At 70.0% G+C, this 57,413-nt stretch carries 49 protein-coding genes and 1 pseudogene (2 of these 50 only partly in view); 20 read left to right on the plus strand and 30 right to left on the minus strand.

The genetic code is table 11. The annotated features are described in order from the left end of the window. The 5 genes from OG381_RS43620 to OG381_RS43640 all read left to right on the plus strand — a co-directional run. Positions 1-67, plus strand: the 3' end of a protein-coding gene (locus OG381_RS43620) for a glycoside hydrolase family 13 protein (RefSeq protein ID WP_327721529.1). The gene continues 1,580 nt to the left of window position 1, outside the view; the window shows 67 of its 1,647 coding nt (coding positions 1,581-1,647); its start codon lies beyond the left edge, outside the window; its stop codon occupies positions 65-67. A gap of 52 nt (positions 68-119) precedes the next feature. Continuing rightward, a complete protein-coding gene (locus OG381_RS43625) occupies positions 120-1,448 on the plus strand; it encodes an ABC transporter substrate-binding protein (protein ID WP_327721530.1) in 1,329 nt (442 codons plus the stop codon). A gap of 5 nt (positions 1,449-1,453) precedes the next feature. After that, entirely contained in the window at positions 1,454-2,812 is a 1,359-nt protein-coding gene (locus OG381_RS43630; protein WP_327721531.1) for an ABC transporter permease, read from the plus strand. Continuing rightward, positions 2,809-3,654, plus strand: coding sequence for a carbohydrate ABC transporter permease (locus OG381_RS43635; protein WP_327721532.1), 846 nt, complete (start codon positions 2,809-2,811; stop codon positions 3,652-3,654). The genes OG381_RS43630 and OG381_RS43635 overlap by 4 nt, the downstream gene beginning before the upstream one ends. 63 nt (positions 3,655-3,717) lie before the next feature. Next, entirely contained in the window at positions 3,718-4,626 is a 909-nt protein-coding gene (locus OG381_RS43640; RefSeq protein WP_327721533.1) for a hypothetical protein, read from the plus strand. On the opposite strand, the gene OG381_RS43645 is transcribed toward OG381_RS43640, so the two are convergent. Further along, positions 4,601-5,269 carry a PepSY domain-containing protein gene (locus OG381_RS43645; protein ID WP_327721534.1) on the minus strand — a complete coding sequence of 223 codons (669 nt, stop codon included), beginning with the start codon at positions 5,267-5,269 and terminating at the stop codon, positions 4,601-4,603. The genes OG381_RS43640 and OG381_RS43645 overlap by 26 nt on opposite strands. A 171-nt stretch (positions 5,270-5,440) precedes the next feature. Here OG381_RS43645 and OG381_RS43650 point away from each other — a divergent pair, with 171 nt between their 5' ends. From OG381_RS43650 to OG381_RS43660, 3 genes are all read left to right on the plus strand, one after another. Beyond that, on the plus strand, positions 5,441-6,109 hold the full coding sequence (locus tag OG381_RS43650; RefSeq protein ID WP_327721535.1) for a response regulator transcription factor: 669 nt from the start codon (positions 5,441-5,443) through the stop codon (positions 6,107-6,109). Beyond that, positions 6,106-7,539 carry a sensor histidine kinase gene (locus tag OG381_RS43655; RefSeq protein ID WP_327721536.1) on the plus strand — a complete coding sequence of 478 codons (1,434 nt, stop codon included), beginning with the start codon at positions 6,106-6,108 and terminating at the stop codon, positions 7,537-7,539. Before OG381_RS43650 ends, OG381_RS43655 begins: the two co-directional genes overlap by 4 nt. 156 nt (positions 7,540-7,695) lie before the next feature. Then, on the plus strand, positions 7,696-10,545 hold the full coding sequence (locus OG381_RS43660) for an ATP-binding protein (protein WP_327721537.1): 2,850 nt from the start codon (positions 7,696-7,698) through the stop codon (positions 10,543-10,545). A gap of 20 nt (positions 10,546-10,565) precedes the next feature. On the opposite strand, the gene OG381_RS43665 is transcribed toward OG381_RS43660, so the two are convergent. After that, positions 10,566-11,246, minus strand: a complete 681-nt coding sequence (locus OG381_RS43665) for a hypothetical protein (protein WP_327721538.1) — start codon at positions 11,244-11,246, stop codon at positions 10,566-10,568. A 177-nt stretch (positions 11,247-11,423) separates the two neighbouring features. Beyond that, the gene (locus OG381_RS43670) at positions 11,424-12,350 is read right to left on the minus strand and encodes a DUF1353 domain-containing protein (RefSeq protein WP_327721539.1); all 927 of its coding nucleotides are present in this window, start codon (positions 12,348-12,350) and stop codon (positions 11,424-11,426) included. A gap of 195 nt (positions 12,351-12,545) precedes the next feature. On the opposite strand from OG381_RS43670, the gene OG381_RS43675 reads away from it, so the two are divergent. Both OG381_RS43675 and OG381_RS43680 read left to right on the plus strand, forming a co-directional pair. Next, entirely contained in the window at positions 12,546-13,094 is a 549-nt protein-coding gene (locus OG381_RS43675; RefSeq protein WP_327721540.1) for a YciI family protein, read from the plus strand. A gap of 121 nt (positions 13,095-13,215) precedes the next feature. Next, on the plus strand, positions 13,216-14,397 hold the full coding sequence (locus OG381_RS43680; protein WP_327721541.1) for an MFS transporter: 1,182 nt from the start codon (positions 13,216-13,218) through the stop codon (positions 14,395-14,397). Between the two features lie 78 nt (positions 14,398-14,475). Here OG381_RS43680 and OG381_RS43685 read toward each other — a convergent pair whose 3' ends face one another. The 4 genes from OG381_RS43685 to OG381_RS43700 all read right to left on the minus strand — a co-directional run bounded on the left by OG381_RS43685 (position 14,476) and on the right by OG381_RS43700 (position 20,267). Continuing rightward, entirely contained in the window at positions 14,476-14,646 is a 171-nt protein-coding gene (locus OG381_RS43685) for a hydrophobic protein (protein ID WP_307022079.1), read from the minus strand. Positions 14,647-15,001: 355 nt separating this feature from the next. Continuing rightward, entirely contained in the window at positions 15,002-16,627 is a 1,626-nt protein-coding gene (locus OG381_RS43690; protein ID WP_327721542.1) for a TlrC/CarA/OleB/SrmB family ABC-F type ribosomal protection protein, read from the minus strand. Positions 16,628-16,976: 349 nt separating this feature from the next. After that, positions 16,977-18,872, minus strand: coding sequence for an SMI1/KNR4 family protein (locus OG381_RS43695; protein WP_327721543.1), 1,896 nt, complete (start codon positions 18,870-18,872; stop codon positions 16,977-16,979). 63 nt (positions 18,873-18,935) lie between these two features. Further along, positions 18,936-20,267: a hypothetical protein gene (locus tag OG381_RS43700; RefSeq protein WP_327721544.1), complete on the minus strand. Its 1,332-nt coding sequence runs from the start codon at positions 20,265-20,267 to the stop codon at positions 18,936-18,938. 114 nt (positions 20,268-20,381) lie between these two features. Here OG381_RS43700 and OG381_RS43705 point away from each other — a divergent pair, with 114 nt between their 5' ends. Beyond that, positions 20,382-21,644, plus strand: a complete 1,263-nt coding sequence (locus OG381_RS43705; protein ID WP_327721545.1) for a molybdopterin-dependent oxidoreductase — start codon at positions 20,382-20,384, stop codon at positions 21,642-21,644. A 316-nt stretch (positions 21,645-21,960) separates the two neighbouring features. Here OG381_RS43705 and OG381_RS43710 read toward each other — a convergent pair whose 3' ends face one another. The 3 genes from OG381_RS43710 to OG381_RS43720 are packed head-to-tail and all read right to left on the minus strand — an operon-like array spanning position 21,961 to position 24,058. Further along, positions 21,961-22,716 (minus strand): class I SAM-dependent methyltransferase, encoded by a 756-nt coding sequence (locus OG381_RS43710; protein ID WP_327721546.1) that lies wholly within the window; start codon positions 22,714-22,716, stop codon positions 21,961-21,963. Beyond that, entirely contained in the window at positions 22,713-23,381 is a 669-nt protein-coding gene (locus OG381_RS43715; protein ID WP_327721547.1) for a TIGR04282 family arsenosugar biosynthesis glycosyltransferase, read from the minus strand. Before OG381_RS43715 ends, OG381_RS43710 begins: the two co-directional genes overlap by 4 nt. Next, positions 23,378-24,058: a glycosyltransferase family 2 protein gene (locus OG381_RS43720; RefSeq protein WP_327721548.1), complete on the minus strand. Its 681-nt coding sequence runs from the start codon at positions 24,056-24,058 to the stop codon at positions 23,378-23,380. The genes OG381_RS43715 and OG381_RS43720 overlap by 4 nt, the downstream gene beginning before the upstream one ends. A 123-nt stretch (positions 24,059-24,181) precedes the next feature. Here OG381_RS43720 and OG381_RS43725 point away from each other — a divergent pair, with 123 nt between their 5' ends. Both OG381_RS43725 and OG381_RS43730 read left to right on the plus strand, forming a co-directional pair. Then, entirely contained in the window at positions 24,182-24,931 is a 750-nt protein-coding gene (locus tag OG381_RS43725; RefSeq protein ID WP_327721549.1) for a response regulator transcription factor, read from the plus strand. Then, positions 24,928-26,040, plus strand: coding sequence for a sensor histidine kinase (locus OG381_RS43730; protein WP_327721550.1), 1,113 nt, complete (start codon positions 24,928-24,930; stop codon positions 26,038-26,040). Before OG381_RS43725 ends, OG381_RS43730 begins: the two co-directional genes overlap by 4 nt. A gap of 35 nt (positions 26,041-26,075) precedes the next feature. On the opposite strand, the gene OG381_RS43735 is transcribed toward OG381_RS43730, so the two are convergent. From OG381_RS43735 to OG381_RS43765, 7 genes are all read right to left on the minus strand, one after another. Further along, entirely contained in the window at positions 26,076-27,077 is a 1,002-nt protein-coding gene (locus tag OG381_RS43735) for an NAD-dependent epimerase/dehydratase family protein (RefSeq protein WP_327721551.1), read from the minus strand. A gap of 81 nt (positions 27,078-27,158) precedes the next feature. Beyond that, positions 27,159-29,351: a xanthine dehydrogenase family protein molybdopterin-binding subunit gene (locus OG381_RS43740; protein WP_327721552.1), complete on the minus strand. Its 2,193-nt coding sequence runs from the start codon at positions 29,349-29,351 to the stop codon at positions 27,159-27,161. Further along, positions 29,348-30,331, minus strand: coding sequence for an FAD binding domain-containing protein (locus OG381_RS43745; protein ID WP_327721553.1), 984 nt, complete (start codon positions 30,329-30,331; stop codon positions 29,348-29,350). The genes OG381_RS43740 and OG381_RS43745 overlap by 4 nt, the downstream gene beginning before the upstream one ends. Positions 30,332-30,343: 12 nt before the next feature. Further along, complete coding sequence (locus tag OG381_RS43750) at positions 30,344-30,982, minus strand: (2Fe-2S)-binding protein (RefSeq protein WP_327721554.1); 639 nt, start codon at positions 30,980-30,982, stop codon at positions 30,344-30,346. Positions 30,983-31,215: 233 nt separating this feature from the next. Beyond that, the gene (locus tag OG381_RS43755; protein WP_327721555.1) at positions 31,216-32,097 is read right to left on the minus strand and encodes a helix-turn-helix domain-containing protein; all 882 of its coding nucleotides are present in this window, start codon (positions 32,095-32,097) and stop codon (positions 31,216-31,218) included. Positions 32,098-32,192: 95 nt separating this feature from the next. Then, positions 32,193-32,603 carry a (4Fe-4S)-binding protein gene (locus OG381_RS43760; RefSeq protein WP_327721556.1) on the minus strand — a complete coding sequence of 137 codons (411 nt, stop codon included), beginning with the start codon at positions 32,601-32,603 and terminating at the stop codon, positions 32,193-32,195. Positions 32,604-32,614: 11 nt separating this feature from the next. After that, the gene (locus OG381_RS43765; RefSeq protein WP_327721557.1) at positions 32,615-32,923 is read right to left on the minus strand and encodes a GNAT family N-acetyltransferase; all 309 of its coding nucleotides are present in this window, start codon (positions 32,921-32,923) and stop codon (positions 32,615-32,617) included. A gap of 148 nt (positions 32,924-33,071) precedes the next feature. On the opposite strand from OG381_RS43765, the gene OG381_RS43770 reads away from it, so the two are divergent. After that, positions 33,072-33,539: a MarR family winged helix-turn-helix transcriptional regulator gene (locus OG381_RS43770; RefSeq protein ID WP_327721558.1), complete on the plus strand. Its 468-nt coding sequence runs from the start codon at positions 33,072-33,074 to the stop codon at positions 33,537-33,539. A 320-nt stretch (positions 33,540-33,859) separates the two neighbouring features. Here the strand turns inward: OG381_RS43770 and OG381_RS43775 are convergent, their stop codons facing one another. After that, positions 33,860-34,354, minus strand: coding sequence for a carboxymuconolactone decarboxylase family protein (locus OG381_RS43775; RefSeq protein WP_327721559.1), 495 nt, complete (start codon positions 34,352-34,354; stop codon positions 33,860-33,862). A gap of 198 nt (positions 34,355-34,552) precedes the next feature. Here OG381_RS43775 and OG381_RS43780 point away from each other — a divergent pair, with 198 nt between their 5' ends. Further along, positions 34,553-36,916, plus strand: coding sequence for an alpha-L-fucosidase (locus OG381_RS43780; RefSeq protein WP_327721560.1), 2,364 nt, complete (start codon positions 34,553-34,555; stop codon positions 36,914-36,916). Positions 36,917-37,218: 302 nt separating this feature from the next. Next, complete coding sequence (locus tag OG381_RS43785; RefSeq protein WP_327721561.1) at positions 37,219-38,538, plus strand: replication-associated recombination protein A; 1,320 nt, start codon at positions 37,219-37,221, stop codon at positions 38,536-38,538. A 47-nt stretch (positions 38,539-38,585) separates the two neighbouring features. Here OG381_RS43785 and OG381_RS43790 read toward each other — a convergent pair whose 3' ends face one another. Further along, positions 38,586-38,957 (minus strand): DoxX family protein, encoded by a 372-nt coding sequence (locus OG381_RS43790; RefSeq protein WP_327721562.1) that lies wholly within the window; start codon positions 38,955-38,957, stop codon positions 38,586-38,588. A 236-nt stretch (positions 38,958-39,193) separates the two neighbouring features. On the opposite strand from OG381_RS43790, the gene OG381_RS43795 reads away from it, so the two are divergent. Together OG381_RS43795 and OG381_RS43800 are read left to right on the plus strand one after the other, a co-directional pair. Further along, complete coding sequence (locus tag OG381_RS43795) at positions 39,194-40,303, plus strand: LLM class flavin-dependent oxidoreductase (protein ID WP_327721563.1); 1,110 nt, start codon at positions 39,194-39,196, stop codon at positions 40,301-40,303. After that, the gene (locus OG381_RS43800; RefSeq protein WP_443062067.1) at positions 40,303-40,743 is read left to right on the plus strand and encodes a tetratricopeptide repeat protein; all 441 of its coding nucleotides are present in this window, start codon (positions 40,303-40,305) and stop codon (positions 40,741-40,743) included. Before OG381_RS43795 ends, OG381_RS43800 begins: the two co-directional genes overlap by 1 nt. Before the next feature lie 85 nt (positions 40,744-40,828). On the opposite strand, the gene OG381_RS43805 is transcribed toward OG381_RS43800, so the two are convergent. After that, complete coding sequence (locus OG381_RS43805; RefSeq protein WP_327721565.1) at positions 40,829-42,016, minus strand: right-handed parallel beta-helix repeat-containing protein; 1,188 nt, start codon at positions 42,014-42,016, stop codon at positions 40,829-40,831. 465 nt (positions 42,017-42,481) lie between these two features. Here OG381_RS43805 and OG381_RS43810 point away from each other — a divergent pair. Continuing rightward, positions 42,482-43,582, plus strand: a pseudogene (locus OG381_RS43810) (pectate lyase family protein); the annotation flags it as partial. 132 nt (positions 43,583-43,714) lie between these two features. Here OG381_RS43810 and OG381_RS43815 read toward each other — a convergent pair. The 9 genes from OG381_RS43815 to OG381_RS43855 all read right to left on the minus strand — a co-directional run bounded on the left by OG381_RS43815 (position 43,715) and on the right by OG381_RS43855 (position 54,532). Continuing rightward, complete coding sequence (locus tag OG381_RS43815; protein ID WP_327721566.1) at positions 43,715-44,530, minus strand: SAM-dependent methyltransferase; 816 nt, start codon at positions 44,528-44,530, stop codon at positions 43,715-43,717. Positions 44,531-44,634: 104 nt separating this feature from the next. Continuing rightward, positions 44,635-46,317: a phosphorylase family protein gene (locus tag OG381_RS43820; protein ID WP_327721567.1), complete on the minus strand. Its 1,683-nt coding sequence runs from the start codon at positions 46,315-46,317 to the stop codon at positions 44,635-44,637. Between the two features lie 24 nt (positions 46,318-46,341). After that, positions 46,342-47,031, minus strand: a complete 690-nt coding sequence (locus OG381_RS43825; RefSeq protein WP_327721568.1) for an NPCBM/NEW2 domain-containing protein — start codon at positions 47,029-47,031, stop codon at positions 46,342-46,344. Between the two features lie 300 nt (positions 47,032-47,331). Beyond that, positions 47,332-48,717: a HupE/UreJ family protein gene (locus OG381_RS43830; RefSeq protein WP_327721569.1), complete on the minus strand. Its 1,386-nt coding sequence runs from the start codon at positions 48,715-48,717 to the stop codon at positions 47,332-47,334. Then, positions 48,714-49,907, minus strand: a complete 1,194-nt coding sequence (locus tag OG381_RS43835; RefSeq protein WP_327721570.1) for a DUF3500 domain-containing protein — start codon at positions 49,905-49,907, stop codon at positions 48,714-48,716. The genes OG381_RS43830 and OG381_RS43835 overlap by 4 nt, the downstream gene beginning before the upstream one ends. 295 nt (positions 49,908-50,202) lie before the next feature. Further along, on the minus strand, positions 50,203-51,045 hold the full coding sequence (locus tag OG381_RS43840; protein WP_307022028.1) for a carbohydrate ABC transporter permease: 843 nt from the start codon (positions 51,043-51,045) through the stop codon (positions 50,203-50,205). Between the two features lie 5 nt (positions 51,046-51,050). Continuing rightward, positions 51,051-52,043 (minus strand): carbohydrate ABC transporter permease, encoded by a 993-nt coding sequence (locus tag OG381_RS43845; protein ID WP_327721571.1) that lies wholly within the window; start codon positions 52,041-52,043, stop codon positions 51,051-51,053. Between the two features lie 28 nt (positions 52,044-52,071). Beyond that, positions 52,072-53,415: an ABC transporter substrate-binding protein gene (locus tag OG381_RS43850; RefSeq protein WP_327721572.1), complete on the minus strand. Its 1,344-nt coding sequence runs from the start codon at positions 53,413-53,415 to the stop codon at positions 52,072-52,074. Between the two features lie 97 nt (positions 53,416-53,512). After that, complete coding sequence (locus OG381_RS43855) at positions 53,513-54,532, minus strand: LacI family DNA-binding transcriptional regulator (protein WP_327721573.1); 1,020 nt, start codon at positions 54,530-54,532, stop codon at positions 53,513-53,515. A 180-nt stretch (positions 54,533-54,712) separates the two neighbouring features. Between OG381_RS43855 and OG381_RS43860 the strand changes: the two genes are divergently transcribed. After that, entirely contained in the window at positions 54,713-56,062 is a 1,350-nt protein-coding gene (locus tag OG381_RS43860) for a mucin-1 (protein ID WP_327721574.1), read from the plus strand. Between the two features lie 96 nt (positions 56,063-56,158). Here the strand turns inward: OG381_RS43860 and OG381_RS43865 are convergent, their stop codons facing one another. Next, on the minus strand, positions 56,159-57,413 hold the 3' portion of the coding sequence (locus OG381_RS43865; protein ID WP_327721575.1) for an RICIN domain-containing protein. The gene runs 761 nt beyond the window's last position; 1,255 of the gene's 2,016 nt are visible here — the last part of the coding sequence; its start codon lies off the right edge, out of view — the gene reads right to left on this strand; it ends in the stop codon at positions 56,159-56,161.

A 57,413-nucleotide genomic window follows, 5' to 3' on the forward strand; every position in this document is an offset into this window, starting at 1 on the left:
CTGCCCGGCCGGGGTGCTCCCCGGTTCCACGGCCGCCTGGTGGATCGGCGACGACACCGATTCCTGAACCCCACACCTCCCCACCCCGGAAATCACCTTCCCCGAAAGGGACATCAACGATGATGCGACGACGTACCGCCCTGCTCACCGGCTGCACCGCACTCGTCCTGGCGCTCGGCTCGACCGCCTGCGGTGGCGGCGGCCCCGTCTCCGCAGGCGGCGGCGACCAGGCGTTCAGCGGCCAGACGGTCTCCGTGGCCGGCGTCTGGTCCGGCAGCGAACAGAAGAACTTCCAGAAGGTGCTGGACGCCTTCACCGAGAAGACCGGCGCCAAGACCCAGTTCGTCTCCACCGGCGACAACGTCTCCAACGTCGTCGGCAGCAAGATCGAGGGCGGCAACGCCCCCGACGTGGTGATGGTCCCGCAGGTCGGCGTGCTCCAGCAGTTCGCCCGGAAGGGCTGGCTCAAGCCGCTGTCCCCGGCCACCCGCAAGTCCGTCGACGCCAACTACGCGAACGTGTGGAAGAACTACGGCAGCGTCGACGGCACCCTCTACGGCCTGTACTTCAAGGCCGCCCACAAGTCGACCGTCTGGTACAGCCCCGACGCCCTCGACCAGGCCGGCGTCCAGCCGCCGAAGACATACGACGCGATGCTGAAGGCCGGGCGGACCGTCTCCGACTCGGGCCTCGCCGCCTTCTCCGTCGCGGGCCAGGACGGCTGGACGCTCACCGACTGGTTCGAGAACGTCTACCTCTCCCAGGCCGGACCCGACAAGTACGACGCCCTCGCGGCGCACCGGCTGAAGTGGACCGACCAGAGCGTCGTCGACGCGCTCACCACACTCGGCAAGCTCTTCAAGGACAAGCAGCTCCTGGCGGGCGGACAGCAGGGCGCCCTCAACACCGACTTCCCGGGCTCCGTCGAGAAGGTCTTCGGACCCGAACCCGACGCCGGCATGGTCTACGAGGGCGACTTCGTCGCCGGTGTCGCCAAGGACCAGTTCGGCCGGAAGATCGGCGAGGACGCCGACTTCTTCCCGTTCCCGCCCGTCGGCGCCGGCGAGGCACCCGTGGTCAGCGGCGGCGACGCGGCCGTCGTCCTCAAGGACGGCAAGAACACCAAGGCCGGCATGGCCCTCCTGGAGTACCTGGCGAGTCCCGAGGCAGCCGCCGTGTGGGCGAAGACGGGCGGCTTCCTCTCCCCGAACAAGGGGCTCGACCTCGCCTCCTACGGCGACGACGTCACCCGTACCACCGCCAAGTCCCTCATAGCCGCCGGGGATTCGGTCCGCTTCGACATGTCCGACCAGGCACCGGCCGCGTTCGGCGGGACCAAGGGCGCGGGCGAGTGGAAGATCCTCCAGGACTTCCTGCGCGACCCGTCCGACCCCAAGAAGACCGCGGCACAGCTGGAGACCGCCGCGGCCAAGGCCTACAAGGACTGATCGCGATGACCGCCACGCTCACGAAGGCGGTCGGTCCCCCCGCCGCCGGAACCGTCGCCCACAAGCGGCGCGCCCGGCGGCGGGGGCGGACCATCGCCCTCCTCTTCGTCCTCCCCGCGCTGCTCCTGCTCGGCGCCCTCGTCCTCTACCCCGTGCTGTTCACCGTCGGCCGCAGCTTCTTCGACGCCTCCGGGACCAGCTTCGTGGGCGGTGACAACTACACCGAGATGTTCCGCGACCCGGCCACCCTCACAGCACTCCGCAACACGATCATCTGGGTCGTCGTGGCCCCCGCCCTGCTGACGGGCCTGGGACTGATCCTCGCCGTACTCGTGGAGAAGGTCCGCTGGGCCACCGCGTTCAAACTGCTGCTGTTCATGCCCATGGCCGTCTCCTTCCTGGCGGCCGGCATCATCTTCCGCCTGGCCTACGACGAGGACCCGGACAAGGGCGTCCTGAACGCGGCGGTGGTCGGCATCCACGACGCCTTCCAGGGCACCTCCTCCTACCCGACCGCCCGCGCCCGCGACGGGCAGGGCCTGACCCAGGGCACCGACGGCTCCTACCGCACGAGCAGCAGCGTCTCACCGGGCGACACGCTCTCTCTCGGCCTGGTCGGCGTGGCACCCAAGGAACTGCCCCAGGAAGCGCGGCCCGCCCAGGAGGCCGCCGCCCGCCAAGCGGGCGCGGACGAACTGCGCGGCGTCGTCTATCTCGACTTCACGCGCGGCGGGGGAGGCAAGCAGGGGGTGGTCGACGCCCGGGAGAGCGGACTGCCGCAGATGCGGGTCGAGGCGGTGCGCGACGGGAAGACGATCGCGAGCACGACCACCGCCGCCGACGGCTCCTTCCGCTTCACCGGCCTGGACGCGGGCTCGTACACCGTCACGCTCCCCAGCTCCAACTTCGCCCCGCCCTACGAAGGCATCTCCTGGCTCGGCCCGGCACTCGTCACCCCGGCGATCATCGGCGCCTACCTGTGGATCTGGACCGGCTTCGCGATGGTCCTCATCGGCGCCGGCCTCTCGACGCTGCCCCGGGACGCGCTGGAGGCGGCCCGGATGGACGGCGCCAACGAGTGGCAGATCTTCCGGCGGATCACCGTGCCCCTGCTCGCGCCCGTGCTCACCGTGGTCTTCGTGACCCTCGTCATCAACGTGATGAAGGTGTTCGACCTCGTCTACATCATCGCGCCAGGACCCGTACAGGAGGACGCCACCGTGCTGGCCACCCAGATGTGGCTCGTGTCCTTCGGCGGCGGCAACGACCAGGGGCTCGGCAGTGCCCTCGGGGTCCTGCTCCTGCTCCTGGTGATCCCCGCCATGGTCTTCAACGTCCGCCGCTTCCGAGGGAGTCAGCGATGAACCTCAGTGCGCTTCGGCGCGGGTTCGCCAACAGCGCGGTCCAGGCCGTCCTCGTGGTCGTCGGACTGATCTGGCTCACCCCGCTCGCGGGACTGCTCCTGTCGTCCCTGCGGTCCACGCAGGACACGGCCAAAGGCGGCTGGTGGACGACGTTCGCCAGCCCGGGGCAGCTGTCCTTCGACAACTACGCGGCGCTGCTGGAGAACTCCGGGATCACGCGGGCGTTCTGGAACACCGTGCTGATCTCGGTGCCGACGACGGTGCTCGTCGTGGTGATCGCCGCGCTCGCCGGATACGCCTTCGCGTGGCTGGACTTCCCCGGCCGCGACGCGCTCTTCCTGCTCGTCGTCGCCCTGCTGGTGGTGCCGGTGCAGATCGGCCTGCTGCCCGTGGCCAAACTCTTCGGCCAGCTGGGGCTGTTCGGCACCATCCCCGGCGTCGTCCTCTTCCACGTCTCCTACGGCCTGCCCTTCGCGATCTTCCTGCTGCGGAACTACTTCGCCGAGATACCGCGGGAGATGCTGGAGGCCGCCCGCATGGACGGAGGCAGCGAGTGGCGCATCTTCATCCGGCTCGTCCTGCCGGTGGGGCGCCCCGCCCTCGCGAGCCTCGCCATCTTCCAGTTCCTGTGGGTGTGGAACGACATGCTGGTGGCGCTCCTCTTCGCGGACAGCTCGGCGCAGCCGCTGACCGTGGAACTCCAGTCGCAGATACGGCAGTTCGGCAGCAACATCGACGTCCTGGCGCCCGGCGCCTTCCTGTCCCTGATCGTGCCGGTGGTCGTGTTCTTCGCCTTCCAACGGCACTTCGTCCAGGGGGTGATGGCCGGGTCCGTGAAGTAGTGGGCCAGTCGGCCGCACACCGCGAAGCGTGATCGTCAGGTGGGCGATCCGGCGGCTCTGCGTATGGGCGTGCTCTGGTTCGTCCTCGGGGCCGCGGGCGCCTTCGTGCTCGCTCTGCCGGTCGCCCTGTGGTTCGACGCGCTGCGCGCGATCTCCCTCAACGCGCCGTCGGGCACCCACGTCTCCGGTGTCTCGGTCCCGCTCGCCGTCGTCGGGGTGGTCGCGGGGATGCTCCTGGTGGGCCTGGGACTTCCGGTGGGCGCCCACCATCTCGACGGCTACCGGGCCGCACAGGGCGGCGGCGGATGGGCACTGGCGACCGGCGTCGCCGTCTTCACCCTGGGCGTCGCCGTCGCGTCGCGCGGCTGGGTGGCGGCGGACCGCGTCGGCTGGGTGGTGACGGACTACGAGCCGCCGGAGCCGTGGGGCTGGGGGCAGTGGATCCTCTACTACGCCGACCTCTGGCTGCCCGGCCTCCTGGTCATGCTCTCGATGCTGCTGGTGTGGTCGGCCGTCCGCGCCCAGCGCCGCAGTACCGCGAGCGCCGCCACCCGGGACCGGCTGCTGACCGAAGGGCTGCGGAAAGCGAGCTGCGCATCCACCACTCCAGCGACGACTCCGGCGGGCGGCGCGTCGCGGGGCCACCGCCACGGTCACCTACGTCGACGCCGCCGGCACGCGCCGCTGGGTCACGCGCAAGTACAGCGACGCGTCCGTGCTCGTCCAGGGTGGCGCGGTGCGGGTCCTCCACAACCCTGCCCGCCCGGACGACGACGACTCGGTCTTCGTGAGCTTCCTGCGGGAACCGGCCGCCCTCGACTGGGTCTGATGTCGCCCGCCTCACCCGGGAGTTGGGCCGTCGGCACCCCCACCCCCGTGCCGCCCGCTCACCCGCTCAACGGTATTCATGTGGCTCACAGGCGTAGGCCGGCAATGGTGTGCGCGGTCAGTCGTTCGAGCGGTCGGCGGTGACCTTGCCGGAGTCGGGGTTGACGCGCCATTCGCTGCCGGTGCCGTCGGGGGCGGTGGTGTCGGCGTCCCAGGCGGGCTCCCTGCTCTCCTCGTCCAGGTCGACGGAGGTCACCGTGCCCTTGGCGGCGGCGGCCTCGGCGGCCTCCGCGGCGCTGACGGAGGTGCCCTTCAGGGCGGCACGGATCCGCGCGGTCTCGGCGGCGTCGTCACCGTCCTCGTCCTTCTCGGTGTGCGAGCCGAGGACCTTGCCGTCGGCCGGGGCCACCTGGACGCTGTGCCAGGTACCGCCGCCGGCCAGCACATCGACCTCCCACACATGGGCCGTGCCCTCGTCGTCCAGGTCGGCCGAGACCGCCGTACCGCTCGTGTGCCGCAGCGCCGCCCTGATCGCGTCCGCGGCCGTGATCTGTCCGGCCTTCGCCGCGGCGGAGTTCTCGGCCTTGTCCTCGGCCGACCCGTCCGTGGGGCGGGCGGACGGGTCCGCGTCCTGGGCGGTGCCATCGGTGTCGTCGGCGTCGTTCGTCACCGCCACGGTCTTCTTCGCCGGCCCTTCGTCGTCGCCCGAGACCGCGAGGGCGGCCGCGGTACCGCCGCCGACCAGAGCGACGGCCGCGGCGGCGGCGATGACGGTGTTGCGCTTCATGGGTTCCTCCAGGATGCGAACGGCTGCAACGAATGACAGAGGTCTTTGTCGATCGCGGTCGGTTTGTCCGCCTCGTCCGCTGTCGACGGGACCCAATCTGGCCGACCGACACTGAAGCGGAGCTGAAGCCCCCTGAAGGCCGCTTCAGGTTCGGTTTGCCAAGCTGAGCGCATGCGTCTGTTGATCGTGGAAGATGAGAAGCGGCTCGCGCTGTCGCTGGCCAAGGGTCTGACGGCCGAGGGGTATGCCGTGGACGTCGTCCACGACGGGGCCGAGGGCCTGCACCGGGCGAGCGAGGGCGCCTACGACCTGGTGATCCTCGACATCATGCTGCCCGGCATGAACGGCTACCGGGTCTGCGCCGCCCTGCGGGCCGCCGGCCATGACGTGCCCATCCTCATGCTCACCGCCAAGGACGGCGAGTACGACGAGGCGGAGGGCCTGGACACGGGTGCCGACGACTACCTCACCAAACCGTTCTCCTACGTCGTCCTCGTCGCCCGGGTGAAGGCGCTGCTCAGACGGCGCGGGCCTGCGGGCGGAGCCTCGCCCGTGCACACGGTCGGCGATCTGAAGGTCGACACCGGGGCCCGGCGGGTGTTCCTCGCCGAGGACGAGATCACCCTGACCACCAAGGAGTTCTCCGTCCTCGAGCAGCTCGTGATGAGATCCGGTGAGGTCGTGTCGAAGTCCGACATCCTGGAGCACGTCTGGGACTTCGCGTACGACGGCGACCCGAACATCGTCGAGGTCTACATCAGCACGCTGCGCCGCAAGCTCGGCCCGGCGCTCATCAAGACGGTACGCGGGGCCGGGTACCGGCTGGAGGCCCGCCCGTGAAGCGCCGTCTCCGCTCCGTACGGGCGCGGGCCACCCTCGCCGCGACGGCCGTCGTCGCCATAGCACTGGTCGCGGCGGGCACCGCCGTAGTGCTCTCGCTGCGGTTCACCCTCACCGACAAGGCGGACGCCGAGGCCGACGCCGTCGCTCGTAACGCCGCCTCGGCGCTGACGAACGGGTTCGCGTACGACCAGCTGAACCTGCCGGACGGCGACGAGAACCCCGTCGAGGTCCTGGACCGGGACGAGAAGCCCGTCGCGGTCGGCGAGGACGTCGAGGGCATGAACGTGACCGCCGCCGCCTCGGACCGGCTGAACTCCGAGACCAACGACGACGCCGACGACAGAGCGGAGGGCGACCGGGAGACGGAGGACAACAACGCGCTCACCACCGGGAAGATCACCGACGAGACCTGGTACGGCGAGGGCACCGCGACCGTCGAGGGCATCACGGCGAAGTACCGGTTCGCCGCGGTCGACGTGATCACGCCGGGAGGTGTCCCGCTCACCGTCTACGCCGGCGCTCCGCTGTCCATCGAGGAGGACGCCGTCGACGTCGCGCTGACGACGATGCTCATCGGGCTGCCGCTGCTGCTGCTGACCGTCAGCGGGGTGACGTACCTCGTCACCAGACGGGCGCTGCGCCCGGTCGAGGGCATCCGTGCCGAGATGGCCGCCATCATGGCCTCCGAGGACCTGTCACGGCGGGTCCCCGAGCCGGGCACCCACGACGAGATCGCCCGTCTGGCCGTCACGACGAACGAGACCCTCGCCGCCCTGGAGACCTCGGTCGCACGGCAGCGCGCGTTCGTCGCCGATGCCTCCCACGAGTTGCGCAGCCCCATCGCGTCCCTGCGCACCCAGCTCGAAGTGGGCGCCGCGCACCCGGAGTTGCTGGACCTGGACGGGGCGGTCGAGGACACCGTACGACTGCAGAGCCTCGCCGCCGACCTGCTGCTGCTCGCCCGCCTGGACGCGGGGGAGCGGCCCCCACCGGACGCCCGCTTCGACCTGGCGAGGGTGGTGGCGCAGGAAGTGGCCTCCCGGGACGGAGTGACCCTCGACAGCGTCGCGTCCGTGGAGGTGAACGGCTCCCGCAGCCAGATCTGCCGTGTCCTCGGCAATCTCCTGGACAACGCCAGTCGGCACGCTCGCGATCGCGTCACCGTCACCCTGCGCACGGCCGGCGACCAGGTGGTCCTCCAGGTCGCCGACGACGGTTCGGGCGTCCCGCTCGCCGACCGCGACCGCATCTTCGAGCGCTTCGTCCGGCTCGACGAGTCCCGAGCCCGCGACGACGGCGGCGCCGGCCTGGGCCTCGCCATCGCGAAGGACATCGCCGTACGCCACGGAGGCACATTGACCGTCAGTGACGCTCCCGGGGGAGGCGCCTTGTTCGAGCTGAGGCTGAGCCGGTCGGCTGGTGGGTGATCTCGCTGAACCGGCCGTCGCCTCCTCCGGCTCGCCCCTTTCGATCAACAAGCCGGGTGGAGTCCGGTCGGCTTGGCTGCACCGGGCATGGATTACGTAAGATCGTCATGGAAACGTCCCCGACGGCCGTGTGGCCATGGGGAGTTAGGTGGCGATGTGACTCCGCTGGTGGGCCGGGCGACAGAGCTGGAACTTCTGGACGCGGTGCTCGACCGGACACTCGGCGAGGACGGCGGTTGCTCCGTCGTGGACCTCGCCGGGACCGCGGGCATCGGCAAGAGCCGGCTGATGGCCGAGTTCTGCCGACGGGCGCAGGCCCGGGGGATGACGGTACTGCGCGGCCGGGCCAGCGAGTACGAACAGCACATCCCCTACCAGCCGTTCAGCGACGCACTCGCCGACCACGACATGGAGTTGACGGATCCGGGTGCCGAGGACGCGCGCGGCGACCGGTTCGGGCTGCAACGCTCCATCGCGAAGCTGCTCGTACGCATCGCGCGGTCCGGCCCCGGCACCGGGCTCGTCGTGGCGCTGGACGATCTGCACTGGGCGGACCCGGCGTCCCTGGAACTCCTCGACCACCTCGTCCGCCACCCCCCGAACGCCCCCGTCGTGATCGTCGTGGCCCGGCGCGACCGCCAGACCACGGCCTCCCTGGACGCCGCGCTCACCCGGGGCATCGACATGGGTACCGTGCTGCGGCTGAACCTCGGACCCCTCGCCGAGCAGGCCTGCGTCGAGATCCTGGCCCCCGACCTGGCACCCGGCACGCAGCCCGGCCGGGCCGCCGAGCTGTACGCCGCCAGCGACGGCAACCCGCTGTACTTCCTCGCCCTCCTCCAAGCCGGACAAGCGGGACGCGCCGCCGGGCAGGACGCCCCACCGCACTCGGCCGGACTCGGCTCCGTCCTGCTGGACGAACTGACCCCGCTGACCCCGGCACAGCGCCGGACCGCCGAGGCGGTGGCCGTCCTGGGCGACCGTGGCAACACCGCCCTGCTGAGCGTGGTGACCGGCCGGGACGAGGCCGAGGTCACCGCGGACCTGGGAGCACTGACCGACCGTGATCTCCTGCGTCCCGGGCCGGGCGGGCGATGGGCACTGCGTCATCCGGTCTTACGGGCCGTCGTGCACGAGAGCACCCGCCCCCTGGAACGCGTACGCATGCACCGCCTCGCCGCGGACGCGCTGGCCGCCGCGGGAGCCCCCGCCAGCGAACGCGCCCACCACGTCGAGCAGTCACTGACCGGCTGGGACCCGCACGCCGTGGCCGTACTGTCCGAAGCGGCCGAGCGTTCCGCCGCCACCGCTCCCGCGAGCAGCGCCCATTGGCTCGGAGTCGCCCTCACCCACCTGCCCGACCAGCCGCAACACGCCACGTTGCGCCGCGATCTGATGCTGCGACGGGCCCGTGCCCTGGGCGTGTGCGGAGGACTGCGGGAGAGCCGGGACCTGCTGCACGAGGTGATCGCCATGTCCCCGCCCGGCGAGGCGGGCACGCCACGCAGCGTGCGGGCCTCCGCGGTGACGCTGTGCGCGGTGATGGAGCGTCACCTCGGGCGGTACGCCGAGGCGGTTGCTCTGCTGCGCCGCGAACTCGCCCGGACACCGGGCCCCTCCGACGCCGACGCGGTGGAACTCGGCCTGGAACTCGGCTCGTCCGCGCCGCATTCCACCGCCTACCCTGAGCTGCGTGCCGAGGTCACCCGCACCCTCGACCTGGCCCGGGCGCTGGGCGATGAGGTCGCCCAGGCGGGCGCCCTCGCGATCGCGGCCCTCGGGGAGACGTACGAAGGCAACATGGGCGCCGCGCGGGAGGCGAGCGACCGGGCCGCCGCCCTGGTCGACGCCCTCACCGATCACGACCTCGCGGGTCTGTGCGAGCCGCTGGCCCGGCTCGGCTGGTCCGAGGCGTTCCTGGAGCGCTATGCCGATGCCGAACGGCACGCCGATCGCGGCCTGGCCATCGCCCGGCGCGGCGGGCAGCTCTACGTCCTGCCGCACCTGCTGCTGTGCAAGGCATACGTTCGTCTCCAGACCCTGCGGCTGGACTCGGCCATGGAACTCGCGGACGAGGCCGAGACGATCGCCCGTGGCATCGGCAGCGACGAACTGTCGGCCTTCGTCCTCACCAACAAGGCGTACGCCCAGATGTACGCCCTCCCGCCGGGCGACCAGGGCGCACTGTCGGTGGCCGAGGAAGCCGTCGCCGCAGCGGGTACGCGTACCAACTGGTGGGCGTCCATCGCCTGGTGCGTGCTCGCTCAGGCGGCGATGCACGCAGGTGATCCGCAGCGCGCCCGGGCCGCGGTCCTGCGGGGCGGAGGCGAGAACCTGAACGCGCTCCACCCGTCGATGCGTCCGCTCATCCTGGAGATCCTCGTCACCTCCGCCGTCCTGACCGGCGATACGGATGCCGCCGCGACCTGGGCGGACCGGGCCCGTAAGGAGGCGGAGGAGCTGGACCTGCCGTCGCAGCAGGCCTCGGCGCTGCGCAGCACCGCCCACTGTCGTTCCGCCGCGGGCGACACGGCAGCGGCCGCCGAGCTGTTCGAGGAGGCCGTGGACATGACGGCCCGTGGGGGAGCGGTGCTGTGGGAAGCGTTCAGCCTGCTGCTCGGCGCACCTCTGACCGCCGCCCGCAATCCGGACCGCGCCCGCGCCATGTGGACACGGGCCCGACAGCTCGCCGAAAGCGGCGGCGCACGTCAACTGACAGGCCTGGCCGACGCGATCCACCCCCTCGTGCACGCCGAGCCGGCCGCCCAGCCTCCGGCCCCGCTGCCGGGCCTGTCGGCCCGCGAACGCGAGATCGCCGCGCTGGTCGCCGACGGCCTGACCACCCCGGCCATCGCCGCCCGTCTCTTCCTCAGCCCCCGCACGGTCGAGTCCCACCTCAGCCGCATCTACCGCAAGACCGGCGTCACCTCGCGAGCCGCCCTCGCCGTTCTCCAGACCAGGCTCGAGCTGAGCGACACGACGAACGGGCCGACCGGGTCCACCTGATCTTCGCCGTCACCGTCCTGTCAGCAGGACACCACGCTCATGGGCGAGACGTAGAGCGCGGACAGCACTCCGTCTCCGGCCACCTCGATCGGGGCGGGGGCCGTCGCATAGGTCAGCTCCAGGTCGGACGGGAGCCGGCTCTGCGGAATGTCCTCGCCGACGTAGACCACCGAGAGCGAGCCCTGGCAGTCGGAGCCGCCCGGCGGCGCGGTGTCGGGGACTCTGCCGTCCTGCGGGCCGGCCTTGACGGAGACGACGCTGATCGGCGTGTAGTGGTACTCGTAGCGAGCCGGGGTGACGGCGGTCTCCTCCCGCGTCTTCTCGACCTCGACCCAGTAGCGGGCGAACTTGACCGTGACTGCCTTGCAGGGCCTCTGGATCGCCTCCGGGGTGAAGTTCAGGCCGGAGGAGTCCAGGGTCAGGCCCCTGGACTGGTACGCACCGCTGCTGCTGGGCAGTTCCTTCAGGTAGTCGGTCAGTTCTTCGACGCTCATGCCACTGGTCTTCACGCACTCCGTGGGCGCGGTCTTCGTCGGGCTCGGCGTCGGAGTGGTCGGGTCGGGAGCGGCCGTGTAGTGAGCGAGCTCGGACGGGGAGGCGGTTCGAGTCGCCTGGGCGGTCGGCTTGTCGTCCGAACATCCCGAGACCGAGAGCAGCGCTGCCACGGCCATGACCGGTATCAACGTGCGTACGCTTCCCATGAGTTCCCCCCTGCTTCGGGAACGGAGCCGTGTGCTCACAAGCAATCGACCATGCCGCCTGCCACAGCGTCACACACGCTGCCGCCACTCGCGCGCACCAGGTGCCTCGTGCGGTGAATGCCCGTAGAGGATTGCGTAGTTCTACTGAAACAGGTCAGTCCTGCTTCCGCTCCGCCCTCATGGAGTCGCCAGCACCGCGATGAAGCCGGCCAGTGCCGCCAGTAGCCCGAGGCATGCCAGTGTGCCCGCCGTCTTCGGAGCCTTCTTCGTGAAGCGCTCCGCCACCTGGTACAGCGCGGAGATGAGGAGCAGTACCGCCGTGACGTGCAACAGCACCGCCAGGCTCACCCCGACGACCGCGCCGGCCCGCCAGAAGCGCCCCCAGGTCACCGCCCAGGCCACCGAGAACACGATCGCCGCGGTCAGCCCGCCGACGAGCTCCTCCCACCACGGCCGGTTCCCCATCCACCACAGGTTGCCGAGCCAGGAGATCTCGACGTCGAGGAGGTCGATGGTCGCCCAGGTGCCGAGCACCACGATTCCCAAGGCGGTCAGGCCCACGATCAGGCGGTAGCGCCACTGGAGCCACCTCGGCCAGCCCGTTCCCTCGCCGCGCCACATGGTCGCCATCGCCACCGCCGACCAGATCAGCCACCGCCGGATCAGCGCGGTGCCGGCGTCCGCCAGCGCATCGCGCAGTACGCGGTCGGCCTCCGCGCGCCGCACGACCTTGCCGTCGGTCGAGGTGTACTCCGGGACACCCTCCGGGTGGCTCAGTCCGTCGTGCAGCAGCGTGGCCGGGAGATGCTCGCCGGTCTTCGGCACGAGCCAGGTGAGAAACGCGGGAACCGAGGTCAGGTCGGTGCGGAAAGTGCCGGTCTCCCGCGGCACCAGGAGCTCGCCCAGGTGCCGGTCGCGGTACGCGATGCGGCGCTGCATCATGAAGTACTCGTGGCGGCCCACGACGACCCGCTCGAGTTCGATACGGGCATCGGAGCCGCGGTCGGGCGGGACTTCCGGCTGTCCCGCCGAACCGTCGATGCCACCGTCGTAGAACCGGCGCGGTTCCTGGGCGATCGGGCCACTTACGCCGGACACAACCATGAGCGCCTCCCTCGTGCCGGACCGGTTCCTCTCCCCATTCCTTCCGACGGGCGACCGCCGCTACTCGCCTTCCCCGCGGTCAGTCACCCAGAAGTGTCCATCGCCAGCCCTGCACCGGGCGCGCGACCGGCGCGCGAAGTCATGGTCGCCAAAGACAGTTGAGATGATCCCCTTGATGGGGAAGGGTCTGCGGTCATGGAGTTCTTCTGCTACCACCGTGACCGGCCCGGCTCCCTCGCATTGCGTGAGGAGTTGCTGGAGGCGCACTGGTCCTACATGGACCGGTACGCGAAGGAATTGATCGCTCGCGGCCCGACCTTCGCCGATGACGGTGAAACACCCACCGGCAGCGTGCACATCGTCGACCTGCCCGACCCCGCCGCCGCCCGCGCGTTCGCCTTCGACGAGCCCAACTACCAGGCCGGCGCCTACCGGGACGTGCTGCTGCGCCGCTGGCGCAACGTGCTGGGGCGCACCATGTGGGAGTTCCCCGGTGACCGGACCGACGGCAACCGGTACCTGGTGATCGGCCTCGGCGAGGGCCCGGCCGCCGACCTCGACCTGCCGCCGGACCGGGATCAGCTGGTCGCGTACGGGCCGTTGCTGTCCGACGACGGCGACATTTGGCTGGGTACGGCGGTGCTGCTCACGGCCCCGGATCCGGACACGGCACGCGCCGTCCTGACTGCGGAGCGGTACGCGGACATCGAGGTCCACGACTGGGAGTTCGGCGGGCGTCGATGAGCCACGTGCACCAGGCTGGAGCTTCGGCGGTCGGTCGCCGGTGTTGACTCGGTTGGCCGAGGAACCGGCCGCGGTCGACCATGCTGCACGGAGTGTCACGCGCCCGTTCTACGTGTACGCCGTGCTCGCCAATACGCTCTTCCAGCGCGGAGTGTTCGTCCTCTTCCTTTATCAGCGAGGCTTCTCCGCCGGGCAAGTGGCCCTACTGCAGACACTGCTCTACCTGGTCAGCGGAGTCGCGGAGTTGCCGACGGGAGTCATCGCCGACCGAATAGGCAGGCGTGCAAGCATCGTGATCGGCCAGGTGCTGATAGCCGGATGTCTGCTCGGCCAGGTGGCGTCCTCGAACTACTGGGTGTTCCTGGCGCTGTTCATCGGGCAGGGCGTGGGCATGGCCTGCGTGTCCGGTTCGGACACCGCCCTGCTGTACGACCTGCTCGTGCGCCGCGGTGCAACGGCCGGCTACGTCAAGATCAGGTCCCGGTTCACCATGCTCGGGACGGTCACCTCGGGAGCCGCCATCGTCCTCGGCGGCCAACTGCAGCACATCTCCTGGGGAGTCGTCTACGCCGGTTCGGCGGCGTGCCTCTTCCTGGCCGTGGTGGTGCTGATGTCACGGGTGCCCGAGATCCGCGGCGCCGACGCGGTGGACGAGCAGCAGGGAGCCGAGGGGCACGGCGACGCCTCGGCATGGCGGGCGATGCTTCGGGTCGCCACGCCGGCGCTCGTGACGCTCGTCGTGGTGTCCGGACTGATGCATGCGACGTTGACGCCGTACATCATTTTCACGCAGAAGACCCTCTCCGATCAGGGAGCGGGCACCGCATGGGTCAGCGTGGTCATATCGGCGGGATTCTTCGTCGGCGGGCTCACCCCGCTGCTGTCGGACCGCGCGGACCGGCACCTCGGGTATCGGGTCATCGTCCCGGTGTCCCTCCTGACGCTCGCCGCGGCACTCGGCCTCAGCGGTCTCGGCCTTGTCTGGGTCACCGTCGCCGCGTTCCTGGCCCTGGTCGGGATTCCCGAGATCACCGCCGTGATCGTGGACAACGTGTTCAACGAGGCCGTGCCGTCGCGCCACCGGGCGAGCCTGTTGTCGATGATCGCCTTCGTGGAGTCGGCACTCATCGGCATCGGCTATCTCGTTCTCGGCACGCTCATGGACGGGCTGGGCTCCAGTGTGGGCATGGCCACCTATGCCGTGGTCCCGCTGCTGGCATGTCTCCTGTGGCTCCCGGTGCTTTTCCGCGGGGCACGGGTGACCTCCGGGATCGAGAAGCCCGCCGACCGAAAGGCATCCTGAAACCGAGCGTCTCAAGGAACGTGCCGGTGGGCTCCGGATATGCATCCGGAGCCCACCGGCACGGTGTTGAGTGGTGGGTTACCAGCGATACCAGCGGCCCCTGCGGCCACCTGTGTCCGCGGAGCGCATGACGAAGCCCAGCAGCCAGACGGCCAGCACGATGACCGCGATCCACCACAGTGCCTTCAGAGCGAAACCCGCACCGAAGAGGACCAGAGCCAGCAGAAGAACGAGAAGCAGGGGAACCATAGTTATCAACCTCCGTAGCTTCTAGTGCCCGGGTAATGCAGGAACACACGATCGATTTCCTTGGTTTGTCCACTGCCAAGGCGGGAACTCAGCTCTGTTTCTCCCGGAGTTCGGTCCGGAAATTCATTCCCTGTCCAACGGTTTTTCTCCGAATGTGTAGGGAGGAATGTGTAGGGAGCGCCTCGAGGGTTCCCAGGTAGCGAGGTCAGGCGTCGAGCGCGTCGATGAGTGTCTTGGTGACGTCCTCCGTGGAGGCGGTGCCGCCGACGTCGCGGGTGAGGATGCCCGCGCCGATCGATGCCCCGTATAGGTGTGGCCTATCGATCCTTCTGCCTGGACCCGGAGGACGCGTCCGTCACCTCGTCGGCATTCTCACCGGCCCGGGCAGTCGCAGACGCTCGCCCTGGAACCCTGTCCGTAGTGCGCGGTCGTGGGTGACCAGCACGATCGCCCCCGGATAGCCGGTGAGCGCCTCCTGCAGTTCCTCGACCAGCGCCGGGGAGAGGTGGTTCGTCGGCTCGTCGAGCAGCAGGAGCTCGGCGGGGTGCGAGACCAGCCGCGCCAGATCCACGCGGCGGCGCTGGCCGTACGACAACTCACCCATGCGCAAGCGCAGTTGTGCCGGGTCGAAGAGGCCGAGGGCCAGCAGGGCGTCCGCGTGCTCGTCGGCGGAGCCTTCGCGCCCCAGCCCGAATGCCTCGGTCACCGTCAGGTCCGGCGGCCACGGCGTCTCGTCCTGGCGCAGATGACCCACCCGGCCCGGCACTCGCACCGAGCCCTTGTCCGGTCGCAACTCACCGGCGAGGAGGCGCAGCAGCGTGGTCTTGCCGGCGCCGTTGGGGCCGGTGACCAGCAGTCGGCCGCTGCGGCCGAGAGTGAGGGAGTCCAGGTGGACACGGCCTGCGATGTGTACGTCCGACAGCTCGACGGCCGGGAGTTCCGCGGCTTGCCCTGCCGTTTCGATCCGCGCCCGGAAGATCAGCGGGTCCGGCGGCGGTGTCACCGGGTTCGCGGTCAGCCTCTCGACCCGCTCGCGGGCGTTGCGGATACGGGCCATGGCGCCGTGGGCGCGGCCGCGGGTGCGGAAGCCGCCGTGGCCGAAGTTGGCCAGCGGTGCCTTGCGCGGAATGGCGTCGAGGCCGAGGGCGTGGCCGGCGGCCAGCCGCTCGTTGCGGGCCAGCTCGTCCCGCCACCGCCCGTACTCCTGGAGCCGGCGGTGGCGCTCCGCCGCCTTCGCCGTGCGGTAGCCGGCATAGCCGTCGCCGTAGCGGGTGACCTTCCCGGCCTCGGCCTCCAGGACCGTTTTCGTCAGGCGTTCCAGGAAGACGCGGTCGTGGGTGACCGCGAGCACCGTGCCGTGGTGCGCCCGCAGTTGTGCCTCCAGCCACTCGACGGCCTGATCGTCCAGGTCGTTCGTCGGTTCGTCCAGAAGCAGCAGTTCCGGGCGGCCGGCGAGGACGCCGGCCAGGGCGAGCCGGGAGCGCTCGCCGCCGGACAGGGTGCCGAGCTGGCGTTCACGGCGGAGGGCGGGCAGGCCGAGGTGGTGCAGGGCGATGTCCACCCGGTGGTCGGCGTCGTAGCCGCCCCGGGCCTCGTAGCGCCCGAGGAGGTGGGCGTACGCGGCGAGTTCCGCCGGGTCCTCGCTGTCGCCCAGATCCTGTTCGGCCTGGCGCAGTTGCGCCTCCAGGGTGCGCAGGTCGGCGAGGGCCAGGTCGACGGCGTTCTGGACGGTGGCGGTCGGGGCCAGGGGGAGGCTCTGCGGCAGATAGCCGATGCCGTCGGCGGCGACCACGGTCAACTCGCCGCTGTCCGGGCTCTCCTGCCCCGCGATGAGCCGGAGGAGGGTGGACTTGCCGGCGCCGTTGTCGCCGATGAGTCCGGCCTTCTCGCCCGGCTTGAGCGTGAAGGAGACCTGGTCGAGGACGGTGCGGCCGGGGTAGCGCTTGGTGACGTGGTGAAGGGTGAGTTGTGAGGTGTGCACAGGGGTCCCTCCTGGCCGCGCGGGTTTGAGCCCGGGGCGGGATCGGGGTGGATGGCTGCACGCGAGGCGCGCGATCGCGGAGCGGTGCTCTACGCGGTTGGCGCCGGCTGTCTCACAGGGAACCCATGTGCAGGACGGTACGGCACGACAACGAGAATGGCAAGACGATACGTCTCGCCTTGTTGGCGGTTGCTGACGTGGGCGACCCCGCAGGGGCGTGCGGTGGTCGGCCCACGTCATCTCCGGCATGGTCTTCCGGGCCCGCCGAGGGTCCTATGGGCCGTGCGGGCGGGAAGCAGGGCCGAACGGCCCAAGCGGAAGCGGCCCGTGTGGCTACGTCAGCCCGCGGTCAGTGCCCGAACCCTCCGACCCTGACGTACGAGAAGCCCTCGCCCGTGCGTGGCGCGCGGGTCCAGGAGCAGGTCGTGAAGGTGTGAAGACTGCCTTGGGTCAGCGCGAATCGGGGCAGTGAGAGCCCGAGTTCGGTGTGCAGGGCTTCCAGCGCCCGCAGTTCGCAGTCCAGCTCGGTGTCGTCCGGGCGGAACAGCCGTGCGGGATCCAGTGCGTCGGGTATCGCCCCGGAGCGCTCGATCTCCGTGCCCCGCACGGTGAACGCGTAGAGCTCCTCGCCCTGTTCGGCCACCGACAGATGAAACGCCGCTGAGCGTTCACCCGGGGACGAGATCCTCGGGTCGCGCCACACCACCACGGCGCGACCGGCCGAGGAGGCCCTTCGGGCGGGGGACAGGAACAGCCTGGTCAGATGGTGGTGGGAGTGGCCGTCGAAGGCGAAGGCCCACGCTTCGGCGGTGCGGCCGGCGGCGACCACGGGCCGGTCCTCCCAGAGTTCCACCCCTTCCCGCTCATGGGGCTTGCGTGCCTGCCACGCCGCCCTGCGCGGATCCGTGGGCCCGCTCAGTTCGGCGCCTTCCTCACCGATCAGGGCGGGCAGGCCGGCAGGGTCCATCCCCTCGACCCAGACACAGCGGTATCCGTCCGACGACTGCCGGTTCGCCGTGGTCTCCGTCAGCCACCCGAGACCCGGCGGGTCGAGGTCGGGCACCGGTTCCGGAACAGGTCCCGTCTGCCCGGAGCGCGGTGTCGCGAGGATTTCCCGCCCACGCTCCGGTGTGACCAGCGGGCCGAGGACCGGATCGGCGAGCAGGCCGATCGGGGAGAGCAGCGCGGGCCCGGGTGTCTCCCACCGCGGAAGCGCGTCCCGCAGCATCCGCCACGCGGCGTCGGTCGCTCCCCAGCGAGCCGCCTCCCGGGCCTCGGCGACGGCCTGCCCCCAGGGACCGGGAGGCGCGTACTGATGGGTGCCGTCCCGCAGCGCGCCCAGTACGGCCTGGGCGGTCTGGCGGGCCGCTCCGCGCGCGGCCATCATCCCGAGCCAGTGGTCGTCCCCGCCCAGCCGCCATTCGCCGCGTGCCGGCGTCAGGGCCTCCACAGGCAGAATCTCGGCCAGGTAACGCGGGTCGTCGACCAGGTTGCCGTAATCCCGGGGGCTGCGCGGAGCCAGCAGATGCCGGAGCTGGTTCAGCAGGACGGCGCTGCCCGGCCGTCCGAAGGACCGCGCCTCCTCCAGCAGGGACAGTGCCATCTCGTACCGTCCTTGCAGGGCCAGCAGGGCAGCGTCCTTCACGTGGGCGTCCTGGACGCGCGTGGTCGCGTTCACGAAGTCGGATCTGTGGGCCCGGTCCCCGTGGAAGCCGCGGTACATGGCCTCCATGTACGCGCGGAACGACGGGTAGCGGTCCGGCAGTTCACCACCCCAGCCCTTGTAGACGTAGAGCGCCCACTCGCCGTCCTGGTCGGTGTCGCCCGGGTCGAGCAGCGCGTGCGACATGTCGGAGTCCGTCTCCAGCCGGAGCGCCCGCCGCCACATCCCGGCCAGCAGGACGTCCTCCTCGCGCGGGTTGTCGCCCAGGCTCTCCTCGTACAGCGGGGTCATGTCGTACAGGTCGCGGAACCAGTCGATGTCCGCGGCGCCGCCGAGCTGATAGATCCCGGCCGCCTGTTCGACGTGCCACCCGTCGCTCACGGCCAGGAACTCCCGGTACGAAGTCGGCAGTCGCCGCCCCAGCCGCTCCTCGGCCGCGGCGATCACCGCCTCGTCCGCCCCGGGCCGGCCCAGGCCGGCGGTCTGCCCGTCGTCCTCTTCCTCGTCCAGGTCGTCGCGCGGGACCCACTCCTCCTGCCAACGTCCCAGGAAATCGTGCCAGTTGAAAGCCTCACCACTCATGTCCGGATGGTGTCATCCGGCACTGACAACGCCCGGTGCCGCCTCCGGGCGCCTGCGCGGGGGTCACCACCCGGTGCGCAGCAGATGGTTGAGGAGCAGGGCGAGCAGCGCCTGGGCGGCGAGCCAGGCACGGGGGTGGGGGAGGAACGCGCACGCCGGGTACAGCCACAGGGCGAAGGGCAGCCAGATGCGTTCCGTCTCCGCCTTGCTCATGCCGGACAGGTCGGCGACCAGCAGGGCGGTAAGCGCGGCGGCCACGAGAACGCCGAGGCGGACGTCGGCGCGGCTGCCGGTGCGATGCCGCAACAGGAGCGCGCCCGTCCGCCGCAGGCCCGCCGCCGTGGCCAGGCCGGTGATCAGCACCGCGCACGCCAGGTTGGCCCACACCCAGTAGCCGTAAGGGCGGATGCCGCCCGCGCCCTGGTAGTAGCGCGTGACCAGCAGGTGGTACGCCTCCCACCAGTCGAACCCGGCGAGCGTGAACGCCGCCGGCACCACGGCCGCTCCGGCGAGCAGCGGCACCAACACGGCCGGGCGCTCCCGCAGTTCCCGTCTGCCGAGCACAAGCACCGCGGCCCCGATCAGCGCGACCAGCGTCAGGCCGTAGGACAGATAGCAGGTCAGGCCGAACAGCAGCCCCGAACCCCCCGCCCACCCCAGGGACCGCCGGGTGATCGCCAGGGCCAGCAGCGCCACCGCCCAGGCGGCCACCGCCGCGAAGTACGCGTCGGCCGAGGTGCCCATCCACACGGCGGCCGGCGCCAGGACCAGGAACGGTGCTGCGTGCCGCGCCCGCCGTTCGTCGGCCAGCGCGCGGATCGTGACCAGTACGGCCACGCAGGCGGCCGCCCCGACCGTGATGCACCACGCCCCGGCCCAGCCGCCGCCCCGCAGCCCGATCCGGTCCAGCAGGACGAAGGTGAGCGTCGCGCCGGGCGGATGGCCGGCGACGTGGGCGGGCCAGTGGTCGGGGGAGCCGAGCAGGATGTGGTGGGTGAAGTCCCGCAGGGCGGCGGGGATGTCGTGGAAGCGGTCGATGACCTGGAGGTACTCGTAGCGCGTGGTGAGCCTGCGCGCGACGCCCCGGTGCCAGCCGTCGATCAGGGCGAGGGACCAGATCCACGCCATGGCCGTGGCCCAGGCCAGCGTGAGCAGGGCACGGAAGGGGAGCCGGGCCGCGAGGGCGGGGCCGTACACCACGGTGGCGGTCGCCACGAGGACGGCGGCCGGGGTGCCGGGGCCCAGGTGGGGGTCCCAGAACGCCAGGAGCGGGGGCCAGTCGACGAACAGGGTGTGGTGCGTGTGCTGGATGTGCCGGCCGATGAGCACGGCGGCGGTCACCAGCGCCGCGGCGGCCCCGGCGGCGTACAGGTCACGGCGAAGGGAGCGGGTCACGCAAAGAACGCTAGGCGGGCCGGTCGGCCGTTTGCCGTCTCCCGGGCCGGACGTCAGCGTTTCGTCATGGGTTGCGCACCCTTTCCTGGGGTGCTCCGGGCCTACGGTCGGGCCATGCGCGACCCCGACATCCCACGCCTTTCCCTGCGAGCGGACCCACGGCTGCCGTCCTCGCCCGGTTTCTGGCGCAGTGCGCTGCGCGGCCCCTGGTTCACCTCGGTGCTGGGTCTGGTCCTGCTCGTCGGCATCACGGTGCTGTTCGTGACGGGACTGGTCTCCTACGCCGCCTACAACCCGGACCTGTCCCCGGTGAACGACAAGACCCCGGACAAGGGGGTCCTCGGCTTCTACCTCTTCTCCTGGCCGACCGGCCCGCACTGGCTGTACCGGCTCAACCAGGGCGTCCATGTCACCCTCGGCGTCACCCTGATCCCCGTACTGCTGGCCAAGCTGTGGTCGGTGGTGCCCAGGCTGTTCACCCTGCCGCCCGCCCGATCCCTCACCCACGCCCTGGAACGGATCTCGCTGCTGCTCCTGGTCGGGGGAGGACTGTTCGAGTTCGTGACGGGCGTGCTCAACGTCCAGCTCGACTACATCTTTCCCGGCTCCTTCTACCGGCTGCACTTCTACGGCGCCTGGGTGTTCTTCGCCGCGTTCACCGCGCACGCGGTGCTGAAGCTGCCGATGGCGCTGCGGAATCTGCGGCAGCTGCGGGAGGAGCGCGACGACCTGGTTTCCCCGCGCCCCACCGAGCCGACCGTCTCCCGGCGGGGCGCCCTGGGGTTCGTCGGGGGCGGCTCGCTGCTGCTGTTCGCCACGACGGTGGGGCAGAGCTTCGACGGACCGCTGCGGCGTACCGCCCTGCTCGCACCGCATGGCGCCGGTGACCCCGGCAGCGGCCCGAACGGCTTCCAGATCAACAAGACCGCCGCCTACGCCGGGGTCACCCCCGCGCAGACGGGCGAGGACGCGTGGCGGCTCGTCGTCACCGGGCGCACGGGCACCGTCCGCCTCAGCCGGGCAGAGCTTGCCGAACTGCCGCTGCACAGCGCCGCGTTGCCCATCGCCTGCGTGGAGGGCTGGTCGACCTCGGACCAGTGGTGGCGCGGAGTGCGGCTGCGCGACCTGGCGGCGCTCGTCGGTTACGAGGACGACCCGCCGGACGTCTTCGTCGAATCCCTCCAGCAGCGCGGATCGTTCCGCAAGGCGGCCCTGCGCGCCAACCAGGTGGCCGACCCGCGGTCCCTGCTCGCCCTGTACGTCAACGGCGAGGAGCTGTCCCCCGACCACGGCCACCCGGCCCGGATCATCGTGCCCGCCGCGCCCGGTGTCCTGAACACCAAGTGGGTGGCCCGGCTGACGTTCGGAGACCTGTGATGCGCCGACCGCGGATTCCTGTCGGAAGTCCCTTTCAACTCCTGCTGCTCGTTTGCTCGTTCGCACTCGCCGCCTATGCGGGTGTGCGGCTCCTCGACGGCGACTGGTTCGGTGTGGCGCTGTGGTTGGTGGGGGCGGCCCTGCTGCACGACCTGGTGCTGCTTCCGGTGTACGCGGTGCTCGACCGGGCGCTGGTCCGCGGGCTCGGTGCGGCCGGCCGCCGCGCGTGGGTGATGTACGTGCGGGTGCCGGCCGCGCTGTCCGCGCTGCTTCTGCTGGTGTGGTTCCCGCTGATCAGCGGGATGGTGGACCGGCGTTACCGATCCGCCACCGGCCTGTCGCCGGACGGCTTCGCGGCGCGCTGGCTGCTGATCACCGCCATGCTGTTCGCCGGGTCGGCGCTGTTGCTGGCGCTACGGTTGCGCAGCGCCGCGAAGCACCGTCCGCCCGCGGTCCACTGACCGGCACGCCGCCAGCCCTGCGCGTGCGCGAGCAGGGCCCGCGTGCCGAGCCGGGCCCAGGGGAAGGGGAGGTCGGCCTCACCGCTGTCGATGAGGCCGACGACCGCCACCTGTACGCGCTCGTCGACCTCCACCGGTGCGGTCTCCGCGATCAGCAGGCCGCCGGGCCTGAGAAGGGCGGCCACCCGGTCCAGCAGGGCGCGTGGGTCACCGCCGATACCGACGTTGCCGTCCATGAGCAGGACGGTGTCCCAACGGCCCTCGCCGGGCAGCGGCTCGAAGACCGAGCGCCGCAGTGCCTGACCTCCGAGGCGCACGGTGTGCTCGACCGCGGCCTGGCTGACGTCGATGCCGAGGACGGCCCGGCCCCGGCCGGCGAGTTCCGCCACCAGCCGTCCGGGGCCGCAGCCCACGTCCAGCACGTTGCCCTCGCACCGGTCGAGCACGTCCCGGTCCACCTCGTCGGCGCGTGCGCACCAGCGTTCCACCTCCAGCGGCAGCAGCCAGCCGTCGTCGCGGCGCAGGAACAGCGGGCCGCGCCCGGTGCGCAGAGCCGCGGCGTAGGGATCGGCACTCGCCCAGGCGCGAGCCGTGACGGGCGGGCTGCTCATCGGCGGGTGCCCGAACGCGCGGCGGACCCGGTGCCTGACGGTGACGCGGGCTCCGCAGCGGTCGGTGCGCACCGGGCCAGCCGCGCCGCGAACCGTCCGTGCGGGGCGAGCGCGGCGACCGCCTCGGCGTCGGCGGCGGTGTCCACGTCCCGCAGCCGGGGCAGGTCCCGTACCCGCAGTCCGGCCGCGACGAGCCGCTCGCGCTGCACCGCCCCGGTCACCGGGGTCGACATGGGTACGCCCCGCAGCAAGGCGGGGTCGGGCTCGGCCAGTCCCAGTGCCCAGAAGCCGCCGTCCTCGGCCGGACCGAACAGGGCGTCGCAGTCGGCGAAGTCCGCGGCGAGCAGCGCGGGGGTCACCTGAGGCGTGTCCATGCCGATGAGCAGGGTCGGCCCCGCACAGTGCGCGAAGGCGTCCGCGAGCCGCTGGTCCAGAGTGCCCGCGCACTGCCGTACGACGTCGAAGCCGGGCGGCAGCCAGGGGCCGGGCCTGCCGTCGAGGACGAGAAGGCGGCGGGAAGCGGGCGTGGCCGCCACGGCGTGCAGGGTGTCCGCGAGAGACGCCTCGGCCAGGGCCGCCGCCTGGCGCGGCGTGAACGGCGGGGTCAGCCGGGTCTTCACCCGCCCCGGCAGGGGTTCCTTGGCGATGACGAGGAGTGTGGTCACCGTGCGGTCCTTCCGTCGGCCAGCACCCGGCTCATGTCCCGGACGGCCTGCCAGGTGCCGCGCCAGGTGCCCGTCACCTTCGAGGCCCCGGTGCGCGGCAGGTAGGGCACGTCGTGTTCGGTGATCCGCCAGCCGGCGTCGGCTGCGCGGACGACCATCTGGAGGGGGTAGCCGCTGCGCCGGTCGGTGAGATCGAGGTCGAGCAGCGGCTTCCGGCGGGCGGCGCGCAGGGGGCCGAGGTCGTGCAGGCGCAGCCCGGTGCGGCGGCGCAGCATGCGGGCGAGCGCGAGGTTGCCGGCGCGGGCGTGCGGGGGCCACGCGCCCCGGCCCTGCGGACGGCGTCGGCCGAGGACCAGGTCGGCCTCGCCGCTGAGGATCTCCTCGACGAAGGGCACGAGGAGGGAGGGGTCCAGGGAGGCGTCGCAGTCGCAGAAGCACACCACGTCGGCGGTGGCGGCGAGCAGCCCGGCGTGGCAGGCGGCGCCGAAGCCCCGGCGCGGCTCGTGCACGACGGTCGCGCCGAGGGCGTCGGCGATGCGGGCGGAGCCGTCGGTGGAACCGTTGTCGACGACGAGGGCGCGCCAGCCCGGCGGGATCCGTTCGAGCACCCAGGGCAGGGCCTTGGCCTCGTTCAGACAGGGCAGCACCACGTCGACGTCGGAAGGTGTCGTTGTCACCGTTTCACCCTACGAACGAGGATCGGGCATAACGGACACCTGCTCCTTACGAAACGCGGACATCGAAGGCCGCGGAGGCACCCGGGCACGTCAACGGGGGCGGCGTGGTGCCAGGCTGGGGGCATGCAGCAGCCCTACCAGCAAGAAGAGAGCGCGAGCGGTCCCACCCGGATCCTCGTGGTCGACGACGACCCCACCGTCGCCGAGGTCGTCGCCGGATACCTCGACCGCGCCGGCTATGCCGTCGACCGCGCCGACGACGGTCCGACGGCCCTCGACCGTGCCGCCGCGCACTGGCCCGACCTGGTCGTGCTCGATCTCATGCTGCCCGGCATGGACGGCCTGGAGGTCTGCCGCCGGATGCGCGGCCAAGGACCGGTCCCGGTCATCATGCTCACCGCCCGCGGCGACGAGGACGACCGCATCCTGGGCCTGGAAGTGGGCGCCGACGACTACGTCACCAAGCCGTTCAGCCCCCGCGAACTGGTGCTGCGCGTGGAGTCGGTACTGCGTCGCAGCAGGCCCGCCACCGGCGGCGCACGGCTGGGCGCGGCGGGCCTGACCGTCGACCCCGCGGCCCGCCGGGCGGCCAAGAACGACACCGAACTCGCCCTCACCCTGCGCGAGTTCGACCTGCTCTCCTACTTCCTGCGGCATCCGGGACGGGCGTTCAGCCGCGAGGACCTGATGCGGGAGGTGTGGGGCTGGGACTTCGGCGATCTGTCGACCGTCACCGTCCACGTCCGCCGCCTGCGCGGCAAGGTCGAGGACGACCCGGCCCGCCCCCGCTTGATCCAGACGGTCTGGGGCGTGGGCTACCGCTTCGATCCCACGGGATCCGCGGGATCCACGGATGAGGAGAGCGGATCGTGAACGACACGCTGCTGATAGCCCTGTACGCCTTCGCCGGCGCCGCCGCCACCGGGCTGGCCGGAGCGGCCGTACTGCGCGTGGTCCGGCGCCGCTCACTGACCGCGTCCCTGGCCGTGGTGGCGGCCGTCGGGATCGTCGCGATGCTGGCGGGCACACTCGCCGTGGCGTGGGCGATGTTCCTGTCCCCGCACGACCTGACCGTCGTCACGACGGTCGTCGCGATGGCGGCCGTGGTCTCGCTGGCCACCGCGCTCCTCCTGGGCCGCTGGGTGGTCGCGCGCAGCCGTGAACTCGCCGTGGCGGCACGCTCCTTCGGCGACGGCGGGGACTTCGCCGCCCCGGGCGTCCCCGCGACCGCCGAACTGGAACACCTGAGCCGGGAGTTGGCGGCCACCAGCGCCAGACTCGCCGAATCCCGGGAACGGGAAAGGGCGTTGGAGGCGTCCCGGCGTGAACTCGTCGCCTGGATCTCGCACGATCTGCGCACCCCGCTGGCCGGTCTGCGCGCCATGTCGGAGGCGCTGGAGGACGGCGTCGCCGCCGACCCCACCCGCTACCTCCGGCAGATGCGCACCGAGGTGGAACGCCTCAACGACATGGTCGGCGACCTCTTCGAACTCTCCCGCATCCACGCCGGCACGCTGCCGCTGTCCTACGCCCGCATCTCGCTCTACGACCTGATCGGCGACGCGCTGGCAGGGGCCGACCCGCTCGCCCGGGAGTACGGGGTGCGGCTGGTGGGCGGGCATGTCGAGATGCTGCCGGTCGAGGTGGACGCCAAGGAGATGAGCCGGGTCCTGGGCAACCTGCTGGTCAACGCCATTCGCCGGACCCCGGCCGACGGTACGGTCGCCGTCGCCGCCGAGCGCTCGCCCGAGGGAGTGGTGGTGTCGGTGACGGACGGCTGCGGCGGCATCCCCGACGAGGACCTCTCCCGCGTCTTCGACACCGGCTGGCGCGGCACGCACGCCCGGACACCGCCGGCCGGAGCGGGCCTCGGGCTTGCCATCGTCCGGGGGATCGTCGAGGCCCACCAGGGGCGGGCCACCGTACGCAACATCCCCGGCGGCTGTCGTTTCGAGGTGGTGCTGCCCGCCGCCGCTTCCTGATGCGGGCAGCACCACCGGTCTGTGGCACCGCAGTTCTACACGGTGCGCATCCCGGCGCGTGCGAACTCCGCCATTCCGTCCGCGAAGGCGACCTCCGGCTTCCACCCGAGATCGGCCCGCAGCCGGGCGGAGTCGGCGGTGATGTGCCGTACGTCGCCGAGCCGGTACTCGCCCGTGACGACCGGCTCGGGCCCGCCGTACGCGGCGGCCAGGGCCCGCGACATCTCGCCCACGGTGTGCGGGTCACCGCTGCCCGTGTTGTACGCCGTCAGCACGCCCGCGGCCGACGACGCCTCCAGCGCCGCCACGTTGGCCGCCGCCACGTCCTGCACATTTACGAAGTCCCGGCGCTGCGCACCGTCCTCGAACACCCGCGGTCCCTCACCGCGGGCGAGCGCGGACCGGAAGAAGGAGGCCACCCCGGCGTACGGCGTATCCCTGGGCATGCCCGGCCCGTACACGTTGTGATAGCGCAACGACACCGCTGAGCCGTCGGTGCAGCGGGCCCAGGCGGCGGCCAGGTGCTCCTGGGTCAGCTTGGTCGTCGCGTACACGTTTCGCGGATCGGCCGCGGTGTCCTCGCCGACCAGACCGGGGGACAGGTCCGCCCCGCACTCCGGGCACGGCGGCTCGAACCGCCCTGCGTCCAGGTCGGCGACGGCACGCGGCCCGGGCCGTACGACACCGTGCCGCGGGCACTCGTAGCGCCCTTCTCCGTAGACCACCATCGACCCGGCGAGCACCAGACGCCCGATGCCGGCCTCCGCCATGGCGGCGAGCAGTACGGCGGTGCCGAGGTCGTTGTGCGCCACGTACTCTGCCGCGTCGGCGACCCCGTTGCCGAGCCCGACCATGGCCGCCTGGTGGCAGACGGCGTCCACACCGGCGAGCGCGCGGGCGACCGCAGCCGGATCGCGGACGTCGGCGCCGGGATCGGCCCGGACGTCGTACACGATCGGCTCGTGCCCGCGCGCCGCCAGCGCCTCGACGACATGGGACCCGATGAACCCGGCACCGCCGGTGACCAGTACACGCATACGGCCACGCTAGGTCCGGCGGCGCGCGGAAGAGCGGGACCGCGCCCGCACGTCACGACTCCGTAAGAAGCCGAGGCGGCGTCAGAGCAGGGCCTCTGCCGTGATGGGCAGTTCACGCACCCGGCGGCCGGTGGCGTTGAACACCGCGTTGGCGATGGCGGGCGCCACGCCGCAGATCACCAGCTCGGCAAGGCCCTTCACGCCGAGCGCGTCGGCGTGCATGTCCTCGCCGTCGAGGTAGATGGCCCTGAGATCGGGGATGTCGGCGTTGACCGGGACCAGGTAGTCGGCGAGGTTGGCGTTGACGATCCGGCCGTCACGGTGGTCGGTGACCGTGTGCTCCAGCAGGGCCGCGCCGATGCCGCCCACCATGCCGCCGAGCGCCTGGCTGTCGGCGAGCTTGGGGCTGATGATCCGGCCCGCGTCGTACACGGACAGCATTCGCCGTACCCGCACCAGACCCAGCGTCGCGTCCACGGCCACCTCGGTGAAGGTGGCGCTGTAGGCGCTGATGGAGAACTGCTCGCCCCGCGGCGGGTCGAAGGAGGTGTTCGCTTCGAGCCGCTCGCGGTCGTTACGGGTCAGCAGTCGCTGGTACGTCTCACCGCGTGCCGGGTTCCCCTGCACGTGCAGTCGGCCGCCCCGGACCACGATGTGGTCGGCCGGCACCCCGTGCAGTGGCGACTTCTCGTCCTCGACGGCGAGTCGGATCGCCTGCTGCCGGAGCTTGTTGCAGACCTCGAGGGTGGCGGAGCCGACGCTGGCCATGGTCATCGAGCCGCCGTGCGGCGGGGTCTGCGGATAGCGGGAGTCGCCGAGCCGGTAGTCGACCGCGCGCACGGCGAGTCCCAGCGCGTCGGCGGCGACCTGGGTCTGGGCGGTGTACGTGCCCGGGCCCATGTCGCTGGTGGCGGACTCGATCACCGCCGTGCCGTCGGCGTTCAGGCGACCACGGGACCGGGCCGGGGCGACGCCGGTGTGGTAGACGCCCGAGGCCATGCCCATGCCGATCAGCCAGTCGCCGTCGCGCGTCGAGCGGGGCTTCGCTCTACGGCGGTTCCAGCCGAACTCGCGGGCGCCGGTGGTGTAACACTCCAGCAGCCGGCGCGTGGAGAACGGCGCGTTGTTCGAGGGGTCCTGGGCCGGCTCGTTACGGCGGCGCAGCTCGATCGGGTCGATGCCGAGCTCGTGGGCGAGTTCGTCCATGGCCGACTCGACGGCGTAGACGGCTGTGGCGGCGCCGGGACCGCGCATCCAGATCGGGCTGTTCACATCCAGCGGCACCGTCCGATAGGCCTGGCGGACACTGGGTGTGCTGTAGAGCATCTGCCCGGGTGACATGACGGCCTCGGTGAACGTCTCGAACGACGAGGTCTCCGCGTCGATCCGGTGGTCGGCGGCGACCAGACGGCCGTTGCGGTCGCCGCCGACGCTCAGCCGGTAGTCGTAGGAGGGCCGGAAGCCGGTGCCGAAGTACATCTGCCTGCGGGTCAGGACCAGCTTGACCGGACGGCCCGTCTCCCGTGCGGCCAGCGCGGCGACCACGGTGTGCGGCCAGCAGCGCAGCCCGCTGCCGAAGCCGCCCCCGACGAACGGGTTGATGACCCGCACGTCGTCCAGCGGCACATCGAACACCGTGGAGAGTTCCAGCTGCGTGCCGGGCACCCACTGGGTCTTGTCCCACACGGTGAGCCGGTTGCCGTCCCAGCGGGCGATCGTGGCGTGTGGCTCCATCGGATTGTGGTGGTTGCGCGCCAGCCGGTAGGTCAGGTCCAGCCGTACGTCCGCGTCGCGCAGTCCGGCTTCCACGTCACCGCGCGCGTAGGAGGCCGGCTCACCCGGCTCGCCCTCGGCGAGGTCGGTCGAGGGCCGCTCGGCGGCGTAGCCGACCTTCACCAGGCTCGCGCCGTGCTGCGCGGCCTCCAGGGTGGTGGCCACCACCACGGCGACCGGGTGGCCGTGGAAGAGCACCCGGTCGTCCTGGAACACCCGCACCTTGCGCCCGGGCAGATTGTTCGACCCCGGGTTGTCGCGGTACGGCAGTGTCGGCGCGTTGCCGTGATGGATCACCCGCAGCACGCCCGGGTGGGCCTCGGCGTCACCGGTGTCGATGGAGGTGACGCGGCCGCGGCCGATGCTCGCGTCGACGATGACGGCGTGCGCCGTCCCCTCGGCGTCGAACTCGGCGGCGTACTTCGCCTGACCCGTGACCTTCAGGCGGCCGTCCACCCGGGACAGCGGCGCACCCACGGCCGCCTGTGGCTGGGGGCTCACTTGGTTCCTCCCACGATGCGCAGCTGGCGTTCGACGGTCCGCCTCAGAAGAGCCACCTTGAAGCGGTTGTGCGTGAGGGGGCGTGCCCCCTCCGTCGCCTTCTCAGCGGCCTCGGTCCACAGGGCGTCCGAGGGGCGTCGGCCGATGAGGGCCCGCTCGACCGCGGGCAGCTTCCACGGGACGGTGCCCACGCCGCCGGCGGCGACCTTGGCCTCGCGGATCGTTCCACCGCGGATGTGCAGTGCCACGGCGGCCGAGGTGAGCGCGAACTCGTAGGACTGGCGGTCGCGTACCTTCAGATAACCCGACTTCAGCGGTTGCGGAAGGGCGGGAATCTCCACTGCCGTGATCAACTCGCCCTGCCGGATGGCCTGTTCACGGTGAGGGGTGCTGCCGGGCCGCAGCAGGAATTCGGCGAACGGCACGCTGCGCTCGCGTCGGTCCGGACCCAGCAGGTGCACGCGCGCCTCCAGTGCCGCGAAGGCCACGGCGACGTCGGATGGGTGGGTGGCCACGCAGGCGTCGGAGGTGCCCAGGATCGCGTGGGAGCGGTTGACGCCGTGCAGCGCAGCACAACCGGAGCCGGGCTCGCGCTTGTTGCAGTCGGCGGTGACGTCGCGGAAGTAGGTGCAGCGGGTGCGCTGCATGATGTTGCCGCCGATGGTGGCCATGTTCCGCAACTGGGCCGAGGCGCTGAGCTCCAGGGCCTGGGAGACGACCGGATAGGCGGCGCGTACCGCGGGGTGGGCGGCGGCCTCGGCCATCCGTACCAGGGAGCCGATCCGCAGGCTGCCCTGCTGGGTGACGAGGACTTCGCGCAGGGGCAGGCCGGAGATGTCGACGAGTGTCTCGGGGTGTTCGACGGTCTCACGCATCAGGTCGACCAGCGTGGTGCCGCCGGCGATGTAACGCCCGCCGTCGCGACCGGCGTTGAGAGCTTCCCGGGTGCCGGAGGCACGGGTGTAGGCGAAGGGGTGCACAGGCTGTTTCCCTTACTTCCGGGCGGCGGTCTGCTCGACCGCGCGCACGATTTTGACGTAGCAGCCGCAGCGGCAGATGTTGCCGCTCATGTACTCCCGGATCTCCTCCGGTGAGCCGGTGTGGCCCTCCTGGATGCAGCCGACGCCGGACATGATCTGGCCGGGCGTGCAGTAGCCGCACTGGAAGGCGTCCTCGTCGACGAACGCCTGCTGCAATGGGTGGAGTCGGTCGCCCTTGGCCAGTCCCTCGATGGTGGTGACCTCGGCGCCTTCCAGCCGCACGGCCAGCGTCAGACAGGAGTTGACCCGCCGGCCGTCGACCAGCACGGTGCAGGCCCCGCAGGCACCGGCGTTGCAGCCCTTCTTGGAGCCGGTCAGGTCCAGGTGCTCGCGCAACAGGTCCAGCAGCGAGGTGCGGTTGTCGACCGTCACGGTGCGCCGGGTGCCGTTGACCGTCAGGGAGACGCGGCTGGAGGGCGAGGCGGCCGCGGCACTGGCCTCCTGCGGCGCGGCGAGGAAGGTTCCTCCCGCGACGACGGCACCGCCGACCGCGGTACTGGTGGCGATGAAGGTGCGCCGGGTGGGCGCCGAGGAGGACTCGTCGGCGCGGGTGGGGGGAGGAACAGCGGATTCAGGGAGGTCAAGAGACATAGGCATGCCTTCGCATCACGGACGGATCGGCCATGCGGAACAGCACGGCAGGAGTGGGGGGATCGTCGTTTCCGCAGACCTGGCGGCCGCAGGCCTTGGTGCGGATGTTGATGCGGGAAGTCTGGCATCGTGAGCAACGGCTGTGACTGGGAGAGTTTTGTCCCCCCTTGGTTTTCTCGACCACGGGGACCGCGGCCGGCGCGGTACATGGCGTCGGCAGCCGAGTTGAACGGTCAGGTGAGCGGCGGGGACGCGGGCAGGTTCTGGTCGGCGGCCCAGGAGGCGAGGATGCTCAGCCGCTCATGGGTGGGGGAGCCGGGCGCGGCGGTCCAGACGGTCAGGTGCTGGTCGGGGTCGGTGTTGGCGGTGAGGGTGTCCCAGTCCAGGACGAGTTCGCCGACCACCGGGTGGTTGAGGGTCTTCGTGCCCACGGTGCGGGACGCGACTCGATGGTCGGCCCACCACCTGGCGAACTGCTGGTCGCGCGTGGACAGTTCGCCGACCAGCTCGATGAGGCGGGGGTCCTCGGGATACTTCGCGGCCTCCATCCGCAGCTGCGCCACGGAGATCTGCGCCGAGGTCTCCCAGTCCGCGTACAGGGTGCGCATGGCCGGTTCGGTGAACTGGATCCGGGGATAGTTGCGGTGCTTTTCCGGGACACGGGAGAAATCGGTGACCAGCGCGGCGGCCAGCGGGTTCCAGGCCAGAATGTCGCCGCGGCGGCCCTGCACGATCGCGGGCGTGGCGGTGAGGTCGTCCAGGACCCGCTGCAGCTGTGGCTGGACCTTCTGGCGGCCGCGGCGCCGGGTGCGGGTGGTGGTCTTGCCCGCGAGCTGGAAGAGATAGCCGCGCTCGTCGTCGTCCAGACGGAGGACCCGGGCCAGGACGTCCAGGACCGGAGCAGAGGCCTGCATACGCCCCTGTTCGAGGCGCATGTAGTAGTCGGTGCTGATGCTGGCGAGCTGGGCGACCTCTTCGCGGCGCAGCCCGGCGACCCGGCGGGGCCGGTCGCTGTCGGGCAGGCCGACCGTGCGCGGGCTCAGCTCGGCGCGGCGCTTCTTGAGGAATTCTCCCAGCTCATTAAGGGGAACGTTGCCGGTCATGCTTTTCAGCATGACACCGAACGCACTGAGGAAAGGGGGGAGAATTTCCTCCCAGGACGAATCACTCTCTGGATGGATCTCCCGGCTTTTCCCGCGTGCCTCCGGTGCTACCGGCCGCAGGGGCCGGCGTGGTCGCAGTACGGCTGCATCCGGCTGGCCCCACAGCCGCACAGCACGGCCCTGGTCTCGCTGTCCGTCCCTTCCTGGGTGTCCAGCGACAGGTCGCCACGTACGACCAGCTGTCCGTCAGGAGTCCGGGTGATGCGGGTGGGCCGGTCCGGAGTCTCTCTCCCGCCATCTTGCAGTTCGTACCGCAGCGCACCCGAGGGGCAGCGGCGCACCACCTCTGCCAGTTGGTCGGCCGGGGCGCCGTCGGGCCGGATCCACGGACGCGCGTTCACGTCGAAGACCTCGGGCAAGCCGTTGAGACACCGGGCGGCGTGCAGGCAGCGCCTCGACTCGAAGGTCACGGTGATCTCCGGCGCCTTGTAGGCCTTCTTCTGGGATGTGCCGCTCATGCCCATCTCCCTCAGTCGCTGACCTTGCTCCGGGCCTGGTACAGCAGGTCGGCGTACTCGGGGTGGCGGCCGATCCAGGCCGCGTAGAAGGGACACGTGGCAAGGACCCTCAGCCCCGCGGCGCGTGCCTCGTCGAGAGAGGTCCGAGCCAGCGCCGAACCGACCCCACGGCCCTCGAACTCCGGCCGCACCTCCGTGTGCAGGAAGGCGATCAGTTCCGGTGTCCGGAGGTACTGCGAGAAGCCCGCGACTTCCGACTGCCCGTCCACCGTGGCCTCGTAGCGGCGCGCATCGGGCTGGTCGATCACCTTGACCGTCACGTGTTCTCCTTGGAATCCGGCAAACTGCGATCCATTACTTGTTGATACATCAACAAAATACCCTGGCGAGGATCGATCGGTCAACCTCTACCGCAGCCTTGCCGTGAGTCGAGGGTGACGTGTCAACCATCGACTAGAGTGGCTTTGCATGAAGCGGAAATCAGGCTGGCTCACCCCGTCCGAACAGCGTGCCTGGCGGGCCTTCATCGGTGTGCATCAGAAGCTCCCCGGCGCACTGGCGCGCGCATTGCAGGACTGCGGCAGTCTGTCCACGGCGGACTACGTCGTTCTTGTGGCCCTCACCGACGCGCCCGACGGCCTGCGGCACTTCCAGGACCTGGCCAACGCGGTGGAATGGGAGCGGAGCCGTATGTCCCACCACCTCCGCCGCATGGCCAAGCGCGGCCTGGTTGCCCAGGAGTTCTGCCCCAAGGACGGGCGCGGTGTCCATGTGGTCGTCACCCCCGACGGTCGCGCGGCGATCGAGGCGGCCGCCCCGCATCACGTCACCACTGTGCGCAGGCTGGTCATCGACCCGCTCAGCCCCGAAGAACTCGACACGCTCACCGTTCTCTGTGAACGCATCCTCGGTCGGCTGGAGATGGATCCGTCCTGATCGCCCCGTCGACCTCGACTCGAAGGTCGCACGGTTCGGCGGCGCGGGAGTTGGCGGAGATCGACGCTCTGGGCGGGCCCCGCGGCCACCGGACTGCGGCACGTGGTCTGGTCGACGCTGGAGGTCACCAGGCCGGAGTGCCGACCACCTTCCTCAATACGACCTTCTACCGGGTACGGGAGATCAACCCGGCGCTGAAGAGCTTCGACGACTGGCTGTCCGAGAACGCCTCGAAGTTCGAGTCGAACTGACTGGGCGCGACCCCGCGGTGAGCGGGCAGCCCGAGGGCAAGGTCGCTTCAGGCACCGGCGCGAGCCGCATCACCCATCGGACAGTGGGATGCCGCTCTTTCCTCCCGGAGCATCTCGATTCGCCCGTACCGGGTGCTTGCTCATGATCGAGACCCGGTTGAACGCGTTGATGGTGACCGCCACCCATATCGCAGCGGAGATCTGGTCATCGGTGAGCACCTGTCGAGCGGCCTCGTAGGCGGTTTCCTGTGCCATGGCATCGGTGGGGTGGGTCGTGGCCTCGGCCAGTGCAAGGGCCGCGCGCTCCGTGGGGGAGAACATCTCGGTGTCCCGCCAGGCGGCCAGCACTCCCAGTCGTTGCGTCGACTCACCCGCGCGCAGGGCTGCCCTGGTGTGGGTGTCGAGGCAGTAGGCGCAGCCGTTCATCTGCGACACGCGGAGGTTGATCAGTTCGACAGCGGCGCGGTCGAACCCCGCTTCGGCGGCAACCGTCCGCACCGCTTCCGCCGTTTGCCGCAGGGCGTGGAAGGCCTTGGGGCTCTGTTTGTCGATGAAGATCCGCATGTCTCCCGCTCGTTGTCTGCTCGCTGTGGTTGTCGTTCTATGATCATGACATCGTAGTTGATGCGACAACTACGTTCCAGCAGGGTCCTTTCATCCGACCTATATCCGACCTGTATCTCAAACTTCAGCTCTGTCAGGGCAGTTGACAGCGTGGTGAGTCCATTCAATCATCAGACATCCGATGAATTGGAGCCGCTCATGAGTACGTATCCGAGACGTCAGGTCCTGGGCACCGCGGCCGGAGTCGCCGCCGCTGCGGCCCTTCCCCTTGCCTCAGCCACCGCCGCACACGCTGTCGAACCACTCGCTGTCGAGCCGCTCGCCGAGTCCGCCGGGCCGTGGGCTCCCGTCCCCGACCCCGTCCCCGTTCCCCTCGACTCCCTCTACGACAACGACGGCGTCGACACCGCCTCCGCACGGGGCGGCGACTTCGACGGTTCGGGCTACACGTTCCCGGGCGAGGAACTTCCCGCAGGCCGTGTCGAAGTCGATGGTGTGGCCTTTGTCTTCCCGGCCTCGGACGCGGGCGGGAAGAACAATGTCGTCGCGCTCGGCCAGCGCGTAGAACTGCCCAAAGGCCGCTACCTCTCGGCTCTCTTCCTCACCGCGGGCAGCTATGGAAACGCCTCCGGCAAGGCCACGGTCCACTACGCGGACGGCTCGATTACGACCGCCCCCCTCGGCGGATCCGACTGGTACGCGACGGGCGGATCGCTGTCGGTGCCGTACCGCTACACACCGGACGGCACCAAGGACGAACACCGTGTGGGCATCGGCACGTCGGAGTTGTGGCTCGACCCGCGGCGCGAAGCCGTGGCGATCACGCTCCCGGTGACGAACCCGGCACAGGCGGACAAGGCGTCGCTCCATGTGTTCGCGCTGTCCCTGCAACCTGCCGCCCAGGGGCGCGCGTTGGCCCTGCGCGGGGCCCGGTCCACGAACTCGCTGCTGGAGTCGTCCGGCGCCCAGAGCATCGAGGCCACCGTCATCAACGCGGGGACGGTCTCCGTCCTGGCCGCGGACGGCGTGTCGGTGGGCGTGGAGGTTCCGGGAGCCCGGACCGTCGAGGTCGCCCGAGTCCGCCGCCTGGACCCCGGTGAGCAGGCCCGCGTCCGCGTGGGCATCCGCAACCGTGCGGGCACCGCCCCCGGCACGGTCCGCGACGGCTCGGTGACCGTCACCGGACGCGGAAGCCAAGTCGCCGCGCAGAAGGGCCGGTTGACGCTCGGCGTCGCCGACTACCAGCCCACCGCGTCCTCGCTCTCCGGCCACCAGGCGCCGTACTGGTTCCAGGGCGCCAAGTTCGGCATCTTCATCCATTGGGGCGTCTACTCGGTGCCGGCCTGGTCGCCGGTCGGCAAGCAGTACGCCGAGTGGTACTGGAACCACATGCAGGACCCGGCGAACGCCGTCTACGGATACCACCGCGAGACGTACGGTGAGAGCTTCTCCTACGACGACTTCATCCCGATGTTCACGGCGGAGAAGTTCGATCCGCGCGCCTGGGTCGAACTGTTCCGGGACGCGGGCGCGGAGTACCACGTGCTGACCTCGAAACACCACGAAGGCTTCGCCCTGTGGGACACGAAGGTCTCCGACCGCAACTCCGTGAAGATGGGCCCGAAACGGGATCTCGTCAAGGAACTCTTCGACGCCTCCCGCCGCTACACCCCCGAACTCCACCGCGGGCTCTACTTCTCCATGCCCGAGTGGTTCAACCCGGACAACCCCTGGATGGGTCACGCCCCGCGCAATCCGTACACCCAGGAGCCGGTGCCCTACACGGGTTACACCGGGGGCAAGGACTTCGTGAAGGACTACCAGGCCCCGCAGATGCTGGAGCTGATCCGGGGCTACGACCCGGAGCTCATCTGGTGCGACATCGGCGGCGCCAACGACAGCCTTCACGTCCTGGCCGAGTACTTCAACCACGCGAAGAACCGCGCCCGGCCCATCGAGGTCACCGTCAACGACCGTTCGGGCATCGGCTTCCACGACTTCACGACCCCCGAGTACACGACGTACGACAACACGGTCGTCGCCAAGTGGGAGTCCAGCCGCGGACTGGACCCGTTCAGCTACGGGTACAACAAGGCGACCCCGGACAACGCCTACATGACGACCGAGGAGGTCGTGCACAGCCTCGTCGACATCGTCTCCAAGAACGGCAACTTCCTCCTCGACATCGGCCCGCGCGCCGACGGCACCATCCCCGAGATCATGCAGACCCGGCTGCGTGAGACAGGCCGCTGGCTCCGTACCAACGGAGAGGCGATCTACGACACCACGTACTGGTCCCGGATGGCCGAACTGGGCGAGGACCTGCGGTTCACCGTCCGCCCGGACGAGGCCTTCTACATCCACTCCCTGGCCAGGCCGGGCGCCAAGCTCACCGTCCAAGCACCGGTCCCGATCCGCGCCGGCGACAAGGTCACGATGCTCGGCCACGGCCGACCCCTGACGTGGACCGTCAGCAACGGGGCGCTGGTGATCGACGTCCCCGAAGCCGCACGCAGGGCGGGGCAGCACGCGTGGGTCTTCAAAGTGCACTGGCGTGCCTGAGAACCGAGGGACATCCTGAGCCCGACCGGTGGCCGCGACGGCACAACGCTGCTCGCGGACACCGGTCCGGGGCCACGGCTCCAGGAACTCCGTTCCGTTCCCGATGGGTGTCTTCAGTCGACCATCATGTGTCCGCAGTTTGCGGAGCGGATCGTCGTCCGTGAGGGAAGGATGGGGAGCGCCGGGCTCACCGTCGTCGTGTTGCCGGTGCCGCCGCACGCGCTGATCATGCGGGGACGGCCCTTCGTCAGACCCGGCCGCTCTCCACATCCACCGTGAGGCCAGGAGCCAAGGACCCGTCGATGAAGCACGAAGCACAAGCACTGCCCCTGTTCGACGAGGACACGCAGCGCCCGCTGGCCGACCGGCTGCGGCCGCGCACCCTGGAGGACGTCGTCGGGCAGGAACACCTGCTCGCGCCCGACGCCCCCCTCGGGCGCATGGTGGAGCAGGGGCGGCTGGTGTCGGCGATCCTGTGGGGGCCGCCCGGATGCGGGAAGACCACCGTCGCCCGGCTCCTGGCGCAGCGGACCGAGCTGGCCTTCGAGCCGCTGTCGGCCACGTTCTCCGGTGTCGCGGATCTGAGGAAGGTCTTCGAAGCGGCCCGGCGCAGGCGCGAGATCGGCCAGGGAACGCTGCTGTTCGTCGACGAGGTCCACCGGTTCAACCGCGCCCAGCAGGACAGCTTCCTGCCCTACGTGGAGGACGGCACGGTCACCCTCGTCGGGGCCACGACCGAGAACCCCAGCTTCGAGCTGAACGGGGCGTTGCTCTCCCGCTGCCGGGTCTTCGTCCTCAAACGCCTCGACGACACGGCTTTGGGCACCCTGATCGCACGCGCCGAGGAGCTGTCCGGGCGCGAACTGCCGCTGGACGACGAGGCCCGCCTGGCCCTGATGGCCATGGCGGACGGCGACGGCCGGTTCCTGCTCAACATGGCCGAGCAGCTCCAGGCGCTGCCCGAGGGCACACCGCCGCTGGACACCTCCGCTCTCGCCCAGCAGATCCAGCGGCGGGCTCCGCTGTACGACAAGTCCCAGGAGGGCCACTACAACCTGATCTCGGCGCTGCACAAGTCGATGCGCGGCTCCGACCCCGACGCGGCCCTGTACTGGCTCGCCCGCATGCTCGACGGCGGCGAAGACCCCCTGTACATCGCCCGCCGCCTCGTACGCTTCGCCAACGAGGACATCGGTATGGCCGATCCCCAGGCTGTTCAACAGGCCCTGGCGGCCTGGGACGTGTACGAGCGTCTCGGCTCACCCGAAGGCGAGCTGGCCATCGCGCAGGCCGTGGTCCATCTGGCGACCGCCCCCAAGTCCATCGCGGTGTACCGGGCGTTCGGCGCCGCACAGCAGCGCGCCCGCCGAACCGGCTCCCTGATGCCTCCGCTCCACATCCTCAACGCGCCGACCCGGCTCATGAAGAACATCGGTTACGGCGAGGGCTACCAGTACGACCCGGACACTCCGGAGGGGTTCTCCGGCGCCGACTACTTCCCCGAGGGCATGGACCGCGAGACCTACTACCACCCCACGGGGAGCGGCTACGAGGAGCAGGTCCGCCGCCGACTGGACCGGTGGTCGGCCCTGCGCAGCAAACGCCCCGACTCCGCCGACTGACGGCCTGCGCACAGGCACCTGAACGGAAACAGTCAGGGCACGACGGCTCACATGGCCAGGACGAGGGTGACGGCGGTCGCCGCGGAGACCAGCGCGAGGATGATGGGGGCCATGGCGTTTCCGCGCGTGGCGGGATCGGCGTAGTCACCGGCCTTGGTGTGGAAGGCCACCGCGCCGATCATCGTGATCCCGAAGCCGACGGCGGCGGCGATGCCCAGAGGCTGCCAGAAGAGCCCCACGACCAGGCCCACGGCCGCGGCGGCCTCGGCCAGCCCTATGAAGCGGACCAGCCCGGCGCTCAGGCCCATGTGGGACTGGAGCCCCGCGGACACGTCGCCCTTCAGCATTGCCTTCGGCGTGCCGGCGGCCAGCGCCACAAGGGCGAGCAGCACGCTGAGGACCGCAGCGGTGATGTACATGGGGGTGGTTCCCTCCGGTGTGGCCGTGCCCGGGCGGGGTCGTGGCCTTTTGGTTGCTTCGTCAACGGATTTGTCACGAGGAACATAGGGAAACGCGGGTGATGTGTCAACTAAAAGAGTCCGTGGGTGGGGCGCGGGCAGGGGGAAGTCGGCGGCCGGCAGCCGGAATACGGATGAGCGGTGGGTGCGTTACGGTGTCCTGGTTGATGTATCAACTTGATGGAAGGCTGATCACGATGCAGTTCGGCATCTTCACCGTCGGTGACGTCGCCACGGACCCGGCCACGGGCCGTACGCCGACCGAGCATGAGCGGATCAAGGCGATGGTTGCCATCGCGCTGAAGGCCGAGGAGGTGGGCCTGGACGTCTTCGCGACCGGTGAGCACCACAACCCGCCGTTCGTGCCCTCGTCGCCGACCACGATGCTCGGCTACGTCGCCGCGCAGACCGAGAGGCTCATCCTCTCGACCTCCACCACCCTCATCACCACGAACGACCCGGTGAAGATCGCCGAGGACTTCGCGATGCTCCAGCACCTGGCCGACGGCCGGGTGGACCTGATGATGGGCCGCGGCAACACCGGCCCGGTGTATCCGTGGTTCGGCAAGGACATCCGCGACGGCATCGGCCTCGCCATCGAGAACTACGCCCTGCTGCGCCGCCTGTGGCGCGAGGACGTCGTGAACTGGGAGGGGAAGTTCCGTACGCCGCTCCAGGGCTTCACCTCCACCCCGCGCCCCCTGGACGGCGTACCGCCCTTCGTCTGGCACGGCTCCATCCGTTCGCCCGAGATCGCCGAGCAGGCCGCGTACTACGGCGACGGCTTCTTCCACAACAACATCTTCTGGCCGGCCGACCACACCAAGCGGATGGTCGAGCTGTACCGGAGCCGGTACGCGCACTACGGCCACGGCAGTGCGGAGCAGGCGATCGTCGGTCTCGGCGGCCAGGTCTACATGCGCCGCAACTCCCAGGACGCCATACGCGAGTTCCGCCCGGTCTTCGACCGCTCACCGGTGATGGGCGGCGGGATGCCCATGGAGGAGTACATGGAGCAGACTCCGCTGACGGTCGGCACCCCGGAGCAGGTCATCGAGAAGACGCTGTCCTTCCGCGACTACGCCGGTGACTACCAGCGCCAGCTGTTCATAGTGGACGGCGGCGGAGTCCCGCTCAAGGCGGCGCTGGAGCAGATCGACATGCTGGGCGCGGAGGTGGTCCCGGTGCTGCGCAAGGAGTTCGCCGCGGGCCGGCCGGCCGATGTGCCCGACGCCCCCACCCACGCTTCGCTGCTCGCCACCCGCGGCACCGACCTCGTCCACGAGCCGGCAGGAAGGGAAGCATGATGGCCGACAACACCGACGGCTTCAACGACTGTCCTGCGCAGGACGGAGTCGCGCCCGACCGCTGGGCCAGCGCTCTGCACCTGTTCGACAACGGCGCCGGCGTGCCGCACGAAGAGAGCGTCCTGGAACGCTGGGAGAGGGCCCAACTGCTCTTCGAGGCACGGGACTACATCGGCGCTGCCCGTCTCCTCGCCCTCGTCGTCGAGGAGGTTCCGGAGCAGACCGGCCCCCGGCTGCTGCTGGCCCGCGCCTACTACCACTCCGCCCAACTGGGGTGTGCCGAGGAGCAGTTGCGACAGGTCATCGACCGCGATCCGGTGGAGCACTACGCCCACCTGATGCTGGGCCGCACCCTGGAACGCCAGGGGCGTGGCGACGAGGCGGCGCCCTGGCTGCGGATGGCCGCAGCCTTCTCGGGTGAACTGCACTCCCAGTCCTGAAGCGGTGGGTGTGCGGAAGAGAGGCACCGAATGATCCGGTGCCCCTCTTCGTGCAGGTTCTTGACGAGTCTTCGGGCGTGCTCGCTCAGAACCGTGCCCCGACATCCGCGCCGTTGCTGGGGCGCAGGAACGTGGAGGACGGGATGGAGCCGTCGGCCGCCCGGGGACCTGTGATCGTGCCCGCGCTGGTGCTGGCGAGAGACCAACTTCCGCCGATGTTCCAGGAGTTGCCGCTGCCCGTGGAGGTTGATCCCAGCGATACGTCGGTGCCGTTGGCCACCGCGAGGTTCTTCGTCAGCGTGCTGGAGGACCGGTTGAAGGTGAAGCCGGTCTTCACGTTGTCCCACGCGGTGCAGCGTTCGATCTTCATCTTGCCCGGGTTGTTGTTGTCGACGAAGCCACCGGCGGAGTTGTCCCACGCCATGCTGTTGCGGACAGTGTGGTTGGCGGCCACGCCGTTGCCGCCCATCTTGAAGCCATTGCCGTCGCCCTGGTAGTCGGGCAGGTTCCACCGGTTGTACCCATTGCCCCACGCGAGCGTGTTCTCCACGAGGATGGGCGAGTTGTCGAACATCCAGAAGTCCAGGCCGTCATCGGCGTTGTTCCACAGCCGGGCGCCACGCAACACGTTGCCGCTGCCGGTGCCCTCCTTGATGGCGAGCCCGTCGGCGCTCTCACCGTTCTTGCGGGGGTCGCGATTTCCGTAACTGTCCAGGTTCAGGATCTGGTTGTTGCTGGAAGCGCCCTGGAGGTGGAACCCGGACTCGTAGTTGTCCCGGGTGACGACGCGGTCGAAGACGTTGCCGCTGGTGTCCACGCCGAACACGCCGTAGGGGCCGTGGATGATCTCCAGGCCGACGAGCCGCCAGTACTCCCCCTCGATGTGGACGGCACCGCGCTCGGAACGGGGGATGCTCGAATCCACCGCTCCCGGGGTGTACGGCATGTTCTCGCCGTCGATGATCGCGCGTTCGCCGTTGTAGTTGCGCAGGGTGATGGGCTGGCTCGCCGTGCCGCTCTTGAGTAACTGAAGGTTCTTGCTCGGTGCGTATGTCCCGCCCCGGACCTGGATGGTGGTCCCCGCCTGCGCCAGATCCACGGCGCGCTGGATGGTCTTCAACGGGGCGGTGAGCGTTCCCGCGTTGCTGTCGCTGCCGTTCGGCGCCACGTACAGGTCGGTCGCGGCGTGCGCACCGCCGGCGGAGCCCAAGGTGAGGAAGCCGGCCAGCAGTCCGGAGAGGGCGGTGGACGCGGCGACGTGCTTCAGGTGCATGATTCGTCTCCAGAGCGAGGCCTAGAACAGATGGCGAGAAAGCGCTTTCCGGAGAAGTAAAGAAGCGTGTCATAGCCACGTCAAGGTATCTGCACATGATCGTTGTCTGTATCCATGAATCCGGTGCAATGGTCGCCGTCGCGCCCGAGTGGGGTGGTGTGGCAGCCCGAAAGTTCCGCTCGTAAGGGATGAAGTGCACCTCCAGGGTCCAGGTCTGCAAACCTGGGGCGCGTTGACCTGGGTGCCGCACCCGCCGTGCGTTCACCTACGTGAACAGATTCCGTACAACACTATTGACGCGGTCGTGACAGGTCCCTACGGTCCGAGAAAGCGCTTACCCGCAGGGGATCAGCTCGTGCGCCTGGTGCTCCGTTGCCGGAGCCAGGGGCCCACCGTCCGGCCGATCATGCCGACGCAAGCAACGCCCCGACATTCGAGGACGAACGAGAAGACGAGGAGACGAGGATGAAGCGACCACTCTCACTACGACTCCACGCGGCGCTGGCCACGATGGCCATCACGGCCGCGACCGGTGCCGTTCTGTCGATACCCGAGGCATCGGCGGCGACCGGTAGCGCCACCGGTTACGCGACCCAGAACGGCGGGACCACCGGCGGCGCGGGCGGGGCGACCGTACGGGCCACCACGGGAACCGCGATCCACGCGGCCCTGTGCGGCCGGGCCAGCAGCAGCACCCCGATCACCATCGAGGTGCAGGGAACCATCAACCACGGCAACACCACCAAGGTGTCGGGCGCCAGCTGCAACACCGCCGCCGGTGTGATCGAGCTCAAGGAGGTCAGCAACGTCACGATCATCGGGGTCGGCAGCGGCGCTGTCTTCGACCAGTTGGGCATCCACCTGCGCGACGCCCGCAACATCATCATTCAGAACGTGACCATCCGGAACGTCAAGAAGTCGGGCTCGCCCACGTCCAACGGCGGTGACGCCATCGGCATGGAGCGCAACGTCCGCAACGTCTGGGTCGATCACACCACCCTGGAAGCGTCGGGTGGGGAGGCACAGGGATTCGACGGTCTCTTCGACATGAAGGACAACACCCAGTACGTGACGCTCTCCTACAGCATCCTGCGCAACTCCGGCCGCGGTGGCCTCGTCGGGTCGAGTGAGAGCGACGTCTCGAACACCTTCATCACCTACCACCACAACCGGTACGAGAACATCGACTCCCGCACCCCGCTGCTGCGTGGCGGCACGGCCCACATGTACAACAACCACTACGTGAAACTCAACGAGTCCGGCATCAACTCCCGGGCCGGCGCCAAGGCCAAGGTGGACAACAACTACTTCGAGGACTCCAAGGACGTCCTCGGCACCTTCTACACCGACGCGGCCGGATACTGGCAGGTCAGCGGCAACATCTACGACAACGTGACCTGGTCCAGCCCTGGTTCGGAGAACCATCCCGCCGGCCCCGACCCGAAGTCCAACACCACGGTGAGCATCCCCTACGCCCACAGCCTCGACGCGGCCTCCTGCGTGCCGAACATCGTGAGCCGGACGGCAGGTGCCGGCAAGGGGCTGCTGGTGTCGGACGGCAGTTGCTGACCAGATCGCCGGAACGGGACACGGCAACGTGCGGGACGGCGACAGGGGACTACCTCCTGGTTGCCGGCCCGCACGGTCGGGTTCATCGCGGCACCTGGATCATGCCGCGACGACCGCAATGGTCGCCGCTTACGGTTTCCGGGCAAGACCGCCGTGCTCGGCGATGATGTCCGCGCCGGTGGCACCAGGCTCCGGACGCCACTGCGTGACCGAGACGACGCCCGGCTCGACCAGTTCCAAACCGTCGAAGAACGCGGTGATCTCCTCAACCGTGCGCAGGTTGTACGGCACCGCCCCGCTCTCGTTGTACGCGTCCTGTGCCTGCTCGAAGACCGGGTCCACGCCGCGTGAGCCGTCGTTGATGGAGAGGTAACTCCCCGAGGGCAGGGCGTCCATGAGCCGGGTGACGATGGAGCGGGCCTGATCGTGGTCGGCGACGTGTCCCAGGATGTTGCTGAGGATGAGCGCGGTGGGCCGGCGGAAGTCCAGCGTCTTCGCGGCCGCGGCGAGGATGCGGTCCGGGTCCGTGACGTCGGAGTCGATGTAGGCCGTCGCGCCCTCGCGGGTGGAATAGAGCAGGGCACGCGCGTGGCCAAGGACCATGGGGTCGTTGTCGACGTAGACGATCCGTGCCTCGGGGGCGATCTGCTGGGCGACCTCATGGGTGTTCTGGGCGGTCGGAAGGCCGGTACCGACGTCCAGGAACTGCCGGATCCCCGCTTCGGAGACCAGATACGTGATGTTGCGGCGCAGGAAGGCGCGGCTGCTGCGGGCGATGGTGACGATGCCGGGGAAGACGTCGGTGTAGGCGTCGCCGGCCGCCTCGTCGACGGGGTAGTCGTCCTTGCCGCCCAGCCAGTAGTTCCAGATGCGGGCCGAGTGCGGCACAGAGGTGTCGATCTTCTGGTGCTCCGCTGGTTCGGGCGTCGTCACAGGGTCAGTCATGAGTCGCGTCAGTCCTTCAGCCGAGATACGGGTCATTCACCGCACAACCTACGTCCGAACACCCGCTTCGCGCCCACCCGTTGAGGGGCCCGGCCTGGGCGACCTCAGCCGTTCCACTCCCAGGTCCGTACGAGGCTGGTGCCGCTGACGGCCGCCAGCAGGTTTCCGTCGGGGTGGACGGCGAAGTCGTCGTAACGGCCGGCCTGTTCGAGATGGCGGATCTCGGGCTGGTGGGTCACCTGGGACAGCAGGCCCCGACGGAGCCACAGCACCTTCCCTTCGTCGGTGCAGAGCAGGCGCATGCCTTGGGCGCCCAGGCTGTCGACGCTCTCCTGTCTGCTGAACTCCCGGTGCAGAACGATGGTTTGGTCATCCGTCAGCCAGACCCGTAGTTCGCGGAAGGTGGCGCACGCGACGTACCTTCCGGAGGGGGAGACGCTCAGCCAGCAGCCCGGTTTGAGAATCCCCAGCCGGTTACGGATGTCCAGTTCGACCGATCCACGATGCCGCTGGTGGACGTGGACCTTGTTCGAGGTGGCCATGGCGACAACCGAGGCGTCGGTGCTGATGGCGGATGCCGCGAGGCCCCGAGGGCAGGGGACTTCGCGGAGAATCCGGCCGTCCTCGAAGTCCCGCACGGCCAGGCGGCGGCCGTCATGGGTCGCCACAACGGTGCCTCCACTCGTGACCAGGAACTCGTCCTGGGCCAGGGGCGCGGTACGCCGCCGGTGCTCGCCGGACGTGCCCACGAAGTGGACGAGTTCCAGGCGCGTCCGGCGGGCGATGGCGACACTGTGGCGGCACGGCGAGGCGATGGCCTGGTGGCCGAGGCGCAGTTCGCCTTCGCCCGGGACACCGGGCAGCGACTCGCCCGACTTCAGGTCCCACCGCTCGATCGAACCGTCCCCGCCGATGACGACCGCCGAGTGATCCGGCCCGAACCCGATCGTCGCCTGCCCGCCGGGCTGCCGCGTCCGGCGTAACTCGCCGACGAAATTCCCCAGTCCGCCTCGCCGGACCGGGGGAGCGGACAGCTTGGACAGCACCTCGAAGGTGAAGGCCGCGGCGCACCTGGAGGCAGCCGGCTGCCAGACGTCGTCGTTGTCCTCGCCCTTGTCGGACAGCAGGTCGGAGATCCCCCGGACGACGAGTGCGCCGACGCCCGCGTTGACGTACGCGGCCTGCAGGAAGCCGTATCCCTCCATTTCCACCGCGAGCGCGTCACCGCAGTGCCGGGCGAGCAGCCGGGCCGTGGCGGAGCGCTCACTGACCACCACCTTCGAACCGGCGGCGAGGGGTTTGACGTACGCCTTCGGAGTGCGGTCGGGCAGCGGGGCCCTGATGCGGTCCCGCCAGATTTCCGAGCGGGCGACCGACTGGGCACGCTGGACGAGGGCGAAGGACGACAGATGGGTGGTGATACGGGCCTGGAAGCCCTCCTCCTCGTCCTTGCCTCTCTCGTAGTCGTAGATGTGGCGGGCGGCCACGACGTCGCACAGCTGCACGTCTTTCAGGCCGCCCGCGATGCCCACGAAGAAGATGTGGTGAGGCTCGAACTCCGTCACGGCACGTTCGACGAGGGCTGCTGCGGCGGCGTTTCCCTCTCCTGTCTCATGGCATGCCACGCGCCAGGTGGCGTGTTCGCCGGTGAACTCGCCGAGCTCGAACAGGGCTCCGCGGACCTCGTGTTCGGCAAGTGGTCCTTCGAGGTGATCCATCACCGCGGCCGACTCCTTGCCGAGCGCGCTGAAGACGACGATGTCCGCGCCGGGCGCCGGTGGCCTCATGACGTCTCTTTCGTTCCGGGCTGTTCACGACAGCGTGGCATCGCCCAGGCCGCCGTAGAAGTACGAGCCGTCCTCGTCGCCCGACTTCGTCATCACGCAGGCGATCTGGATCTGGTCCTGGTCGGTGACGTCGACCGACAGTTCGGTGGCCTTGCTGGACTGGATGGTGGCGTCCTTGCCGATCGGGTCTCCGGCCGCGTTGGTGACCTTGACGGTCCCCATGGAACCGATCGCGTTGGGCGAGTCGGCCACGATGGCGGCCTGAGCCTGGAGCCGTGTGTATCCGCTGGTGCTGTAGACGACGCTGGTGCCACTGCTGCTGCAGGTGAGGGTGATGCTCTTGGCGTAGTGCCGGCCGTGAACCGTGATGGGCTGGACGCTTCGGTCCCCCTCTACAGGGTCGAGGTCCGCGAGGTAGACGCTGGAGGCGTTCTGGAGTGTGCTCGGTTCAGGCGTCGTCGGATCTTCGGTCGGTGGATCCGACTCGACGCCGGCGCTCACCTTGGGTTCCGGTGTCGCCGTGACCGTTGCCGTGATGGTGGCGGTCGGCGTGGGGGCGTCGGCCTGAACCACCGTGACCCTGCCGCCGAAGAACCCGGCCGCCACCGTCGCCATGCAGATCGCAAGGACCTCCAGCCAGCGCGGGATGACGCCCCAGCGACGGCGACGCCGCCGCTCGTCCCTGTCGCTGTCCGTCTTCTTGTCGAGATCCATTTCTGTCCCCCCGAACGTCCGTGCTCCGGGCCGGGAACCGGTTCTGGGCCGTCGACCGCCGTCGTCCGGCCGAGAGACCGTTCCGGCACTCGAGCGATGAGTTGACTGATGCGTGATGCCGTGTCAGGTCGTCAGGAAGGAGAGCGGATCCTTCCCTTTCACGGCTGCCACAACAGTAGGGACCCGGCACAGCGACAACACCGCAGTTGCCGACTCGCCTCCGGGCGCTCGGGACATTCAGGGGGCGTGCGCGCGCAGCGCACGCCCTTCTTCGATCGCGAAGGCCGTTGAGCAACGGATCTATGTCGTCGCTGGGTCGGCGGTCGCCGTCGTCGGGGTGCCGGGCGGACCGTGCTGTGTCTGCCGGCGGGTGGTCAGGGTCCAGGCGATGGTGGCGAGTGCGGTCATCGCGAGGGTGGCCAGCATCGCGGTGGTGTGGGATCCGGCGCTGTCGGCTGCCCGGGCGACGGGGTTGGGCAGGCCGAGGCGGTCGGCCAGCCAGCCGAGTGCCGCCGTGCCGGTGAGCGTGGCGCCGGCCAGCCGCAGTACGGGCTGGATACGCAGGCGCGCGAGGACCAGCAGCGAGGGCAGGGCGAGGCAGACCAGCAGGAGCTGGACCAGCTCGATGCCGAGGTTGAAGCCGAGGAGGCTGGTCACGAGCTGTCCGGTGGACAGGTGCATCTCGGCCAGGACGAAGGAGAACGCCATGCCGTGACCGAGCCCGAAGAGCCCTGCCACGAGCGCCTCGCGGCCTGGGAACAGCGGGCGGATCGCGTGGACGGCGCCGATGAGGATGCTCACAGCGATGAACGCCTCGACGGGCCGGCTCGGGATGTCCAGGTGGCCGAGTGCGGTCGCGGCCAGCGCGACGGAGTGCCCGGCGGTGAAGGCGAGTGTGATGCGGCCGATCCGGCCGAGCGCGGAGCGCGCGCCGACCAGCCCGCTCCACCGTCCTGCGGTAGCCGCGAGGGGCGCGGGGAGGAGCAGGATCAGCAGGAAGAGTAGGTGGTCGGTGCCGGTGAGGATGTGGTCGCCGCCCAGCCTCACCATGGCGAGGAAGCCGCGCCAGGCGCTGCCTTCCTCGAGGTCGACCTTCAGGGCCGGGACCTTCATGGTCCGGGTGTCGACCCGGATGGCGCCGACCTGGGTGGTGCCCGCGTCGTCGACCTGCCCGCCGGCCCAGTCCTGACGAACGGTCACCAGGACTGTGTGCGTGATGACTTGGTGGACGATGACGTCGTAGTCGAAGGTGAAGTGCCGTACGTCGGTGCCGGCCGGCGGTGTGAGGACGGCCTCGGCGACCAGCTCGCGGTAGGGGCCGGTGGAGGTCTGCTCGGTGCTGCTGAGGCTCAGGCCGCCGACACTGACCTGCCAGCTATTGCCCCCGGTGCCGGTCGGGTTGATGTGTGTGCCGAGGTAGGTCCGGATGGCCTCGGCCCGTTCGGACAGCGTGGCCTGGGTGGTGTCGCTCAGGTCGATCCCGCTGGCCCGGGAGAAGTCGTCGGCCGGCAGTTCCAGCTGTGCGCTCACCGACGCCTGGTACACGTCGAGTTCCACCACGGAGTGCGGCATCGGATGCGCGGCGGCCGGCGACGCCCCGAAAAGGAGCGCCGCCGGTACCACGATCGCGATCCCGGCCACCAGTCGTGTCAGTGCTGTGGTCAGCCAGTTTCGCGGTCCGGTCATGAGAAGGAGAACTCGCTGCCGTAGTCGCGGGTGTGGTCCCGGTACACGGTGTGGTAGTGGACCTTGTCCTGGTAGACGAAGCCGTTCTGGCAGACGAACTCGATCCACACGCTGGGTCCGTCGATGCGGACGTAGTCGCCCTGGGTGTCCAGGGCGGTGCCGCCGGAGTAGCTGACATAGGTCTTGCTCAGCTCGCGCGCGTACGTCTTCATGAGCTGCTTGGCGGTGGTGTCGTCCACGCCCGCGACCCATGGGTGGATCGCCGCCAGGACCAGCTTCTGCTGCTTGGGTGACAGCTCGCCGGCCTTGATGCCCTGCTTGGTCTCCGGGAACTGGCCGTCCTCGCCCGGGCCGAGCAGTACGTCGTTGAAGGACTCGGACAGCTTGGCCTTGGCCAGCTGTTCGGTGCTCAGGCTGGCGGTGAGGGCGAGCATGCCGTTGCGGAACTTCGCCATCGGTTCGTACGTGGTGCCGTCGTCCGTGGTCCAGCTGGTGGGTTCGACGCCGGTGAAGAACGGGCTGGCGCCTGCCACCTTGCCCTTCTTGTAGGTGACGTTCACCGCGAGGTGGTGGCCGCCGAACTGCAGCTGCCAGGTGCCGTCGACGGACGGGGTGCCGAGGAAGGCCAGGAAATAGATGTCGCTGCCGTACCCGCCACCGGCGCCGCCGCCGGTTCCGCCGGACGGCGGGGCGCCAGTCGGGGCGCCGCTGGCTGTAGCACTCGGGTCCGCCGAGGCGGTGGTGTCGCTCGATGCGCTGCCCGACGGTGCGGCGGGCCCGGAGCCCGAGCCCTCCGCCGAGGCCAGCTGGTCGTCGGCCAGGAGGGTCTCGAGGACGTGCTCGTAGCCGGTGCCCTCGCCGGTTCCCAGGGCGACCTTCAGCACGTTCTTCAGCGCGGCCAGCTGGTCGTCGCTCAGTGAGCCCGTCTGGATGCCGACCCGGCAGGACGAGCCGCACGGCAGGTTCGACCACGCGGTCGCGTTCGCCTGGGAGTAGTCCAGGACCGTCTCCGCCTGCTGGTCGGAGTCCAGCGTGTTCAGGAACGCGTTGGCCGCGCTGACCACGGCCGCGACACCGTTGGCCTTCTTGTCGACCGGGTAGTGGACCCCGGCCTTCTTGGCGTCGCTCGAGCTCGTCGCGGCGTTGGCCGCCACGAATCCGCCGCCGACGAGGACGACACCGGCGGCCACGCCCGCTATACCTCGCCACGTCCGTCGGCTACGGGCCCGACGTGTTCTCTCTTTGCTCACGGACACTCCCTGAAGGAAAGGCGGGGACGTCGCCGACTCTGCGGACGGCGACGTCCGGAACACGCGCGCGCTGGACGAGAGAACTATCAGCAATATTGTTGACAGCTCAACGCGCGAGCCTTCGGGCCTGTCTCAATTGGGCGGCGGGCGCCCGTATACGGGAAATATCCTGTGCTCGTCGACAGGTTGCTCTCATCGCGACTTCAGCCGCCGAAAGGGCCAGCCGCCCCGGCTCTCAGCCCTTGACGGCGGAGCTGGCCACGCCTTGGACGAACCAGCGCTGGAAGAAGGCGAAGACCACCAGTACCGGCAGGACCAGCAGGACGCCGAAGGCGAGGATCTGGCCCCAGTCCGGGGGCTGTTGGCCCTGGAAAACGCTGATCTCCAGGGGGAGGGGGCGCACCGAGGGGTCGGAGACCATCAGGACCGGCCACAGGAAGGAGCCCCACTGGATGAGGAAGGTCAGGATCGCGACCGAGGCGAACACGGGCCTGGACATCGGCACGATGATCGCGAAGAAGGTGCGCCAGGGGCCCGCGCCGTCCAGCCGGGCGGCTTCCTCGATGCTCGTGGGGATCTTCCGGAAGAACGTGTGGAACTGGTAGATGGCGAAGGCGTTGGCGATGAAGGGCACCGCCTGGATGTAGAGCGTGTTGCGCTGTCCGTTGAACATGTAGAAGAGCGGGACGGCCACCGACTCGAACGGGATGAGCATCAGCAGCAGGACGAGGGTGAAGACCGCTTCCCGGCCGCGCCACTTCAGCCGGGACAGGCCGTACGCCGCCATCGAGTTGACGAACAGCCCGCCCGTCACCACCACGAACGCCACCAGTACCGACACACCCATGAACTGCCAGAAGTAGCCGGTGCTGTCGGAGTTGAGGCTGTCGAGGACGGCGGAGTAGTTGTCGAAGGTCAGATGGGTGGGCAGGAAGCCGGACAGCCCGTTCAGGACCTCGTCGGACGGCTTGAGGCTGCCCAGGAAGAGATAGAGGACGGGCAGGACGAAGACGAACGCCAGGACGCTCAGGACGCTGTAGTCGAGGATGCGGCGGACGGGGGTGCGGGTCATGGCCATGGAGGTCAGTCCTCGTTGTCGGGCCGGACGACGCGGCGCTGGACGATCGTCAGGACGAGGACGATCAGGAAGAAGACGACGGTGATCGCGGACGCCTGACCGATGTTGTTCTGGTCGAAGGCGGTGGTGACGGCCTGGTACATGACCGTGCGGGTGGCGTCCTCGTCCAGGCCGCCGCCGCGGATGAGGATGTACACCTGGTCGAAGATCCGGAAGGACATCACCGAGGTCAGCAGCGCGACGAAGACCAGCGTGCCGCGGATGCCGGGCAGGGTGACATGGCGGAACTGCTGCCAGCGGCTCGCGCGGTCCAACTCGGAGGCCTCGTACAGCTCACCGGGGATCTGCTGCAGGCCGGCCAGCAGGATGACCATCTGGAAGCCGACGCCCTGCCACACCGACAGCACGACGATCGAGGCCATCGCGGTGGCCGTGTCGCCGAGCCAGTCGAAGGCGCCCCAGTTGCCGAGACTGACCGCGTCCAGCAGGGAGTTGAGCATGCCCTGCTCGCTGCGGGCCAGGATCAGTCGCCAGATCACGGCGACCAGGGCCATCGGGAAGACCACCGGCATGAAGAACAGGGACCGGAACAGGCCGATGGCCTTGAGCTTGCGGTTGAGGAGGATCGCCAAGCCGAGGGCGAGACCTGTCTGGAGCGGTACGACGACCGCGGCGAAGGTCAGGTTGTTGAGCAGCGCCCGCAGGAACGGGCCGGACTGGTCGGGGTCGGTGAACAGGCGCCGGTAGTGCTCCAGGCCGAAGAACGAGGGTTCCAGCGGGGAGCCGAGCCGCACGTTGTAGAAGGAGAGCACGACGGCGTAGCCGAAGGGGATGCCGACGAACGCGATCAGTCCGCCGACGGCCGGGGCGACCATGAGCAGGGCGTGCACCCGGTCCTGGTTCTTGCGCCCGGCCTTCGCGGGTTTGGCGGACGGGGCGGGGGAGGCCTGCTCGGGGCGGCCGGGTGCCGCGGAGTGCGCGGGTTCCACGGTTTTCACGGGTGTGGGTCCTTTTCCCGGCGGGGGCCTACGGGATCTCGTAGCCGGCGTTGTCGGAGAAGTCCTGGTCGATGGAGCGGGCCGCCTTCTCCAGGGCCTCCTTCGGGTCCGTGCCGCCGTAGATCGCGTTGAGGGCCTGGGAGAACTTGGCGGTGACCGTGGGGTATCCGGCCGTCACGGGGCGGGTGACGGCGATGCAGGACGTGTTGATGTCGCTGTCACCGCACGGCTTGGCGAGCTGGTCGGCGAAGAGGTGGAGCGGGCCGCCCTGCTTGTACAGCTCGCTCTTGGCGAGCGCGGACTCGGTGCCCGGGACCGAGCCGTTGGCCTTCGTCATCGCGCCGACGCTGTCGTCGCTCAGGAGGTGGTCGAGGAAGGCGCCCGCGGCCTTGGCGTTCTTGGTGTCCGCGCCGATGCCCCAGGCCCACGATCCCTGGCCTGTCTTGGAGCCGTTGCCGAAGTCGGGCAGCGGCAGGACGACGAGGTCGTCGCCGAGGGCCTTGTCGTAGCCGGGGTAGGTCCAGTTGCCGACCCAGCTGAGCGCCACCTTGCCCTTGGCGAAGGCGTTGCCGTCGGTGTTGGGGTCGACGTACGTCTTCCAGGACTGGAAGGTCTTCATCGCCGCGACCACTTTCGGGCTGTCGAGGGCGCCCTCGGCCTTGCCGTCCTTGAGCAGGGCGCCGCCCGCCGACCAGACGATGGGGGAGAAGCCGTAGGTGCCCCACTCGGTGGCCAGACCGTACTGCTCGGAGACGTCGAGGACCTTGCCGTCGGCGTCCTTGGTCTTGAGTGCCTTCAGTGCCGCGTCGAACTCCGCGGCCGTCCACGCGTCGTCCGCGCTCGTCGGGTACTTGACGCCGGCCGCGTCCAGGAGCTTCTTGTTGCCCCATACGCCGAGGCCGGAGTCGAACATGCCCAGGCCGTAGTGCTTGCCGTCGATCTCGCCCTGCGCCTTGATCGCGTCGGTGGCGTTGGACATCGTCTTCGCGGACACATACGAGTCGATCTGCGCGAGCTTCTTGTTGTAGACGAAGTTCGCCATCGTCGGACCGTCGAACTCCATCACGTCGGGCAGCTCGGAGGCGCCGGTGGCGGTGATGGTCTTGGTGTAGTCGTTCTCGGGGATGAGCTTCAGCTCGACCTTGATGTCGCTCTGTGAGGAGTTGAAGGTCCTCACCGTGTTCTGCAGCGCGGCGGTCTCGCCCGCCTGACCCTGGTGGGCCCAGACGCTGATCGTGCCCTTGCCGCTGCCCGCCTCGGTGGAGGCGTCGCTGCCGCCGCCTCCACCGCAGGCGGCCAGCGCCGCCAGGGGCAGGGCGAGGGTCAGACTCGAGCAGAGCGTGCGGCGGAACCTTCTGCTTCCGGCGTTCATGGACGGTGCCTCCGTGCTGGTGAGGGGTCTGGTACTCGACGATTCGGGGTGTGGCGAGGTGGGTTCGAAGGGCGGTGGCCCGACGAGGAGCGGGGAGTCACGAGGATCTGTGCGGGCTCGGCGGAGCCGTGGTCTCCCGCAGTACCAGGCGGATGGGCATCCGCACCTGGCCGACCGGCTCGGCATCCGGTTCCTCCAGCCGGCGCAGCAGCAGCCGGGCGGCCTCCGCGCCCTGTTCCGGCACCGGCTGGGCGACGGTGGTCAGCCCGATGACCTCGGCGAGTTCGTGGTCGTCGAAGCCGACGACGGACACGTCGTCCGGCGCCTTCAGGCGGTGCCGGCGCAGGGCGCGCAGCGCGCCCATCGCCATCTCGTCGGACTGTGCGAACACCGCAGTCGGGGGGCGGGAGACGGCGAGGAGCTCGGTCATGGCCCGCTCGCCGCCCTCGACGGTGTAGCCGCCGTCCGCCTCCAGCGCCGGATCGTGGGCGATACCGGCCTCGGTCAGCACGTCCAGGTAGGCCTGACGGCGGTCGATCGGAGTGGTCCAGTGCAGCGGCTCACTCGCTCCGGAGATCATGCCGATGCGCCGGTGACCGAGGTTGACCAGATGCCGTACGGCGCTGGTGGCGCCGCTGTGGTCGTCGATGCCGACCACCGTGAAGCCGTCCCGGGGGCCGCCGACGGTGGTGGCCAGCGGCACGCCGAGGGAGCGCAGTGCGGATTCCTCGTCCAGGTCGGGGATGAGCAGGGAGAGGACGGCGTCCACGCGCTTGCGGACCGGCAGCTTGGTGAAGAAGCGTTTGCGTGCCTCGGGTGAGTTCAGGTTGTAGAGCAGCACGTCGTAGCCGGCGGCGCTGAACACCTTCTCGGCGGCGTCGAGCACGGTGCCGAAGAACCAGCGGCCGATGTAGGGGACGACGACCCCGATGGTGTAAGTGCGTCCGCTGGCCAGGCTGGAGGCCGAACGGGACGCGGTGTAGCCGAGTTGTGCGGCGACGGCTGTGATCTGGGCGCGGACCTCGTCGGAGACGCCCGGCTGACCGCGCAGTGCGCGGGACACGGTGGACGCCGAGACGCCGGCGGCGCGGGCGACATCGGTGATGCTGACGGTCACAGCGCTCTTCTCCCGTTGGTTTCACGTCGGTGTGATCTGTGGGTGACGTGACCGTAGACCCGGCATCGTTGTTGCGCAAGCGTTTGCGTTGGGTTTTACTTGGGCCGATTCTTAAGCGAGACCTTCGAGATCCATGGTCAGCGCATGCGTTTGAGCGCTGCGAGCCGACAGGAACTGCGCATGCGATACGCCCCGCCCGGCCTCTGTGTGAACGACTTCGCCCTGCTGCGGGACGACGACGGCACCTACGCCGTGCTGCATCTGCAGGGCCCGTGGACGGCCGAGTTCGACCACCTGCGAATGGAGACGTCCTACGGCCGGGCCACCTCCACCGACCTGGTCCGCTGGCAGCCGGAGGGCACCGCGTTCGGCAACGGTCTGCCCGGCCGCTTCGACCAGCAGGCCGTATGGACCATGCACCCCGTCCGGCACGGCGACGGAATGGCCATGTTCTACACCGGCGTCTGCGGCCTCACTCCAGGCGGCTGGCCGCTCCAGTCGGTCGGCCTCGCCTACTCCGACCGCACCGACGGCACCGGCTGGCGCCGGCACGGCACCGGGCCCGTCGTCGAGGCGGACGCGCGCTGGTACCGCACCGGTGAACACATGGGCTGGCGCGACCCGTTCGTCGTCCGCGACGACGAGTCCGACGGCTGGGTCATGGTGGTCTGCGCCGCCGACGCCTCCCTGCCCGTCGAGTCCGGCGGCTGCGTCGCCTGGGCCACCTCCGAGGACCTGGAGCACTGGACCGTCCACCCGCCGCTCATCGCACCGGGCGACGTCGACGAGCTGGAGTGCCCGGTCCTGGAGCGGCTCGACGACGGCAGCTGGCTGCTGCTCGGGTCCGTCGGCGCCACACGCGGCTTCGAGGCGTGGACCGCGCCCCGGCTGAGGGGTCCGTGGACCCGCCGCGGCCCGCTCGGCCCGACCGGCTCCTACGCCCCGCGCGTCATCGCCGCTCCCGATGGCTCCCGCGTCGTGCTGCACACCACGCCCCGGCGCGTGAACCTCACCGACTCCGGTGAACGCTGCCGCGGCATGCTCGCCCAGCCCAAACTCCTGGTGACCGCCCCGGACCAGTCACCGCGCCTGGAATGGTGGCCCGGCCTGAACGCCTGGCTCGGCGAGGAGACCGAACAGCCCGCCCTGCACGCGGTCGGCGACGTCACCCTCACCGGCCGCGTGGAGATCGCCCTGCGCACCGACACCGCCGACGGCGAGAGCCCGGCCCTGCTCGTCGGCTGCGACGGCAAGAACCTCTGGGTCACCGGCCCCCACGGGGACCGGCTCGGCGAGACGACACTGACCGAGCCCGCCACCACCCTGCGCATCCTCACCATCGGCGAATACGTCGAGGTCTACGCCGACGGCGTCTTCGTGCTCACCACCCTGTGCTACTCGGGCCGTCCCGCCCCCTGGACGGTCATGTCGGAGGGCCGCACCCGCACCGTCCCCGTCCGCCCGATCCGCCTGCCCGACATGGACCGCGACGACGCCTCGGCCATCTGGCCCGGCCCGACGACGCGCTGACGGCCCGTGATCCCGCCCGGCGCACGACATCGCCCGCCGCCGGGACCGGTTCGACGGCCGGCCCGGCGACGGGCGGAGCGGGCGGTGCGGGTCAGGTCAGTTGAGGGCCCACCGCTGGTTGGTCTGACCGTTGCAGGTCCACAGGACCAGCTTGGTGCCGTTGGCGGTCGCCGCTTCCGCGGCGTCGAGGCACAGTCCCGACAGGTCGTTGGTGATCGTACCGTCGGAGTGGACGGTCCACTTCTGGTTGGTGCCGCCGGTGCAGGTCCAGATGATGACCTTGGTGCCGTTGGCGGTGCCGTTGTTGTCGGCGTCCAGGCACTTGTTGCCGTAGACGACGAGCTCGCCGCGCGAGGTCTGCGTGAAGGTCTCGTTCCGGCCGCCGAAGCAGTCCCACAGGATGGCCTGGGAACCGTCGGTGATGGTGTTCTTCTCCAGTCCGGCGCAGCGGCCGGAGGCGGCGCCGACGAGGGCGACGCCGTTGGTGCCGGGAATGCCCTGGACACGGATCGCGTCGATGTCGGGCGCGGTGGCGCCGGAGAGAGCCGCGAAGCGCACGGTGTTGGTGCCCTTGGCCAGGTGTGCCAGGACGGACACGGTGCGGTACGTGGTGGTCGAGCCGGTCGGCGGGAAGGAGACCACGGACGTGTACTGGCCGTTGACCTGGATGGTCGCCCTACGGGCCGTGCTGCCTCCGTTGGCGTAGGTGATGTCCACCAGCTTGGTGCCCGCCGCGCCCGTCGTGACGGCACCGAAAGTGGGCGTGGTGGCCGTGGTGGTGTCCTCGTAGGTCGACCCGGAGGCCTCCGTGCCGGAGACGGTGAGCAGGACGGCGTCGCCCGCGGGGACGGTCGTGGAGTAACTGGTCGTGTGGGAACCGGCGTTGGTGCCCGTCCAGGCGTTGCGCACGGACGCGGTGGCACCGGTCAGGCCGAGGTCGGCCCAGCGCACGGTCATGGACGCCGCCGAGGACGTGCGGTTGAGCAGCAGCACGGCGCGCTTGCCCGTGCCGGTGAGGACCTTGCCGTACACCTGAAGGTCGCGGGTGTCCTCGGCGACCTTGACGCCCTGCAGGCCGCGCGGGTCCTGGTCGATGGCGATGACCTCACGGTTGGTGAGGATGTCGCGGGTGGCGGTGCTCATCGCGGCCAGGTTGTTGCCGGCCAGCAGCGGGGCGCCGGAGATCGCCCACAGGCCCATGTGCAGTCGGTTCTGGGCGGCGGTGAGGCCGTTCATGCCGACCATCAGCATGTCGGGGTCGTTGTAGTAGCCGGTGTGCTGGGCGGCCGGGTGCAGGCCCCGGTCGAAGTTGGTGAGCATCATGGCGGTGGTCGGGGTCTGGCCCCACAGG

The organism is Streptomyces sp. NBC_00490, from assembly GCF_036013645.1.
Taxonomy (GTDB): Bacteria; Actinomycetota; Actinomycetes; order Streptomycetales; family Streptomycetaceae; genus Streptomyces; species Streptomyces canus_F.

Excerpts from the sequence above, each read along its gene's own strand:
- OG381_RS43635 (WP_327721532.1), top strand. The coding sequence starts at position 2,809 with ATGAACCTCAGTGCGCTTCGGCGCGGGTTCGCCAACAGCGCGGTCCAG.
- OG381_RS43785 (WP_327721561.1), top strand. The coding sequence starts at position 37,219 with ATGAAGCACGAAGCACAAGCACTGCCCCTGTTCGACGAGGACACGCAG.
- OG381_RS43795 (WP_327721563.1), top strand. The coding sequence starts at position 39,194 with ATGCAGTTCGGCATCTTCACCGTCGGTGACGTCGCCACGGACCCGGCC.
- OG381_RS43675 (WP_327721540.1), top strand. The coding sequence starts at position 12,546 with ATGGAGTTCTTCTGCTACCACCGTGACCGGCCCGGCTCCCTCGCATTG.
- OG381_RS43790 (WP_327721562.1), bottom strand. The coding sequence starts at position 38,957 with ATGTACATCACCGCTGCGGTCCTCAGCGTGCTGCTCGCCCTTGTGGCG.
- OG381_RS43705 (WP_327721545.1), top strand. The coding sequence starts at position 20,382 with ATGCGCGACCCCGACATCCCACGCCTTTCCCTGCGAGCGGACCCACGG.
- OG381_RS43780 (WP_327721560.1), top strand. The coding sequence starts at position 34,553 with ATGAGTACGTATCCGAGACGTCAGGTCCTGGGCACCGCGGCCGGAGTC.
- OG381_RS43850 (WP_327721572.1), bottom strand. The coding sequence starts at position 53,415 with ATGAACGCCGGAAGCAGAAGGTTCCGCCGCACGCTCTGCTCGAGTCTG.
- OG381_RS43670 (WP_327721539.1), bottom strand. The coding sequence starts at position 12,350 with ATGGTTGTGTCCGGCGTAAGTGGCCCGATCGCCCAGGAACCGCGCCGG.
- OG381_RS43645 (WP_327721534.1), bottom strand. The coding sequence starts at position 5,269 with ATGAAGCGCAACACCGTCATCGCCGCCGCCGCGGCCGTCGCTCTGGTC.
- OG381_RS43840 (WP_307022028.1), bottom strand. The coding sequence starts at position 51,045 with ATGGCCATGACCCGCACCCCCGTCCGCCGCATCCTCGACTACAGCGTC.
- OG381_RS43735 (WP_327721551.1), bottom strand. The coding sequence starts at position 27,077 with ATGCGTGTACTGGTCACCGGCGGTGCCGGGTTCATCGGGTCCCATGTC.
- OG381_RS43685 (WP_307022079.1), bottom strand. The coding sequence starts at position 14,646 with ATGGTTCCCCTGCTTCTCGTTCTTCTGCTGGCTCTGGTCCTCTTCGGT.
- OG381_RS43630 (WP_327721531.1), top strand. The coding sequence starts at position 1,454 with ATGACCGCCACGCTCACGAAGGCGGTCGGTCCCCCCGCCGCCGGAACC.
- OG381_RS43830 (WP_327721569.1), bottom strand. The coding sequence starts at position 48,717 with ATGACCGGACCGCGAAACTGGCTGACCACAGCACTGACACGACTGGTG.
- OG381_RS43640 (WP_327721533.1), top strand. The coding sequence starts at position 3,718 with ATGGGCGTGCTCTGGTTCGTCCTCGGGGCCGCGGGCGCCTTCGTGCTC.
- OG381_RS43825 (WP_327721568.1), bottom strand. The coding sequence starts at position 47,031 with ATGGATCTCGACAAGAAGACGGACAGCGACAGGGACGAGCGGCGGCGT.
- OG381_RS43725 (WP_327721549.1), top strand. The coding sequence starts at position 24,182 with ATGCAGCAGCCCTACCAGCAAGAAGAGAGCGCGAGCGGTCCCACCCGG.
- OG381_RS43860 (WP_327721574.1), top strand. The coding sequence starts at position 54,713 with ATGCGATACGCCCCGCCCGGCCTCTGTGTGAACGACTTCGCCCTGCTG.
- OG381_RS43770 (WP_327721558.1), top strand. The coding sequence starts at position 33,072 with ATGAAGCGGAAATCAGGCTGGCTCACCCCGTCCGAACAGCGTGCCTGG.
- OG381_RS43755 (WP_327721555.1), bottom strand. The coding sequence starts at position 32,097 with ATGCTGAAAAGCATGACCGGCAACGTTCCCCTTAATGAGCTGGGAGAA.
- OG381_RS43815 (WP_327721566.1), bottom strand. The coding sequence starts at position 44,530 with ATGACTGACCCTGTGACGACGCCCGAACCAGCGGAGCACCAGAAGATC.
- OG381_RS43695 (WP_327721543.1), bottom strand. The coding sequence starts at position 18,872 with ATGAGTGGTGAGGCTTTCAACTGGCACGATTTCCTGGGACGTTGGCAG.
- OG381_RS43650 (WP_327721535.1), top strand. The coding sequence starts at position 5,441 with ATGCGTCTGTTGATCGTGGAAGATGAGAAGCGGCTCGCGCTGTCGCTG.
- OG381_RS43775 (WP_327721559.1), bottom strand. The coding sequence starts at position 34,354 with ATGCGGATCTTCATCGACAAACAGAGCCCCAAGGCCTTCCACGCCCTG.
- OG381_RS43805 (WP_327721565.1), bottom strand. The coding sequence starts at position 42,016 with ATGCACCTGAAGCACGTCGCCGCGTCCACCGCCCTCTCCGGACTGCTG.
- OG381_RS43760 (WP_327721556.1), bottom strand. The coding sequence starts at position 32,603 with ATGAGCGGCACATCCCAGAAGAAGGCCTACAAGGCGCCGGAGATCACC.
- OG381_RS43665 (WP_327721538.1), bottom strand. The coding sequence starts at position 11,246 with ATGGGAAGCGTACGCACGTTGATACCGGTCATGGCCGTGGCAGCGCTG.
- OG381_RS43710 (WP_327721546.1), bottom strand. The coding sequence starts at position 22,716 with ATGAGCAGCCCGCCCGTCACGGCTCGCGCCTGGGCGAGTGCCGATCCC.
- OG381_RS43820 (WP_327721567.1), bottom strand. The coding sequence starts at position 46,317 with ATGAGGCCACCGGCGCCCGGCGCGGACATCGTCGTCTTCAGCGCGCTC.
- OG381_RS43750 (WP_327721554.1), bottom strand. The coding sequence starts at position 30,982 with ATGTCTCTTGACCTCCCTGAATCCGCTGTTCCTCCCCCCACCCGCGCC.
- OG381_RS43800 (WP_443062067.1), top strand. The coding sequence starts at position 40,303 with ATGGCCGACAACACCGACGGCTTCAACGACTGTCCTGCGCAGGACGGA.
- OG381_RS43625 (WP_327721530.1), top strand. The coding sequence starts at position 120 with ATGATGCGACGACGTACCGCCCTGCTCACCGGCTGCACCGCACTCGTC.